The organism is Rhodosalinus halophilus, assembly GCF_003298775.1.
In the GTDB taxonomy this organism is placed as follows: domain Bacteria; phylum Pseudomonadota; class Alphaproteobacteria; order Rhodobacterales; family Rhodobacteraceae; genus Rhodosalinus; species Rhodosalinus halophilus.
On record NZ_QNTQ01000010.1, the window covers coordinates 166,454 to 221,202 of the forward strand.

General features: G+C 69.3%; 55 protein-coding genes (2 of these 55 running past the window's edge). 35 read left to right on the forward strand and 20 right to left on the reverse strand.

Going from position 1 to position 54,749, the window contains the following annotated elements:
- The 7 genes from hemJ to DRV85_RS12050 all read left to right on the forward strand — a co-directional run.
- On the forward strand, positions 1–318 hold the 3' portion of the coding sequence (gene hemJ, locus DRV85_RS12020) for a protoporphyrinogen oxidase HemJ (protein WP_113289709.1). 135 nt of this gene lie to the left of the window's left edge; 318 of the gene's 453 nt are visible here — the last part of the coding sequence; the start codon falls outside the window, past its left edge; it ends in the stop codon at positions 316–318.
- Positions 319–443: 125 nt separating this feature from the next.
- Positions 444–1,715: a transcription termination factor Rho gene (rho, locus tag DRV85_RS12025; protein WP_113289710.1), complete on the forward strand. Its 1,272-nt coding sequence runs from the start codon at positions 444–446 to the stop codon at positions 1,713–1,715.
- A gap of 33 nt (positions 1,716–1,748) precedes the next feature.
- Complete coding sequence (gene mnmE / locus DRV85_RS12030) at positions 1,749–3,029, forward strand: tRNA uridine-5-carboxymethylaminomethyl(34) synthesis GTPase MnmE (protein WP_113289711.1); 1,281 nt, start codon at positions 1,749–1,751, stop codon at positions 3,027–3,029.
- 22 nt (positions 3,030–3,051) lie between these two features.
- Positions 3,052–4,932 carry a tRNA uridine-5-carboxymethylaminomethyl(34) synthesis enzyme MnmG gene (mnmG, locus tag DRV85_RS12035; RefSeq protein ID WP_113289712.1) on the forward strand — a complete coding sequence of 627 codons (1,881 nt, stop codon included), beginning with the start codon at positions 3,052–3,054 and terminating at the stop codon, positions 4,930–4,932.
- Positions 4,929–5,672: a 16S rRNA (guanine(527)-N(7))-methyltransferase RsmG gene (gene rsmG, locus DRV85_RS19540; RefSeq protein WP_147238839.1), complete on the forward strand. Its 744-nt coding sequence runs from the start codon at positions 4,929–4,931 to the stop codon at positions 5,670–5,672. Before mnmG ends, rsmG begins: the two co-directional genes overlap by 4 nt.
- Positions 5,563–6,339 carry a ParA family protein gene (locus tag DRV85_RS12045; RefSeq protein WP_338066970.1) on the forward strand — a complete coding sequence of 259 codons (777 nt, stop codon included), beginning with the start codon at positions 5,563–5,565 and terminating at the stop codon, positions 6,337–6,339. The genes rsmG and DRV85_RS12045 overlap by 110 nt, the downstream gene beginning before the upstream one ends.
- Positions 6,340–6,350: 11 nt before the next feature.
- Positions 6,351–7,271 (forward strand): ParB/RepB/Spo0J family partition protein, encoded by a 921-nt coding sequence (locus DRV85_RS12050; RefSeq protein WP_113289714.1) that lies wholly within the window; start codon positions 6,351–6,353, stop codon positions 7,269–7,271.
- Positions 7,272–7,277: 6 nt separating this feature from the next.
- On the opposite strand, the gene hemW is transcribed toward DRV85_RS12050, so the two are convergent.
- From hemW to rph, 3 genes are read right to left on the reverse strand one after another with little or no spacing between them, the layout of a single operon-like run.
- Positions 7,278–8,459: a radical SAM family heme chaperone HemW gene (gene hemW, locus DRV85_RS12055; RefSeq protein WP_113289715.1), complete on the reverse strand. Its 1,182-nt coding sequence runs from the start codon at positions 8,457–8,459 to the stop codon at positions 7,278–7,280.
- The gene (gene rdgB / locus DRV85_RS12060; protein WP_113289716.1) at positions 8,452–9,063 is read right to left on the reverse strand and encodes an RdgB/HAM1 family non-canonical purine NTP pyrophosphatase; all 612 of its coding nucleotides are present in this window, start codon (positions 9,061–9,063) and stop codon (positions 8,452–8,454) included. The genes hemW and rdgB overlap by 8 nt, the downstream gene beginning before the upstream one ends.
- Positions 9,060–9,773, reverse strand: a complete 714-nt coding sequence (gene rph, locus DRV85_RS12065; protein ID WP_113289717.1) for a ribonuclease PH — start codon at positions 9,771–9,773, stop codon at positions 9,060–9,062. Before rph ends, rdgB begins: the two co-directional genes overlap by 4 nt.
- A gap of 115 nt (positions 9,774–9,888) precedes the next feature.
- Between rph and hrcA the strand changes: the two genes are divergently transcribed.
- Both hrcA and DRV85_RS12075 read left to right on the forward strand, forming a co-directional pair.
- A complete protein-coding gene (gene hrcA / locus DRV85_RS12070) occupies positions 9,889–10,953 on the forward strand; it encodes a heat-inducible transcriptional repressor HrcA (RefSeq protein WP_113289718.1) in 1,065 nt (354 codons plus the stop codon).
- A 9-nt stretch (positions 10,954–10,962) separates the two neighbouring features.
- Entirely contained in the window at positions 10,963–11,562 is a 600-nt protein-coding gene (locus DRV85_RS12075) for a nucleotide exchange factor GrpE (RefSeq protein WP_113289719.1), read from the forward strand.
- 44 nt (positions 11,563–11,606) lie between these two features.
- Here DRV85_RS12075 and DRV85_RS12080 read toward each other — a convergent pair whose 3' ends face one another.
- A complete protein-coding gene (locus DRV85_RS12080) occupies positions 11,607–12,044 on the reverse strand; it encodes an NUDIX domain-containing protein (RefSeq protein ID WP_113289720.1) in 438 nt (145 codons plus the stop codon).
- Between the two features lie 79 nt (positions 12,045–12,123).
- On the opposite strand from DRV85_RS12080, the gene hslO reads away from it, so the two are divergent.
- From hslO to DRV85_RS12120, 8 genes are all read left to right on the forward strand, one after another.
- A complete protein-coding gene (gene hslO / locus DRV85_RS12085) occupies positions 12,124–13,119 on the forward strand; it encodes an Hsp33 family molecular chaperone HslO (RefSeq protein WP_113289721.1) in 996 nt (331 codons plus the stop codon).
- Positions 13,103–13,705 (forward strand): CoA pyrophosphatase, encoded by a 603-nt coding sequence (locus DRV85_RS12090; protein WP_113289722.1) that lies wholly within the window; start codon positions 13,103–13,105, stop codon positions 13,703–13,705. The genes hslO and DRV85_RS12090 overlap by 17 nt, the downstream gene beginning before the upstream one ends.
- A complete protein-coding gene (locus tag DRV85_RS12095; protein ID WP_113289723.1) occupies positions 13,702–14,874 on the forward strand; it encodes a CCA tRNA nucleotidyltransferase in 1,173 nt (390 codons plus the stop codon). The genes DRV85_RS12090 and DRV85_RS12095 overlap by 4 nt, the downstream gene beginning before the upstream one ends.
- Before the next feature lie 112 nt (positions 14,875–14,986).
- On the forward strand, positions 14,987–16,825 hold the full coding sequence (locus DRV85_RS12100; RefSeq protein WP_113289724.1) for an ABC transporter ATP-binding protein: 1,839 nt from the start codon (positions 14,987–14,989) through the stop codon (positions 16,823–16,825).
- Positions 16,822–18,663, forward strand: coding sequence for an ABC transporter ATP-binding protein (locus tag DRV85_RS12105; RefSeq protein WP_113289725.1), 1,842 nt, complete (start codon positions 16,822–16,824; stop codon positions 18,661–18,663). The genes DRV85_RS12100 and DRV85_RS12105 overlap by 4 nt, the downstream gene beginning before the upstream one ends.
- 32 nt (positions 18,664–18,695) lie before the next feature.
- The gene (locus DRV85_RS12110) at positions 18,696–19,934 is read left to right on the forward strand and encodes a class I SAM-dependent RNA methyltransferase (protein ID WP_113289726.1); all 1,239 of its coding nucleotides are present in this window, start codon (positions 18,696–18,698) and stop codon (positions 19,932–19,934) included.
- Positions 19,935–19,937: 3 nt separating this feature from the next.
- Positions 19,938–20,744, forward strand: coding sequence for an ion transporter (locus DRV85_RS12115; protein ID WP_113289727.1), 807 nt, complete (start codon positions 19,938–19,940; stop codon positions 20,742–20,744).
- A 77-nt stretch (positions 20,745–20,821) separates the two neighbouring features.
- Positions 20,822–21,319, forward strand: coding sequence for a L,D-transpeptidase family protein (locus DRV85_RS12120; protein ID WP_113289728.1), 498 nt, complete (start codon positions 20,822–20,824; stop codon positions 21,317–21,319).
- A 12-nt stretch (positions 21,320–21,331) separates the two neighbouring features.
- On the opposite strand, the gene dalA is transcribed toward DRV85_RS12120, so the two are convergent.
- A complete protein-coding gene (gene dalA / locus DRV85_RS12125) occupies positions 21,332–21,871 on the reverse strand; it encodes a divisome-associated lipoprotein DalA (RefSeq protein ID WP_113289729.1) in 540 nt (179 codons plus the stop codon).
- A gap of 158 nt (positions 21,872–22,029) precedes the next feature.
- On the opposite strand from dalA, the gene DRV85_RS12130 reads away from it, so the two are divergent.
- Both DRV85_RS12130 and DRV85_RS12135 read left to right on the forward strand, forming a co-directional pair.
- Entirely contained in the window at positions 22,030–22,635 is a 606-nt protein-coding gene (locus tag DRV85_RS12130) for a L,D-transpeptidase (RefSeq protein WP_113289730.1), read from the forward strand.
- A 149-nt stretch (positions 22,636–22,784) separates the two neighbouring features.
- Positions 22,785–22,967: a ferrochelatase gene (locus tag DRV85_RS12135; RefSeq protein WP_113289731.1), complete on the forward strand. Its 183-nt coding sequence runs from the start codon at positions 22,785–22,787 to the stop codon at positions 22,965–22,967.
- 69 nt (positions 22,968–23,036) lie between these two features.
- Here the strand turns inward: DRV85_RS12135 and hemH are convergent, their stop codons facing one another.
- The gene (gene hemH / locus DRV85_RS12140; RefSeq protein ID WP_113289732.1) at positions 23,037–24,101 is read right to left on the reverse strand and encodes a ferrochelatase; all 1,065 of its coding nucleotides are present in this window, start codon (positions 24,099–24,101) and stop codon (positions 23,037–23,039) included.
- A gap of 58 nt (positions 24,102–24,159) precedes the next feature.
- A complete protein-coding gene (locus tag DRV85_RS12145) occupies positions 24,160–24,978 on the reverse strand; it encodes a methyltransferase domain-containing protein (protein ID WP_113289733.1) in 819 nt (272 codons plus the stop codon).
- On the opposite strand from DRV85_RS12145, the gene DRV85_RS12150 reads away from it, so the two are divergent.
- Genes DRV85_RS12150 through DRV85_RS12165 form a run of 4 tightly spaced genes read left to right on the forward strand, consistent with a single transcriptional unit; the run spans position 24,977 to position 27,314 of the window.
- Complete coding sequence (locus DRV85_RS12150; protein WP_113289734.1) at positions 24,977–25,726, forward strand: ComF family protein; 750 nt, start codon at positions 24,977–24,979, stop codon at positions 25,724–25,726. The two genes, DRV85_RS12145 and DRV85_RS12150, sit on opposite strands and share 2 nt — an antisense overlap.
- A gap of 36 nt (positions 25,727–25,762) precedes the next feature.
- On the forward strand, positions 25,763–26,035 hold the full coding sequence (gene grxC / locus DRV85_RS12155; protein ID WP_113289735.1) for a glutaredoxin 3: 273 nt from the start codon (positions 25,763–25,765) through the stop codon (positions 26,033–26,035).
- Complete coding sequence (locus tag DRV85_RS12160) at positions 26,035–26,865, forward strand: carbon-nitrogen hydrolase family protein (RefSeq protein ID WP_113289736.1); 831 nt, start codon at positions 26,035–26,037, stop codon at positions 26,863–26,865. Before grxC ends, DRV85_RS12160 begins: the two co-directional genes overlap by 1 nt.
- Before the next feature lie 2 nt (positions 26,866–26,867).
- A complete protein-coding gene (locus DRV85_RS12165) occupies positions 26,868–27,314 on the forward strand; it encodes a MarR family winged helix-turn-helix transcriptional regulator (protein WP_113289737.1) in 447 nt (148 codons plus the stop codon).
- A gap of 82 nt (positions 27,315–27,396) precedes the next feature.
- On the opposite strand, the gene ubiG is transcribed toward DRV85_RS12165, so the two are convergent.
- Complete coding sequence (gene ubiG / locus DRV85_RS12170) at positions 27,397–28,143, reverse strand: bifunctional 2-polyprenyl-6-hydroxyphenol methylase/3-demethylubiquinol 3-O-methyltransferase UbiG (RefSeq protein WP_113289738.1); 747 nt, start codon at positions 28,141–28,143, stop codon at positions 27,397–27,399.
- Positions 28,144–28,191: 48 nt separating this feature from the next.
- On the opposite strand from ubiG, the gene pip reads away from it, so the two are divergent.
- Positions 28,192–29,163: a prolyl aminopeptidase gene (gene pip, locus DRV85_RS12175; protein WP_113289739.1), complete on the forward strand. Its 972-nt coding sequence runs from the start codon at positions 28,192–28,194 to the stop codon at positions 29,161–29,163.
- On the opposite strand, the gene hslU is transcribed toward pip, so the two are convergent.
- On the reverse strand, positions 29,160–30,467 hold the full coding sequence (gene hslU, locus DRV85_RS12180; protein WP_113289740.1) for an ATP-dependent protease ATPase subunit HslU: 1,308 nt from the start codon (positions 30,465–30,467) through the stop codon (positions 29,160–29,162). The genes pip and hslU overlap by 4 nt on opposite strands.
- Before the next feature lie 197 nt (positions 30,468–30,664).
- Between hslU and DRV85_RS12185 the strand changes: the two genes are divergently transcribed.
- Both DRV85_RS12185 and DRV85_RS12190 read left to right on the forward strand, forming a co-directional pair.
- Positions 30,665–30,958, forward strand: a complete 294-nt coding sequence (locus tag DRV85_RS12185) for a BrnT family toxin (protein WP_113289741.1) — start codon at positions 30,665–30,667, stop codon at positions 30,956–30,958.
- Entirely contained in the window at positions 30,948–31,181 is a 234-nt protein-coding gene (locus tag DRV85_RS12190; protein WP_233495495.1) for a BrnA antitoxin family protein, read from the forward strand. The genes DRV85_RS12185 and DRV85_RS12190 overlap by 11 nt, the downstream gene beginning before the upstream one ends.
- Here DRV85_RS12190 and hslV read toward each other — a convergent pair.
- The 9 genes from hslV to regB all read right to left on the reverse strand — a co-directional run bounded on the left by hslV (position 31,178) and on the right by regB (position 43,774).
- A complete protein-coding gene (hslV, locus tag DRV85_RS12195; RefSeq protein WP_113289743.1) occupies positions 31,178–31,732 on the reverse strand; it encodes an ATP-dependent protease subunit HslV in 555 nt (184 codons plus the stop codon). The genes DRV85_RS12190 and hslV overlap by 4 nt on opposite strands.
- A 110-nt stretch (positions 31,733–31,842) precedes the next feature.
- The gene (gene trxA, locus DRV85_RS12200; RefSeq protein WP_113289744.1) at positions 31,843–32,163 is read right to left on the reverse strand and encodes a thioredoxin; all 321 of its coding nucleotides are present in this window, start codon (positions 32,161–32,163) and stop codon (positions 31,843–31,845) included.
- A gap of 63 nt (positions 32,164–32,226) precedes the next feature.
- The gene (gene addA, locus DRV85_RS12205; protein WP_113289745.1) at positions 32,227–35,619 is read right to left on the reverse strand and encodes a double-strand break repair helicase AddA; all 3,393 of its coding nucleotides are present in this window, start codon (positions 35,617–35,619) and stop codon (positions 32,227–32,229) included.
- The gene (addB, locus tag DRV85_RS12210; protein ID WP_113289746.1) at positions 35,616–38,582 is read right to left on the reverse strand and encodes a double-strand break repair protein AddB; all 2,967 of its coding nucleotides are present in this window, start codon (positions 38,580–38,582) and stop codon (positions 35,616–35,618) included. The genes addA and addB overlap by 4 nt, the downstream gene beginning before the upstream one ends.
- Entirely contained in the window at positions 38,569–39,261 is a 693-nt protein-coding gene (locus DRV85_RS12215; RefSeq protein WP_113289747.1) for a nucleotidyltransferase family protein, read from the reverse strand. Before DRV85_RS12215 ends, addB begins: the two co-directional genes overlap by 14 nt.
- Positions 39,246–40,253 (reverse strand): aminoglycoside phosphotransferase family protein, encoded by a 1,008-nt coding sequence (locus tag DRV85_RS12220; protein ID WP_113289748.1) that lies wholly within the window; start codon positions 40,251–40,253, stop codon positions 39,246–39,248. Before DRV85_RS12220 ends, DRV85_RS12215 begins: the two co-directional genes overlap by 16 nt.
- Positions 40,240–40,719 carry a tRNA (adenosine(37)-N6)-threonylcarbamoyltransferase complex ATPase subunit type 1 TsaE gene (tsaE, locus tag DRV85_RS12225; protein WP_113289749.1) on the reverse strand — a complete coding sequence of 160 codons (480 nt, stop codon included), beginning with the start codon at positions 40,717–40,719 and terminating at the stop codon, positions 40,240–40,242. Before tsaE ends, DRV85_RS12220 begins: the two co-directional genes overlap by 14 nt.
- Before the next feature lie 55 nt (positions 40,720–40,774).
- Entirely contained in the window at positions 40,775–42,316 is a 1,542-nt protein-coding gene (locus tag DRV85_RS12230) for a PAS domain-containing protein (RefSeq protein WP_113289750.1), read from the reverse strand.
- A 75-nt stretch (positions 42,317–42,391) separates the two neighbouring features.
- Positions 42,392–43,774: a sensor histidine kinase RegB gene (gene regB, locus DRV85_RS12235; protein WP_113289751.1), complete on the reverse strand. Its 1,383-nt coding sequence runs from the start codon at positions 43,772–43,774 to the stop codon at positions 42,392–42,394.
- A gap of 86 nt (positions 43,775–43,860) precedes the next feature.
- On the opposite strand from regB, the gene DRV85_RS12240 reads away from it, so the two are divergent.
- The 3 genes from DRV85_RS12240 to DRV85_RS12250 all read left to right on the forward strand — a co-directional run bounded on the left by DRV85_RS12240 (position 43,861) and on the right by DRV85_RS12250 (position 45,555).
- Complete coding sequence (locus DRV85_RS12240; protein WP_113289752.1) at positions 43,861–44,502, forward strand: SCO family protein; 642 nt, start codon at positions 43,861–43,863, stop codon at positions 44,500–44,502.
- Between the two features lie 73 nt (positions 44,503–44,575).
- On the forward strand, positions 44,576–45,130 hold the full coding sequence (locus tag DRV85_RS12245) for an ActR/PrrA/RegA family redox response regulator transcription factor (protein WP_113289780.1): 555 nt from the start codon (positions 44,576–44,578) through the stop codon (positions 45,128–45,130).
- A gap of 5 nt (positions 45,131–45,135) precedes the next feature.
- A complete protein-coding gene (locus tag DRV85_RS12250; protein WP_113289753.1) occupies positions 45,136–45,555 on the forward strand; it encodes a hypothetical protein in 420 nt (139 codons plus the stop codon).
- A 28-nt stretch (positions 45,556–45,583) separates the two neighbouring features.
- Here the strand turns inward: DRV85_RS12250 and DRV85_RS12255 are convergent, their stop codons facing one another.
- Both DRV85_RS12255 and DRV85_RS12260 read right to left on the reverse strand, forming a co-directional pair.
- Positions 45,584–46,183 (reverse strand): HD domain-containing protein, encoded by a 600-nt coding sequence (locus tag DRV85_RS12255; protein ID WP_113289754.1) that lies wholly within the window; start codon positions 46,181–46,183, stop codon positions 45,584–45,586.
- A gap of 86 nt (positions 46,184–46,269) precedes the next feature.
- Complete coding sequence (locus DRV85_RS12260; RefSeq protein ID WP_113289755.1) at positions 46,270–48,720, reverse strand: calcium-binding protein; 2,451 nt, start codon at positions 48,718–48,720, stop codon at positions 46,270–46,272.
- Positions 48,721–48,920: 200 nt separating this feature from the next.
- Here DRV85_RS12260 and DRV85_RS12265 point away from each other — a divergent pair, with 200 nt between their 5' ends.
- The 6 genes from DRV85_RS12265 to rfbD all read left to right on the forward strand — a co-directional run.
- A complete protein-coding gene (locus tag DRV85_RS12265; RefSeq protein ID WP_113289756.1) occupies positions 48,921–50,270 on the forward strand; it encodes a DUF2793 domain-containing protein in 1,350 nt (449 codons plus the stop codon).
- Between the two features lie 83 nt (positions 50,271–50,353).
- A complete protein-coding gene (locus DRV85_RS12270) occupies positions 50,354–50,593 on the forward strand; it encodes a hypothetical protein (protein WP_147238840.1) in 240 nt (79 codons plus the stop codon).
- A complete protein-coding gene (locus tag DRV85_RS12275) occupies positions 50,590–52,491 on the forward strand; it encodes a glycosyltransferase family A protein (RefSeq protein WP_113289758.1) in 1,902 nt (633 codons plus the stop codon). Before DRV85_RS12270 ends, DRV85_RS12275 begins: the two co-directional genes overlap by 4 nt.
- Positions 52,492–52,574: 83 nt before the next feature.
- Positions 52,575–53,141: a dTDP-4-dehydrorhamnose 3,5-epimerase gene (gene rfbC / locus DRV85_RS12280; RefSeq protein WP_113289781.1), complete on the forward strand. Its 567-nt coding sequence runs from the start codon at positions 52,575–52,577 to the stop codon at positions 53,139–53,141.
- On the forward strand, positions 53,138–54,178 hold the full coding sequence (gene rfbB, locus DRV85_RS12285) for a dTDP-glucose 4,6-dehydratase (protein ID WP_113289759.1): 1,041 nt from the start codon (positions 53,138–53,140) through the stop codon (positions 54,176–54,178). The genes rfbC and rfbB overlap by 4 nt, the downstream gene beginning before the upstream one ends.
- A protein-coding gene (gene rfbD, locus DRV85_RS12290; protein WP_113289760.1) for a dTDP-4-dehydrorhamnose reductase crosses the window boundary here: on the forward strand, positions 54,175–54,749 show its 5' portion. The gene runs 310 nt beyond the window's last position; the window shows 575 of its 885 coding nt (coding positions 1–575); the start codon lies at positions 54,175–54,177; the stop codon falls past the right edge of the window. The genes rfbB and rfbD overlap by 4 nt, the downstream gene beginning before the upstream one ends.

Genomic DNA, 54,749 nt, shown 5'->3' on the forward strand with positions numbered 1-54,749 from the left:
ACGATCGACCCGGTCTTTCAGGTCATGGAGTCGAAGCTCCTTCGGCTGATCATGAACCCTTCGATGATCGTGACATGGATCTTCGGGCTACTCCTTCTCTTCACGCCGCAGGCCGGGGCAGGGTGGGCCGAGCTCTGGGTCTGGACCAAGGGGGCGGCCGTAATCGCCATGACCTGGTTTCACATGTGGCTCGCGGCACGGCGGCGGGATTTCGCAGCAGGGCAGAACACGCTGACCGGGCGCCAGCATCGGATGATGAACGAGGTGCCCACCGTTCTGCTCGTGGTGATTGTGCTCTCGGTCGTCCTGAAGTGGTGACGCCGCAGGATTGACTCGCGCAGCGGCGGAGAGTATCGGAGCGACAGCCGCCCGTCCGGCCGGTGCTTTTCCATCGACATCAGACCGCAGGCGCGCGACCGCGCGGCCCGGCACAGGTGCTTCCCATGACCGAGAACCGTCTCAACCTCGCCGATCTCAAGGCCAAGAGCCCCAAGGATCTTCTGGCCATGGCCGAGGAGCTCGAGATCGAGAACGCCTCGACCATGCGCAAGGGCGAGATGATGTTCCAGATCCTGCGCGAGCGGGCGGACGAGGGCTGGCAGGTCGCGGGCGACGGGGTGCTTGAGGTGCTCCAGGACGGCTTCGGCTTCCTGCGCTCGCCCGAGGCGAACTACCTGCCGGGGCCCGACGACATCTACGTCTCGCCGGACATGATCCGGCAGTATTCCCTGCGCACCGGCGACTCGATCGAGGGCGGCATTCGCGCGCCCGAGGGCGATGAGCGGTACTTCGCCCTGGTCTCGGTAGACAGGATCAACTTCGAGGCGCCCGACCGCGCGCGGCACAAGATCGCCTTCGACAACCTGACGCCGCTCTATCCGGACGAGCGCCTCAAGATGGAGATCGAGGATCCGACGATAAAGGATCGCTCGGCCCGGGTCATCGATCTGGTGTCACCCATCGGCAAGGGCCAGCGTGCGCTGATCGTCGCCCCGCCGCGGACCGGCAAGACGGTGTTGTTGCAGAACATCGCGCATTCGATCGAGACCAACCACCCCGAATGCTATCTCATCGTGCTTCTGATCGACGAGCGTCCCGAAGAGGTGACCGACATGCAGCGCAGCGTGAAGGGCGAGGTGATCTCCTCGACCTTCGACGAACCGGCGACGCGGCATGTCGCGGTCAGTGAAATGGTCATCGAGAAGGCCAAACGCCTGGTTGAGCATCGCCGTGACGTCGTCATTCTGCTCGACTCGATCACGCGCCTCGGCCGTGCCTACAACACGACCGTTCCGTCCTCCGGCAAGGTGCTGACCGGCGGTGTGGACGCCAACGCGTTGCAGCGGCCGAAGCGCTTTTTCGGCGCGGCGCGCAACATCGAGGAGGGTGGCTCGCTCACGATCATCGCCACCGCTCTGATCGACACCGGCAGCCGCATGGACGAGGTGATTTTCGAAGAGTTCAAGGGCACCGGTAACTCCGAGATCGTGCTCGACCGCAAGATCGCGGACAAGCGCGTGTTCCCTGCGATCGACATCCTCAAGTCGGGCACGCGGAAGGAGGATCTGCTGGTCGAGAAGGCGGATCTGCAGAAGACCTTCGTCCTTCGCCGGATCCTCAATCCGATGGGCACCACCGACGCGATCGAGTTCCTCCTGTCGAAGCTCAAGCAGACGAAGACGAACTCGGAATTCTTCGACTCGATGAACACCTGAGCAGGCGCGCCGGGCGCGCGGCGTGAAGCGGTCGTGAACGATACGATTTTCGCCCTGGCAACGGCGCGCGGCCGCGCCGGCGTCGCGGTCATCCGGATATCCGGGCCGCGGGCGCCCGAGTCCGGCGAACGGCTGGCCGGGCCGCTTCCGGCCCCGAGGCAGACGGCCCTTCGCGTGCTGCGCCGCGCGGATGGCGAGGCGATCGACCAGGCGCTTGTGTTGCGTTTCGCGGCCGGGGCGAGTTTTACCGGGGAGGAGGTTGTCGAGCTGCAGACGCACGGCAGCACCGCAGTTGTCGCGGCCATCCTGCGGGAGCTGTCGGAGCAACCCGGCCTGCGGATGGCGGAGCCGGGCGAGTTCACGCGGCGGGCCTTCGAGAACGGGCAGATGGATCTCGCCCAGGTCGAGGGCCTCGCCGATCTCATCGAGGCCGAAACGGAACGGCAGCGTGAACAGGCCTTGCGGGTTCTCTCGGGCGCGCTCGGCGAGCGGGCGGAAGCATGGCGCGCAGACCTGCTGCGAGCGGCCGCGTTGCTCGAGGCGGTGATCGACTTCGCCGACGAAGAGGTTCCCGAGGATGTATCCGACGAAGTCGCAACATTGGTGACGCGCTGCGAGACATCGCTGGCGGCTGAGATCGCGGGGACGCGGGCGGCGGAGCGGGTGCGCGACGGGTTCGAAGTGGCGATCGTGGGGGCGCCCAACGTCGGAAAGTCCACATTGCTGAACGCGCTGGCGCGGCGCGAGGCGGCGCTGACGTCAGAGATCGCCGGTACGACGCGGGACGTGATCGAAGTGAGGATGGACCTCGAGGGCCTGCCGGTCACGCTGGTCGATACGGCCGGACTGCGCGAGACGGAGGATCTGGTCGAGCGCCTGGGTGTCGAGAGGGCGCGCGAGCGTGCAGAGCAGGCGGATCTTCGCGTGTTTCTCGTCTTGCCGGGCGAAGCGCCGGGGCTGCCTCCTCGCGACGGGGATATTGTCGTTCAGGCCAAAGGCGATCTGCACGGGGAGGGGGTATCCGGCCGCACGGGGCAAGGGATCGATACGCTGGTCTCGGATATTGTCGGTGTGCTGGAGCAAAGGGTATCTGGCACGTCGGTCGCCACGAGGGAGCGACACCGCGCAGCGATGCAACGGGCATCCAGCTTCCTCGCGGAGGCGCGGGGAAAGCTGGACGATGGACCCGACGCATATGATATCTGTGCCGAAGAGCTTCGCGGAGCGATTCGCGCTCTTGAATCGCTGACGGGACGCATCGATGTGGAGTCGGTGCTGGGCGAGATTTTCGCGTCGTTCTGCATCGGCAAGTAACGGCACACATGTCGCGGCGGGAGTGTTCCACGTGAAACATGGGGAATTCGACGTCATCGTGGTCGGGGGCGGACATGCGGGCAGCGAAGCCGCACATGCTGCCGCGCGGGCCGGCGCTCGGGTTGGTCTCGTCACGCTGACTCGGGAGGGTATCGGCGTGATGTCCTGCAACCCGGCGATCGGCGGGCTCGGGAAGGGCCATCTCGTGCGCGAGATCGACGCGATGGATGGGGTCATGGGCCGCGTCGCCGATGCGGCGGGCATCCAGTTTCGGCTTCTGAATCGGCGCAAAGGCCCTGCAGTTCAGGGGCCACGGGCGCAGGCCGACCGCAAGCTCTATCGCCAGGCGATGCTGCGCGAGATAGAGGCGCAGCCGGAAATTACTGTGATCGAGGGCGAGGTCACGGATTTCCTGATGGCGCAGGACTGCGTGTGCGGCGTCACGCTGGCCGACGACAGTCAGCTGCGTGCGCGCGCGGTCGTGCTGACGACCGGCACCTTCCTGCGCGGTGTGATCCATATCGGCGGCGAGCGTCGGGCGGGTGGACGGATGGGAGACAAGCCCTCCGTGCGGCTGGCCGAGCGGATCGACAGCTTTGGTCTGCCGCTGGGTCGGTTGAAAACTGGAACGCCGCCGCGGCTGGATGGCAAGACCATCGCCTGGGACATGCTCGAGATGCAGCCGGGCGATGACACCCCGTCGATGTTTTCCTTCCTCAACGATGCCCCGGCGGTGCGGCAGATTGCCTGCGGGATCACCCATACCAACACGCGCACGCATGAGATCATCCGCGAGAATCTCGCCCACTCGGCGATGTATGGCGGCGGCATCAGCGGCGTGGGACCGCGCTACTGCCCCTCGATCGAGGACAAGATCGTGCGCTTCGCCGACAAACCCTCGCATCAGATCTTCCTCGAGCCCGAGGGGCTCGACGACGATACCGTGTACCCCAACGGGATTTCGACCTCGCTGCCGGCCGAGGTGCAGGAAGCCTATGTCCACAGCATCCGTGGCCTCGAGGCGGCGCGGATCCTACAGCCAGGCTACGCGATCGAATATGACTACGTCGATCCGCGTGCGCTCTCGGCGACGCTGGCGGTGCGCGACGTGCCGGGGCTCTATCTTGCGGGTCAGATCAATGGCACCACGGGCTACGAGGAGGCCGCGGCACAGGGCCTGGTGGCGGGCATCAATGCCGCCCGCGCCGCACAGGACAAGGAGCCAGTCTGGTTCGAACGGTCCGACAGCTACATCGGCGTCATGATTGACGATCTCGTGACGCGCGGCGTGACGGAACCCTACCGCATGTTCACCTCGCGCGCCGAATACCGGCTGTCGCTCAGGGCCGACAACGCCGATCAGCGGCTCACTCCGAAGGCGATAGAGCTCGGCCTGGTGTCGGACACGCGCCGTGCGGCTTTCGAGGGCAAGATGACCCAACTCGAAAGCGCGCGCGCACGACTGGGAGCTCTTAGCGCGACGCCCCAGGATCTCGCGCGGATGGGCCGGCAGGTAAAAATGGACGGCTCGCGACGGAGCGGCATGGAGGTTCTGGCCTTCCCCGGAACAGGATTCGAGGATTTGCTCGCGCTTGCGCCGGAACTGGACGATGTTCCGGAACAGACGCGCCGGCAGCTCGAGCGGGAGGCGCTCTATGCGAACTACATCGAGCGGCAGAAGCGCGATATCGACCTGCTGCGGCGTGACGAAGCGGTGAGCATTCCGGAGGATTTCGACTACCGGGCGCTTCGCGGGCTATCGGCGGAATTGTCCGAGAAGCTCTCGCGGGTGCGACCGCACACGCTGGCGCAGGCTGGCCGAATCGACGGCATGACACCTGCGGCGCTCACGCTGATCCTCGCCGCGATCCGAAAGGCAGAACGGCAGCGTGCGGCCGGATGAGCGCGGAACGAGAGCTCGATGTTTCACGTGAAACACAGGATCGGCTGACGACGCTTCTCGCGCTCGTCGAAAAATGGACCCGGCGCATCAATCTGGTATCGGCGGGATCGCTCAAGGACGGCTGGCGCCGCCATATCGTCGACTCGGTCCAGGTGCATCGCGCCGCTCCGCCTGCGCGGCATTGGGCCGACCTCGGGAGCGGCGGCGGCTTTCCGGGTCTGGTCGTCGCCATACTCGAAGCGGAACGCGCGGCACCGGCGCGTGTCTCGCTGGTGGAAAGCGACGCCCGCAAATGCGCCTTCCTGCGCACTGCCGTCCGCGAGCTCGGCCTCTGCGCAGACGTTGTGAGCGCCCGGATCGAGGATGCGCCGCCGCTCGGCGCGGACGTGCTTTCCGCGCGCGCACTTGCGCCGCTCGATCAGCTCCTCGGCTACGCCGCCCGTCATCTCGCCCCTGAGGGGATCGCCGTGTTTCCGAAAGGTGCACGCTGGCGCGAAGAAGTGCGCGCGGCGGAACGAAACTGGTCCTTCTCCCTCGCGGCAATTCCAAGTATCACGGACCCAGAAGCCGTTCTTCTCAGGATCGGAGGCATTTCAGGTGTTGCAGCCGGAAAAACCCCGACAGCCCCGCATCATCGCGATCGCGAACCAGAAGGGGGGCGTCGGCAAGACGACCACGGCGATCAATCTCGGCGCCGCGCTGGCCAAGGCCGGGCACGAGGTGCTGCTGATCGACCTTGACCCGCAAGGCAACGCGTCGACGGGGCTCGGCCTCGCGCCCGAGGCCCGTAGGTTGACGACCTACGACGTCCTGATCGAAGGCGCGCCGATCCGGAATGCGATCCGCGACACCGCGCAAGAGCGGCTTCGCGTGGTCCCGGCCACCGTCGATCTGAGCTCTGCCGACCTGGAGCTGGTCGGCAAGGAACGGCGCAGTTTCCTGTTGCGATCGGCGATTCGGCCATCCCAACTGGCGGAGCTGGGCGTCGATTACGTCCTGATCGACTGCCCGCCATCGCTCAGTCTGCTGACGGTCAACGCCATGGTCGCAGCGCATTCCATCCTGGTGCCCTTGCAGTCGGAGTTCTTCGCGCTGGAGGGGCTCTCGCAGCTCATGCTCACGGTGCGCGAGGTGCGGCAAACCGCCAATCCCGATCTGCGGATCGAGGGTGTGCTGCTGACGATGCATGACGCGCGGAATCGCCTGGCGCAGCAGGTGGAAGCAGACGCGCGCGAGACGCTGGGCGAACTCGTCTTCACGACCGTGATTCCGCGGAATGTCCGGGTGAGCGAGGCCCCGTCTTACGCACTGCCGGTGCTGGATTACGATCCCGGTTCCAAGGGCGCGATGGCCTACGCCTCGCTCGCGGACGAGCTGAGGCGCAATCACACGCGCCTCGCGGCGTGACGGAGCGCGCAATGTCGGACAAAGCCCCCAGATCACGCGGCCTCGGCCGGGGCCTTTCGGCCCTGATGGCTGACATCGGGCCGGCGGAGGACGAGGCGACGGCGGGCGCACCGGCGCCGCGCGCGACAGCGACGGTGCCGATCGACCGCATCGCTCCCAATCCGGATCAGCCGCGGCGAAATTTCGCCGAGGAGGATCTGAACGAACTCGCGCAATCCATCCGCGCGCGGGGTATCCTTCAGCCCTTGATCGTGCGCCCGGATCCGGAGCGCGCCGAGCACTACCAGATCGTGGCGGGCGAGCGACGATGGCGGGCCGCGCAGCGCGCCCAGTTGCATGACGTGCCGGTCATCGTGCGCGACCTCAGCGATCTCGAGGTGCTCGAGGTCGCGATCATCGAGAACATCCAGCGCGCCGATCTCAACGCCGTGGAGGAGGCGGCAGGCTACCGCCAGCTTCTGGAGCGGTTCGGCCATACGCAGGAACAACTCGCGGAGGCGCTCGGCAAGAGCCGGAGCCATATCGCCAACGCCATCCGCTTGCTGAAGCTGCCGGAAGATGTTCAGGCGCTGGTGCGCGAGGGACGGCTTTCGGCGGGGCACGCTCGGGCGCTGATCACCGCCCCTGACCCCTCGGCCCTGGCACGCAAGGTTGCGGCCCGCGCATTATCGGTGCGCGAGACCGAGGCGCTCGTCCGGAAGGCCCTGCAGGAGGCGAAGGCGGACGGCGGCGCGACACCGAAGCAGGGACAGAACAAGCGCACGCCGGAGAAGGATGCCGATACCCGCGCGCTCGAGGGCGATCTGTCCGCGACGCTGGGCGCCAGGGTCAGCATCGAACACCCGCCCGGAGCGGAGGGCGGCAAGGTGGTGATCCACTACGATTCGCTGGAAAAGCTGGACGAACTCTGCAACCGCCTGAGCGGCGGGTAATTCTGGTCAGTCGGGCAAGAGCTCCGCGACAATGCGATTGAGAAGGAGCCGGCCGTCCGGCGTGGCCCGGAGGAATTTCCCGTCCGTTTCGACCAGACCGGCCTGCGAGAGCGCCGCGACCCGCGCCGGATCCGGCGGCGCGCCCGCGAGCGCGGAATAGCGGCCGAGGTCGATTCCGTCGGAGATACGCAGGCCCATCATCAGATATTCTCCGGCCTGCTCCCTCGCCGGAATCGGTGTGCGCGACTCGCAGGTGGCGCCCCGCTCGACGGCGGACAGCCATGCCTCCGGCAAGCGGACCGCCTCGGTGGCGATCCGCGTCCCGCCCTGCGTGAGCCGTCCATGCGCTCCCGGTCCGATCCCGGCGTAGTCGCCATAGCGCCAATAGACCAGGTTGTGCCGGCTTTCCGCGCCAGGGAGCGCATGGTTGGAGACCTCGTAGGCGGCATAGCCCGCGGCGGCGCACAACTCCTGCGTCGTGTCATACATGTCGGCGCCGAGATCCTCGTCGGGCAGTCCGGCGAGGCGACCGACGGCGAAGCGATCACCGAAGGCCGTGCCCGGTTCGATCGTGAGTTGATAGAGCGAAAGGTGATCGACGGCCATCGCCAGCGCTTCGGACAGCTCCGCCCGCCAGGCGTCGAGGCTCTGGAACTGCCGTGCGTAGATCAGGTCGAAACTCACACGATCGAAGTGCGCCCGCCCGACATCGAAGGCGCGCCGCGCCTCCGCTGCGCTGTGCAGTCGTCCGAGCCGCGCGAGATCGGCGTCGTTCAGCGCCTGAATCCCGAGAGAGACCCGGTTGATCCCGGCCTCCGCATATCCCCGGAACCGCTCCGCTTCCACCGAGGTGGGGTTGGCTTCCAGCGTGATCTCGATGTCGTTCGCCAATGGCCAGGTCGCGCGCACACGGTCGAGAACGGCGGCGACGAGATCGGGGTCCATGAGGCTCGGCGTGCCGCCACCGAAAAACACGGAATTCAGCACCCGGCCACCCGACAGGCGCCCGACACGGTCGATTTCGGACAGAAAGGCGGCCTGCCAACGGCGCTGGTCCACCGATCGCGAGACATGCGAGTTGAAATCGCAGTAGGGGCATTTGGCCGCGCAGAAGGGCCAGTGCAGGTAGAGCCCGAAGCCACCCGCGCGCCAGTCCTCGGCCGGGGGCGCGGCCGCCGCCTCAGTCAAGGCAGCGGCGCACCAACTCGGCGAATGCGCGTGCGCGGTGACTGATGCGGTTCTTTTCCCAGCGGTCCATCTCACCGAAGGTAATGTCGTAACCCTCGGGCTGAAAGATCGGATCGTAGCCGTGCCCCTGATCGCCCCGCATGGGCCAGACGATACGGCCCGGCATCCGGCCCTCGAAAATCTCGTCGTGCCCGTCGGGCCAGGCGATCACGAGCGTGCAGCAAAACGCGGCGCGGCGCGGCTCGGGCGCGCCGATCGCCTCGAGCTCGTTCCAGGCGCGCGTCATCGCCTTGACGAAATCGCGCCCGGACCCGGATTCCGCCCAATCGGCGGTATGGACGCCCGGCGCGCCCCCAAGCGCCTTGATCTCGATCCCGCTGTCGTCCGCCAGCGCCGGCAGTCCGGTGGCCCTGGCCGCCGCATGTGCCTTGATCCGGGCGTTGCCGACGAAGGTTTCCTCCGTCTCTTCGGGTTCGGGCAGGTTCAGTTCCCCTGCGCCGACTGCGGTGATGCCATAGGGGGCGAGCAGTGCGTCGATCTCTTCCAGCTTGCCGCGGTTGTGGGTCGCGACCACGAGCCGGCCTGGCGCGAGCTTCCGGGTCATCCGGCCGCCGCGCGCTGCGCCTCGGCCAGCTGGGACACGCCGTCGGCGGCGAGATCGAGAAGCTGCGTCATCTGCGCGCGTGAAAAGGTGGCGCCCTCGGCCGACATCTGCACCTCGATCAGCCGCCCGTCGCCGGTCATCACGAAATTCGCGTCCACGCCGGCCTCGCTGTCCTCGGGATAATCGAGGTCGAGCACGGGCTGCCCGGCGTAGATCCCGCAGGAGACCGCCGCCACGGGCGCGCCCAGCGGATCGGAGGTCAGATCGCCGGCCTTCAGCAGGCGGTTCACCGCGAGGCGCAGCGCCACCCAGCCGCCGGTGATCGCGGCGCAGCGGGTGCCGCCGTCGGCCTGGATCACATCGCAGTCCACGGTGATCTGCCGTTCGCCGAGCGCCTGCCGGTCGATGCCCGCGCGCAGGGAGCGACCGATAAGACGTTGAATTTCCACGGTTCTTCCGCCCTGCTTGCCGGTGGCGGCCTCGCGGCGCATGCGCGTCGTGGTCGCCCGCGGGAGCATGCCGTATTCCGCCGTCACCCAGCCTTGGCCGCCGCCCTTGAGGAAGGGCGGCACGCGCTCTTCGACGCTGGCGGTGCAGAGCACATGGGTGTCGCCCATACGGATCATGCAGGCGCCCTCGGCGTGTTTCGTGATGCCCGTCTCGATTGAAACGGGCCGCATTTCGCTTAAGTCTCGTCCTGAAGGGCGCATCGCCAATCCCTCGTTTCGGGTCGCCTTCCGATAGCGGGCGGCGCGAGGGCAGCGCAACCCCGATTGATTTTTCCGTCCCGCCCTTCTTTGATGCCTTGTCGGACAGGGCCAAGCGATGAAGGAAACGCCGAATATCCTCGAAGAACTCAACGATCGCTCGCGCGAAGTCTTTCGGCGGGTGGTGGAGGGCTATCTTCAAAGCGGCGAGCCGGTCGGCTCGCGCACGCTGACCCGCACGATGAGCGAGAAGATCAGCGCCGCGACTGTTCGGAATGTCATGCAGGACCTCGAATACCTGGGTCTGCTCGACAGCCCGCATGTGAGCGCCGGCCGCGTCCCGACGCAGTTGGGTCTGCGGATGTTCGTGGATGGCTTTCTCGAGCTGGGCGATCTCTCCGATGAAGACAAGGAGCAGCTGGACTCCACGCTTGGCGAGAACACCTCGGACGTGTCGCTTCTGCTCGACCGGGTGGGCGCCGCGCTCTCGGGCGTGACGCAGGGGGCGAGCCTCGTGCTCGCGCCGAAGCATGAGGCGCCGATCAAGCACATCGAGTTCGTGGCGCTCGGCCCCGACCGCGCGCTCGTGGTTCTGGTCTTCGCCGACGGGCACGTGGAGAACCGCCTGTTCGTGCCGCCGCCGGGGCAGACGCCCTCCTCGATGCGGGAAGCGGCGAATTTTCTCAACGCGATCCTGCTGGGGCGCACGCTAAGCGAGTTGCGCACCGAGCTCGGCGCCGAAATCGAGCGCCGGCGCCAGGAGATCGACGCCCTTGCCCAGCAGCTGGTGCAGAGCGGCCTCGCCGTCTGGGCCGAGGACGGTCAGAGTGACGCGCGGCTGATCGTGCGCGGCCGCGCCAACCTGCTGGGGGAAGAAGCGGATGAGACCGACCTGGAGCGGATCCGCGTACTCTTCGACGATCTCGAACGCAAGCGCGACATCGCCGAGTTCCTCGACCTGACCGAGAGCGGCGAAGGGGTCCGCATCTTCATAGGGTCGGAGAACAAACTTTTTTCGCTTTCGGGTTCCTCTCTGGTCGTCTCTCCATATATGAACGCGGACCGGAAGATCGTTGGCGCCGTCGGCGTGATCGGTCCGACGCGGCTGAACTATGGCCGTATCGTTCCGATCGTCGATTACACGGCGCAACTGGTCGGACGGCTTCTGTCCGACCGGAGCTAGAGGTGAGACATGGGTGATCCGAAGCGAGACGACGAGCCGTTTCTCGACGATATCGAGTCGCTCGAGGCAGAAGCAGAGGCTGCCGAAGCCGCCGAGGATACGGCCGGCGCTGGCCGGGCCGCGCCGGCCGAGGGGGTCGAGTCGGAACTGGACGCGCTGCGCGCCGAGCGTGACGAGCTGAAAGACCGCTTCATGCGCGCGCTGGCGGACGCGGAGAACACGCGCAAGCGCGCCGAAAAGGATCGACGTGAGGCGGAGCGCTACGGCAGCACACGGCTCGCCCGCGATCTGCTGCCCGTCTACGACAACCTCCAGCGGGCGATCTCCGCCGCCCGCGAAGAGAGCGAGACCGCATCGACCGCCCTGGTCGAAGGCGTCGAGCTGACGCTCAAGGAGCTTCTGAACGTCTTTCATCGACACGGGGTCGAGGTCGTGTCGCCTCAGGTCGGCGACAAGTTCGACCCGAGCCTGCACGAGGCGATGTTCGAGGCGCCCGTCCCGGGCACCACGGCGGGCGAGATCATTCAGGTCTCCGCCGACGGCTTCCTTCTGCACGAACGGCTGCTGAGGCCCGCGCAGGTCGGCGTTTCCTCGATGAAGGACGGCTGACAGCCCCCCGGGGCCAGGGGAGAGGGACCTTCAGCGCGGCCCTGTCACGACAGCAGCCGCGCCGCGAAGGCGCGGTCGCCCGGGTTGGCGAGCGCCTCCGGCGCGTCGCCCGCATCGACCCAGACTGCGGTGTGCCCCGGCTCTGACGGCGGGCCGAGATGGCGAATGGGCCGGGCCACGTAGATCGTGCACAGCTTTTCGGCGTGTATGCCGTATTCCGGCATCCAGGTGAAACGCCGGAAGGCACCGACCCGGCGAGGCGCGGCGATGGTCCAGCCCGTTTCCTCCCGCACCTCGCGGTAGAGCGCGGCGAGCGGCGATTCGCCGGGATCGATCCCCCCGCCCGGCAGCTGGATTTCCGGCGTCGGCTCTGCCTGATGCGTCAGCAGCACCCGCCCGTCGCGCGGCAGGACGGCATAGACGCCGGGCCGCAGCACATAGCGGCGGTCACGCTCGGGCGGTGCGTCATAGCGCGGGATCATGGGATGGCGCTCCTTGGGCTCGGCGCTTGTGGCCCCTATATCTGCGCGGTATGCCAATCCCCCACGCGCGAGGAAAGCCATGACCTTAGGCACCCGAATCGCCTGGGACGACACGGTGTTGCCGTTCCAGCTCGACAAGTCGGACACACGCGGGCGCATCGTCCGGCTCGACGGCGTGCTGGACGGGGTGTTGCGCCAGCATGACTACCCGCCTCAGGTCGAGGCGCTGGTCGCTGAGATGGCGCTTCTGACGGCGCTGATCGGGCAGTCGATCAAGCTGCGCTGGAAATTGTCGTTGCAGGTGCAGACCGACGGGCCGGTGCGCATGATCGCGACCGATTTCTATGGACCGAACGAAGAGGGGCAGGCGGCCTGGATCCGGGCCTATGCCAACTTCGACCGCGAGCGGCTGACCGACGAGGACGCGTTTTCCCAGCTGGGCAACGGCTACTTCGGCTTCCTGATCGACCAGGGAAAGGGCATGGCCCCCTATCAGGGCATCACCCCGCTCACCGGCGGGTCGCTCCGCGCCTCGGCCGAGACCTATTTCGCGCAATCCGAGCAACTGCCGACGCGCTTCGCGCTGAGTTTCGGCCGTTCCGCCGAGCCGGGCGTGCCCGAGCACTGGCGCGCCGGGGGAATCATGCTGCAGCATCTGCCCAAGGTGAGCCCGCACGCGAGCGGCGGCGGCTCCGGCGAGGGCGGTCTGCTCGAGCCGCAGGACTTCCTCTCGGGCGACGACCGCGAGAACTGGAACCGGGTGAACCTTCTGCTCGACACGGTGGGAGACATGGAACTCATCGGGCCGGCGCTGCCGCTCACCGATCTGCTGGTACGCCTCTTCCACGAGGAGCAGCCGCGCGTCTTCGACACGCAGCCCGTGCGCTTCGGCTGCACCTGCTCGGAAGATCGGGTGCGGCAGGCGCTGTCGATCTACTCGGCCGAAGAGATCGAGACGATGGTTACCGAAGAGGGCATCGTGACCGCCGATTGCCAGTTCTGCGGCGCGCACTACGAGATGGATCCCGGAACGCTGGGGTTCGAGGCGACGGATAGTGATGGCTCGGGCCACTGAGCCTTGGGCGGCGCTGGCTGCCGCGCTCACGCGGTCGGCGCCAGCGTCCTCGGATTTCGATCTCTCGCCGGAGGCGGCGCCGCCGAACCGCCGGCTCCGGCCCGCCGGGGTTTTGATGGCGGTCGAGGACCGGCCTGACGGCGCGCGAATCTACCTCACCAAGCGATCTCCGGCGCTCAAGCATCACCCCGGCCAGATCGCCTTTCCCGGCGGCAAGCAGGATGCCGGCGACCCCGATCCCGTCGCCGCCGCCCTGCGCGAGGCGGAAGAGGAAATCGGTCTGTCACGCGCAGGCGTCGAGGTACTCGGCACCCTGCCGCCGCATGAGACCGTCACGGGATTCTCGGTCACCCCGGTGCTGGCGCGCGTCGCCGCGCCCTTCGAGCCCGTCCCCGAGCCTGGCGAGGTGGCAGAGATCTTCGCCGTGCCGTTCGGCCATCTTGCGGATCCAGGCAACTACACCGTTCAGGCACGGCGCTGGCGTGGGCAGATGCGTCACTATTACACCGTGCCCTGGGGGCCCTATTACATCTGGGGGGCGACCGCGCGGATCCTGCGCGGGCTGGCGGAGCGGCTCGCGTCATGAAGGTGTCGGGCGACTGGATCGAGCGACCCGAAACGCAGCGCGTCTGCCGTCTGCTGACGGCGGGGCGGCATCGTGCGCTCTTCGTGGGGGGGTGCGTGCGCAACGCCCTTCTCGGCGCGCCGGTGACAGACATCGACATCGCCACCGACGCGCGGCCCGAGCGCGTGCTCGAACTGGCCGAAGCGGAGGGGCTGAAGGCGGTGGCCACCGGTGCGGACCACGGCACCGTCACCGTCGTCGCCGGCGGGCATCCGCACGAGATCACGACCTTCCGCCGGGACGTCGAGACCTTCGGGCGGCACGCCGTCGTCGCCTTCTCCGACGACATCCGGGAAGACGCGGCGCGGCGCGACTTCACGATGAACGCGCTCTACGCCCTGCCGGATGGCACCGTCGTCGATCCGCTGGGGGTGGGGCTCACCGATCTCGAGGCGCGGCACGTCCGCTTCGTCGGCGACGCCGAGACGAGAATACGAGAGGACTATCTGCGAATCCTCCGCTTCTTCCGGTTTACAGCCTGGTATGGCGACCCGGATGCCGGCTTCGACCCGGCGGCGCTGGCCGCGATCGCCGAGACGGTCGAGGGGCTGGCCGAGCTGTCGGCAGAGCGCGTCGGCGCGGAACTCAAGAAACTGCTCGCGGCGCCCGACCCGGTGAACGCGGTCGCGGTCATGGCCCGCACCGGCGCCCTGTCCCAGGTTCTGCCGGGAGCCACGCCGCTGCTGCTTGGCCCGCTGGTCCACGCGGAGGAGACGGCCGGCGTGCCGCCCGATCCGGTCCGGCGGCTTGCCGCACTGGGCGCGGGCGAGGCGGAGGGCCGGGCGCTGCGGCTCTCGAAGCGCGAGATGCGGCAGCTGTCGCTGTTGCAGAGCCTGATGGGCAGCCGGTCCGATCCCGCGGAACTGGGCTATCGCCACGGGGCGGAGACGGCGCGCGACGCGCTGCTGCTGCAGGCGGCCGCACGGGGCGCGCCCCTGCCCGAGGGGGCGCTTGAGGAGGCGCGCACGGCGGCCACACAGCGCTTTCCCGTGACCGCGCGCGATTTGATGCCGGCCTACGAGGGGCCGGCGCTGGGCGACAAGCTTGCGGAGCTCGAGCGGCGCTGGATCGCCTCGGGCTTTCGGCTGACGCGCGAGGAATTGCTGGCGGAGGCCACTCATCGCCCCTGACGGGGCTCTTCGCGAAGAGGGACCGAAGGGACCGATGAGCGCACCGGCGTGGGTGGCCTTTTCGCGCCGCATCCCGCAGAGTCGCCGGCACTCCGCCAGAGGATTCTCCCGCGTGTTCCGGTTCTTCGAAAACCTGGTCGATCCCTATTGCGCCTATCCGCAGGACGACCGGCCGCCGCAGCGCCTGCTTCCCTTCATGCTGGGCTACGCCCGGCCGTTCCGGCGCGTGCTGATCCTCGCTGCGCTACTGTCGGTCGCCGTCGCCGCCATCGAGGTCGGCCTCATCTGGGTGATGGGCTGGGTGGTGGACGTGCTGGCGGGCGATCCGGCCCAGGTCTGGGCCGATCACGGCTGGCAGCTCATCGGCCTCGCCGTCTTCATCCTCGTCCTGCGCCCGGCCATTCAGGGGCTGGACGTGCTGATTCTCAACAACGCGATCATGCCGAACTTCGGGACGCTGATCCGCTGGCGCGCGCATTCCCAGGTGATGCGCCAGTCGGTGGGCTGGTTCGAGAACGACTTCGCCGGCCGCATCGCCAACCGCATCATGCAGACGCCGCCCGCTGCGGGCGAGGCGGTGTTTCAGGTCTTCGACGCGATCACCTTCGCGCTCGCCTATCTCGTGGGCGCTGCGATCCTGCTCGGCGGCGCCGATCCGAGGCTCATGCTGCCGCTCGTTCTCTGGTTCGCGCTCTACGCGGCGCTCATGGTCTGGACCGTCCGTCGCGTAGGCCCCGCAAGCAAGGCCGCCTCCGACGCGCGCAGCCAGGTGACGGGCCGCGTGGTGGACAGCTACACCAACATCCACTCCGTCAAGATGTTCGCCCACCACGACCGCGAACTCGACTACGCCCGCGAGGCGATCGAGAACGCGCGCCGCACCTTCGCGGCCGAAATGCGGCTCTACACCATCATGGACGTAGCCCTCGTCGTGCTGAACGGACTGCTCATCGTGGGTGTCGTGGGCTGGGCGATCACGCTCTGGATGCAGGGGACGGCCAGCGTGGGCGCGGTCGCGGCGGCGACGGCGCTGACGCTGCGTCTCAACGCCATGACCGGCTGGATCATGTGGGCGCTGACCACGTTCTTCCGGCAGCTTGGAGTCGTGGCCGAGGGCATGGAGACCATCGCGCAGCCGATCACGCTGACGGACGCGCCCGACGCGCAGCCACTCGAGCTGGGCGACGGCACGATCCGGATCGAGGGGCTGACGCACCACTACGGGCGCGGGCAGGGGGGTCTGGACGGCATCGACCTGACCATCCACCCAGGCGAGAAGGTGGGGCTCATCGGCCGCTCGGGCGCCGGCAAATCGACGCTCGTGAAGCTGCTTCTGCGGTTTTACGACATTGAAGGCGGGCGCATCACGATCGGCCATCAGGACATCAGCAAGGTCACACAGGAGAGTCTCCGCCGCCACATCGGCATGGTGCAGCAGGACAGCGCGCTCCTGCATCGCTCGGTGCGCGAGAACATCCTCTACGGCCGGCCCGAGGCGAGCGAAGCCGAGATGATCGAGGCGGCGAAACGGGCCGAGGCGCACGACTTCATCCTCGATCTGGAGGATTCGGAAGGCCGGCGCGGCTACGACGCGCAGGTGGGCGAACGTGGCGTGAAGCTCTCCGGCGGGCAGCGGCAGCGCATCGCGCTCGCCCGGGTGATCCTGAAGGACGCGCCGATCCTCGTGCTCGACGAGGCGACGAGCGCGCTCGACTCGGAAGTCGAGGCGGCGATCCAGTCCACGCTCTACGGCATGATGGAGGGCAAGACGGTGATCGCCATCGCGCATCGGCTCTCCACCATCGCACATCTCGACCGCATCCTCGTGATGGACAAGGGCCGCATCGTCGAGGACGGCCCGCACGACGTGCTTCTGGCGAAGGGCGGGCTATATGCCGGCTTCTGGGAGCGGCAATCCGGCGGCTTCCTGAACCCGGAGGCGGCAGAATGAGAGCGACGCTCGGCCATATGCTCGACGCCTTCCGCCCCGCCGAGGGACCGCCGCCGCAGACGCTGGCGCGGTTCTTCGGCTGGTGCCTGTCGGGGGCCTGGCCGGCGCTTGCGCTCGCGGCCTTCCTCTCGGCGCTCGCGGGCGGGATGGAGGCGGGCACCGCCTGGGTTCTTGGCCTCGTGATCGACGTGGCGCAGGCCGAGGGGCGGGCCGGGCTCTTCGAGCCGGGCAATCTTGCGTTGCTCGTGGGCGCCGTCGTGTTCTTCGTCGTGGCGCGGCCGATCCTTTTCGGCCTCTCGGCCGCGGCCAATTCGATGATCGTGCAGCCCAACATGATGCCGCTCGTTCTGTCCCGCCTGCATCGCTGGGGCCTCGGGCAGGCCGTCACGTTTTTCGACAACGATTTCGCCGGCCGCATCGCGCAGAAGCAGATGCAGACGGCCCGCGCGGTCACGGATGTGGCCGCCGAGGTCATCAACGTGGTGGCCTTCGCGCTGGCCTCGCTCCTGGGTGCCGTGATCCTGCTGGGCTCCATCGATCCGTGGAACGCGGCGATCTTCGCGGTCTGGCTGGTGGGCTACTTCGCGCTGATCCGGTTCTTCCTGCCGCGGGTGCGCGCGCGCTCGGGCGCGCGGGCGGCGGCCCGGGCCAATGTGACCGGGCAGGTCGTGGACACCATCACCAACATCAAGACGGTCAAGCTCTTCGCGCATGACGACCACGAGGACCGCGCGGCGCTGAACGCCATGCAGAGCTACCGGGACCGTGCGCTGCACTTCGGCGTGCTCTCTGCCTGGTTCCGCCTGGCGCTGATGACCATCGCGGGTCTCCTGCCGGTGCTGATGGTCGGGGCCACGCTGATCTTCTGGCAGGCGGGCACGGCGACGGCGGGCGACATCGCCGCGGCCGGCGCGATCTCCATCCGCATCGCGCAGATGACCGGCTGGGTCAGTTTCACGCTGATGGCGATCTACTCCAACGTGGGTGAGGTCGAGGACGGGATGAAGACCCTCACACCCCGCGAACGGCTGGAGGATGCGCCGGAGGCCGTGGCCCTCGAGGTGGCCGAGGGGCGGATCACCTTCGACCACGTCAGCTTCGCCTACGGGCGCGAGATCGGCGGGGTCGAGGACATCGCGCTGGACGTGAAACCGGGCGAGAAGCTGGGCGTCGTGGGGGCCAGCGGGGCCGGCAAATCCACGCTCGTCTCGATCCTGCTTCGGCTCTATGCACCCGAGAAGGGGCGTATCCTGATCGACGGGCAGGACCTGGCCGGCGTGACGCAGGAAAGCCTACGCCGGCAGATCGGGATGGTCACGCAGGAAACCGCGATGTTCAACCGCACCGCGCGGGAGAACATCCTCTATGGCCGGCCCGACGCCACGGAGGCAGAGATGATCGCGGCGGCGAAGAAGGCCGAGGCGCACGATTTCATCATGGAGATGGAGGATCACCGCGGAAACCGCGGCTACGACGCCTACCTCGGCGAGCGGGGCGTGAAGCTCTCGGGCGGGCAGCGCCAGCGCATCGCGCTCGCCCGCGCGATCCTGAAGGACGCGCCGATCCTCGTCCTCGACGAAGCGACCAGCGCGCTCGATTCGGAGGTCGAGGCCTCGATCCAGACGGCGCTCGAGCGGGTGATGGAAGGCAAGACGGTGCTGGCCATCGCACACCGCCTCTCGACGCTTTCCGAGATGGACCGCATCGTGGTGCTGGACCGCGGCCGGATCGTGGAGCAGGGCACGCATGATTCACTGCTCGCACGCGGCGGGCTTTACGCCCGCTACTGGGAGCGGCAGTCAGGCGGCTTTCTGGGATCGCGCGAGGCGGCGGAGTAGCGCTCGCGCCCGTCCCGCGGTATTCGGGCGCCATGCGACAGGTTCGGATCGAGCGGCTGGGCCACCTGGGCGACGGCCTGGGCGAAGGGGTGATCGTGCCGCGCGCGCTGCCGGGCGAGCTGGTGGAGGGAGAGGCGCGCGACGGGCGGCTCGAGGGGGTGCGAATCCTCGATCCCGCGCCGGAGCGGGTCGCGCCGCCCTGTCCCCATTTCCGGCGCTGCGGCGGCTGCGCAGTGCAGCATCTCCGCGACGACGCGGTGGCGGAGTGGAAGACCGGCATCGTGCGCCATGCGCTCGCCGCGCAGGGAATTCAGGCCGAGATAGAGATTGTTTCGACCTCGCCGCCTCTCTCGCGCCGCCGCGCGGTGCTGGCGGCGCGGCGGACGAAGAAGGGCGCGTTGGCGGGGTACCATATGCGCGGCTCGGACGAGATCGTGGCGGTGCCGGAGTGCCGGGTTCTGCATCCTTCGTTGCTGGACGCGCTGCCGGTTGCCGAGGCGCTGGCAGAGGCCGGCGCCTCGCGCAAGGACTCGCTCGACGTGGCGGTGACGCTGACCGAAGCGGGGCTCGATGTGAGCGTATCGGGCGGCAAGCGGCTGGACGAGCGCTTGCGGACGCGGCTCGCGCAGCTCGCCGCGCGGCACGACCTTGCACGGCTGACCTGGAACGGTGAGCCGGTGGCGCAGGCGCGGCCGCCGGTGCTGCACTTCGGGCGCGCGGTGGTCAGCCCGCCACCGGGCGCCTTCCTGCAGCCGACGGCAGAGGGAGAGGCGGCGCTCGTCGCGCGCGTGCGCGCGCTCCTCGCTGGGGCAGGGCGGGTTGCCGACCTCTTCGCCGGCTGCGGCACCTTCGCGCTGCCGCTGGCCGAGACGGCGGAGGTGCATGCGGTCGAGGGCGAGGCCGCCATGCTCGCCGCGCTCGACGCGGGCTGGCGACGCGCCCGGGGGCTCAAGCGCGTCACGACCGAGACGCGCGACCTCTTCCGCCGCCCGCTGGACCCCGCCGAGCTTGCCCGCTTCGACGCCGCGGTGATCGACCCGCCACGGCAGGGGGCTGCGGCGCAGGTCGCCGCGCTCGCCCAGGCCCGTGTGCCGCGAATCGCCCATGTGTCGTGCAACCCCGCCACTTTCGCGCGCGATACGGCGGCGCTCGTCGCGGCGGGCTACCGCATGGGGCCGATCACGGTGGTGGACCAGTTTCGCTGGTCGCCCCATGTGGAGCTTGTGGCGGGCCTCGCGCTGACCCATATGCCGGGCGGCGACAGGGAGTAGGCCATGGGGTTTCGGGACAGACTGGCGAAATGGCTGGCGCAGCCTTGGGTGACGAGCGGGATCATCGCCGTCATCGTCGTCAACGCCGTGGTTCTGGGGTTGGAGACCTCGGACGAGGCGATGGCGCAGGCCGGGCCGCTGCTGATCGCCATCGACCGGGCCTGCCTCGCCATCTTCACGATCGAAATCGCGCTGAAGCTGGTGGCCCACGGCGGACGTTTCTTCCGCAGCGGCTGGAACGTCTTCGACTTTGTGATCGTCGGCATCGCGCTGGTGCCTGCCAGCGAGGGGCTGTCGGTGCTGCGTGCGCTGCGCATCCTCCGGGTGCTGCGCGTGATCTCGGTCGCGCCGCGCCTGCGCCGGGTGGTCGAAGGCTTCGTCCGCGCCATCCCCGGCATGGGCAGCGTCTTTCTGCTGATGGCGCTGGTGTTCTACATCGGCGCGGTGATGGCCACGAAGCTCTTCGGCGACGCCTTCCCCCAATGGTTCGGCACGCTGGGCGATTCGGCCTACAGCCTCTTCCAGATCATGACGCTCGAGAGCTGGTCGATGGGCATCGTGCGTCCGGTCATGGAGGTCTATCCTTACGCCTGGGCCTTCTTCGTGCCTTTCATTCTCGTGACGACCTTCGCCGTGGTGAACCTGCTCGTTGGTCTCATCGTGAACTCGATGCAGGACGCGCATCACGAGGAAGAGGGCGTGCGCACCGACGCCTATCGCGACGAGGTGCTCGAGCGGCTGGCGCGGATCGAGGCGCGCCTGGCCGACGGCGAGGCGGAAAGCGCGCAGGAACGGCGAAAGGGCGCCTGAGCCGCAGTTTGCGCTACGCCGGCGCCGCGTTCCGGTGTATGCTTCAACCATAACGATAACCCTTTCGAGGGACCGAGATGGCAGGCTTTCTGAGGGTGATCCTCATCGTGGCGGTGGCCCTGGGGCTCTCCGCCTGTTCGGGCAAGTTCCGCACCTACAACGGACCGGAGGTGACCCGGATCCTCGTCTACAAGGGCGAGCGGCGGATGTATCTGCTGCATCACGACCGGATCCTGGAAGGCTACGACATCGGGCTGGGCTTCAACCCCGTGGGCCACAAGCAGCACGAGGGAGACGGGCGAACGCCGGAGGGCCATTACTTCATCGACCGCCGCAACCCGAACAGCGAGTTCCACCTCTCGATCGGGATCTCCTATCCCGAACCGCACGAAGAGATGGCCGCGGCGGAGGCGGGCGTCGATCCGGGTGGCGACATCTTCATCCACGGCCGACCCTGGGAATACCGCAAGGGCGGGCGCGACTGGACGGCGGGCTGCATCGCGGTGACGAATCGTGAGATGGAAGAGATCTACGCGATGGTGCGCAACGGAACGCCGATCACGATCTATCCGTGACCCGGCGCGAGGCTAGCTCGTCGGTTCCCCACCGGTCCCCGCGCCCATCACCAGCGTCCACCAGATCTTGCCGTTCGGCTCCTGATACCAGGCGAAGCCCATGTCGCGTGCCCGCCGGTCGAGGATGATGGCGCGGGTGGCCTCTTCCTCCATCCAGGCGGCCAGGGTCTGCACCTCGGTTTCGTAGGTCTCCGAGATCGTCTCTCCGAGGAACTGCCCCTCGTAGCCCACGCGCCGCACCCGGTCGAGCGGCGAGGAGCCGTCGGAGCCGAAATGCCAGGGCCGGTTCTGCACCGACATGTCGCGCGAATGCGTCGCGGCGGCGGCGGTGAGTCGCTCGTCCAGTCGGACCCGACCTGCGCCGGAGGCCTCGCGCAGCGCGTTCACCGAATCCAGCATCTCGAACCTGATCCGCGACTCGTCGCCCGGGCCGATACGGTAGAGCCGCGGCAGCGGCTGCCCGTCCGGGCCGAGCTGCGGTGTCTGCGGCACGGGCGCACAGGCCGCGAGGGCGGCGAGCACGGCGACGAGGGGGATGAGCTTCGGCAGCATGGCACCATGGGCGATCGTTCGGACATCTTCGCTCTAGCCGCATCGACGCCCGGTTTCAAATCAGAGCGGGCGTCCATCCGCTGATAGCGCCGGTTTGATTTGCGACTGAGGCCTCCGGGCCATATATGTATTACCCAGTTTCCAGTGGAGTGAGTGACATGACCGACAAGCGAATCGGCCGTGCATGGAACAGGCGGAGCTTTCTGGCAGGGACGGCGGCGGTGCTCGGCACGCCGGCCATCGCCCAGCAATCGCAGATGCCCGACACCGTCGAGATGGAGGGAGATCCCGGCGGCGGTGTCCGCCGCAACATCTCGAGCTTCCGCTCGCTCGACTGGCGGCCGTATTTCAGCGATCTCACGAACGGCGCCATCCTCGTCGACATCACCTCGCGGGCGCTGCACTACTGGGCGGAGGACCAGAGCGTCTACCGCCTCTATCCGACCTCCGTGCCGCTGAGCGAAGAGCTCACGCGCAGGGGCCGCACGCGCGTGACCTACAAGGATCCGAATCCCGACTGGCGTCCCACTCCGTCGATGAAGGAACGCAATCCGGAGTGGCCCGACTATGTGCCGCCCGGCCCGGACAACCCGCTCGGAACGCGCGCGCTGCACCTCTCGTGGACCTACTACCGGATTCACGGAACCCACGACACGCGCAAGATCGGGCGCCGCTCGTCGAACGGCTGCATCGGGCTCTATAACGAGCACATCGAGGAGCTTTTCGAGATGGCGAAGGTCGGCACGCAGGTGTTGCTGATTTGACCACAGGCGCGGCGAAGGCGCACCCGGGCCCGCACGCGGGATTTGCAATCTCGGCAACTTGCTGCTTAGACGAAGGGCACGAGGTAAGTCTTGCGGCTTGTCGCGTTCCGTCGCCATGGCGGTCGGCAAGCGCCTTTCTGGAGGGAAAAATGAAGAAACTCGTTCTCGCTGCTGCCCTTTCGGCTTTCGCTGCTCCGGCTATCGCCGGTGGCAAGGATCAGGTTGTCATGGAACCGCCGGTGATCGTCGAAGAGACGACGCAGGTGTCCACCGGGGCCGGCATCATCATCCCGCTCGTCCTGATCGCGATGGTCGCCGCCATCGCCGACTGATCGCTTCGCGTCTTCGGAAAAGAGAGAGGCGGTGCTGTTGCGCCGCCTTTTTCTTTGTGCGCCCCGGTCTCAGCGCACCCAGCCCTTGAGGTTGTCGTCGATCACCGCGGCCAGCGCTTCGATGTGCGCGGGATCGTCGTTGAGGCACGGGATATAGGTGAATTCGCGGCCGCCGGCCTCTTCGAAGCTCTCGCGGATCTCCTCGTTGATCTCCTCCAGCGTCTCGATGCAGTCGGCCGAAAAGGCTGGCGCGATCACCGCGATGCGCTTCTTGCCCTCCTCCGAAGCGAGACGTGCGACTTCTTCCACCGTATAGGGCCGCAGCCACTCTTCGGGGCCGAACACCGACTGGAAGGTCGTCGTGATCTCGGTGTCCTCCCAGCCGAGCCGTTCCTTCAGCAGGCGCGTCGTCTTCTGGCACTGGCAGTGGTAGGGGTCGCCTTCCATCAGGTAGCGCTGCGGCATCCCGTGATAGGAGCACACCAGGATGTCGGGTCGGTTCTCGAGCTCGCCATAGGCCCGTTCGACCGACTGCGCGAGCGCCTCGATGTAAAGCGGATGCTCGAAATAGGGGTCCACCGTGCGCACGGTCGGCTGCCATTTCTGCTTCATCAGCGCGCGGAAGAACTGATCGTTCGCGGTGGCAGAGGTCGCGCCCGCGTAATGGGGATAGAGCGGGAAGAACAGGATGCGCGTGCAGCCGGCCTTGACCATGGCGTCCACCTTGGACTGGGTCGAGGGATTGCCGTAGCGCATGCAGAAATCGACCATGACCTGGTCGCCGTAGCGCTCCTTCATCGCCTTGGCGAGCGCCTCGGTCTGGCTCCTGGTGATCGTCATGAGGGGGCTTTCGCCCTTCTCCTCGTTCCAGATCGACTTGTAGGCCTCGCCCGAGGAGAACGGCCGCTTGCTGAGGATGATGAGCTGCAGGAGCGGTTGCCACTTCCACGGCGCGTAGTCGATCACGCGGCGGTCCGACAGGAACTCGTTGAGGTAGCGCCGCATCGACCAGTAGTCGTAATTGTCCGGCGTGCCGAGATTGGCGACGAGAACGCCGATCCGCTCCGGCGGCAGCTTCGGGTGATCCGCGGGCGCATGGACGGGCCGGGTCTCGGCTTTGGCGGCGTCGAGCATGGGTCTATCGCTGTCCTCGGCTGATATCCGGAAGGAAGTATGTGAATTTCGCGATGCGTCAATCTTCGATTCGCGTTTCTTCCGTTCCGAGCGCCTCTGCGAGACGCCGTGTCGCGGAGCCCGGGCGCAGGGGTTGCGGCTGACTGGCGTCGGGGGCCCAGCCGGTGAGCACCACGAATTCCGCGGTCGCGGCGATCCCGCCGCCCGGACCCGGCGCCGCTTCGGCGTAGATTTCCGCGGCCCGCAGGATCACGGACCGGCGCGTCGGGCGGCGTAGCCGGCCGGTCAGTGCATTGGCCTCGCCCATGCCGCGCAGATCGCGCATCAGGTGCAGCGCCGTGGCATAGCGCACGGTCAGAGCGAAGCTGTCGGCCACCGGCAGGGCGAAGCCCGCGCGCTGCAGGAGCGCCCCGAGATCGCGGATCTCGGCCATCGGCGCGACGCGCGGGCTCAGGCCCCCCGTGACCTCGCTTTCGGCGCGCGCGAGCGCCGCGCGCAGTTCCTGCAGGCTGCGGCCACCGAAGAGGATGCCGAGAAACAGCCCGTCGGGCTTCAGTGCGCGGCGGCACTGGATGAGCTGTCCCACCGGATCGTCGGCCCAGTGCAGGTCCATCGCATGAATGATCAGGTCATGCGCTTCCGCCTCGAAGGGGAGCACGGCAGCAGGCCCGACATGCACCGCCCCCGGCAGCCATCCGTCCCAGACCTCGGGGAGCGGGCTGACGACGGCGGGCTGCGTAAAGTCCCTGTTAACCATCGAGAGACGATCCTCGAGATCGTCGCGCGCGGCCTCGTGCAGGAAGGTGACGGGCGCGCGCGCGGCGCGGGCCCGGTTGCGGGCCAGCGCGGCGTGATCGGTGAGGGCGGGCATCTCCATGAGCGTGACAGATAGTGTCTGGACGCGCGGCCTTCAAACCGCCGTGCGGCTGATCTACCCGCCGCGGTGCCTGGGCTGCGGCGGCCCGGTCGAGAGCGATTTCGGCCTCTGCCCCGCCTGCTGGCGCGACACGCCTTTCGCCGGCGGGCTTGTCTGCGACACCTGCGGCACGCCGCTGCCGGGCGAGGATCCGGGCGAGGCTGTGCACTGCGACGACTGCCTTGCCCATCCGCGACCATGGGCGCAGGGGCGGGCGGCGCTGCTTTACCGCGACATGGGGCGTCGGCTCGTGCTCTCGCTCAAGCACGCCGACCGGAGCGACATCGCGCGACCCGCCGCACGCTGGATCGCGCGGGCGGCCAGCGCCATGCCGCTCGGCGACTCGCTGGTGGCCCCGGTCCCGCTGCACTGGCGGCGGCTGGTCTCGCGGCGGTTCAACCAGGCGGCGCTTCTGGCCGGCCCGCTCGCGCGCGAGCTGGGGCTGGAGGTGGCGCCCGATCTGCTCGAAAGGGTGCGGCGCACCCAGCCCCTGGGCGGGCAGGATCGGACGGCCCGCGCGGCGACGCTTGCCGGCGCGATCCGCGTCGCGCCGCGCCATGCGGACCGTGTGCGCGACCGGCCGGTGCTGCTGATCGACGACGTGATGACGACCGGGGCAACGCTGGAGGCCGCGGCGCACGCCCTGGCGAGGGCCGGCGCCGGAGAGATTCGCATGGCGGTTCTGGCGCGCGCCGCGCGGGAGGCTTAGGTTGCAGCAGAGCACCAAGCCTCAGGAGGTCGCGCCGTGGACGACCACAGCCGGAAACCAGTCGAAATCTACACCTCGCCGCTCTGCGGCTTCTGCATCGCCGCGAAACGTCTGCTCGACAGGAAGGGCGTGCCCTTCACCGAGATCGATGTCTGGGCCGAGCCGCAGCGCAAGGCCGAGATGATCCAGCGGGCAGGCGGACGCACCAGCGTCCCGCAGATCTTCATCGGCGAGGCGCATGTGGGCGGATGCGACGAGCTGCATGCGCTCGAGCGCGCCGGCAAGCTCGACCCGATGCTGGCCGCGTGATGCGCACCGCGCTGCTGCAGCTCACCTCCTCCGACGAGCCCGAGGAGAACCTCGCCACCGTTTCGGAGATGGTTTGGGAGGCTGCGGCAGAGGGCGCGGGCTTCGTGCTGACGCCGGAAGTCACCAATTGCGTTTCGGCCAGCCGCACGCATCAGCGCATGGTGCTGACGCATGAGGCGAACGATCCGGTGCTCGCCGGTCTGCGGGACGAGGCGGCGCGCGCGGGCGTCTGGCTGCTTATCGGCTCGCTCGCGCTCGAGACCGACGACCCGGACGAACGTTTCGCGAATCGCTCCTTCCTGATCGGGCCGGACGGAAAGATCGTGGCGCGCTACGACAAGATCCACATGTTCGACGTGCAGGTCAGCGAAAGCGAGACCTACCGCGAATCGGCCGGGTTCCGGCCCGGACGGCGCGCCCGCATCGCCGAGACGCCTTTCGGAAAGATCGGCCTGACGGTGTGCTACGATGTGCGGTTTCCCTATCTCTACCGCGCGCTCGCGCAGGCCGGTGCCGAGATCCTGACCGTGCCGTCGGCCTTCTCTCAGCCTACCGGCGCGGCGCATTGGGAGCCGCTGCTGCGCGCCCGGGCGATCGAGACCGGCGCATGGGTGCTCGCGCCCGCGCAGACGGGCACGCATCCGACCAGCCGGGGCAAGGCGCGCAAGACATGGGGGCACAGCATGGTGGTCTCGCCCTGGGGCGAGGTGACGGCCCGGGCCGGCAGCGCACCCGGCATTCTCTACGCCGAGATCGACAGGGCTGCCGCGGCGGACGCGCGTGCGCGGGTGCCCTCGTTGGAGCATGACCGGGAGTTCGACGGCCCCTGACGATGGACAGGACCACCCATGCGCTGGCAGTCACGCTGTTCAGCGAAATCCTGACCGCCGACCAGCTCTTGCGCAATCGGCTCAGCCGAAGCCTGCCGCGCGGCATGGAAATCAGCCATTTCTCCGTGCTCAATCACCTCGCGCGTTTCGGGGTCGAGCGGTCCCCCGCACAGCTCGCCCGCAGTTTCCACGTCACTCGCGGCGCGATGACCAATACGCTCCGCAAGCTCGAGGCGCAGGGCTACGTGCATATCAGGCCGGACTGGGAGGATGCCCGGCGCAAGATGGTGGCGATCAGCCCGGCGGGTCTGCGCGCCCGCGACGAGGCGCTGGCCGCCGTCGCACCCATGGTGAGCGAGCTTGTCCGCGAACTCGGGCAGGACAAGGTGCGCGCCGTCCTGCCCATCCTGCGAGAATTTCGTCTGAAGCTCGAGGATGGGGGTGGGTGACGAAGAATCTTTGACAGAAAACTCTTCTGACCCGTCGCACGCAGCGAGCGGCGAATTCTCGTACGAGAATTCGCCCTGCCGGTCAGCCGGGCTTCGTGCTGGCCGTCACGTAGTTCACGCTGAGATCGCGCGGCGAGATCGCCCAGGACCAGCTCACCGGATTGAAGACGAAGCCCTTGCGGTCCACCGGGCGCAGCCCGGCCCCGTCCAGATAGCCGTAAAGCTCGTCCGGCGTGATGAACTTCCGCCACTCGTGCGTGCCCTTGGGCAGCCAGCGCATCACATATTCCGCCCCCACGATCGCCATGGCGAAGCTCTTGGCGTTCCGGTTGATCGTCGAGCAGATCATCAGCCCGCCAGGCTTCAGAAGCAGCTGGCAGGTCGTCAGATAGGCCAGCGGATCGGGGACGTGTTCGACCACCTCCATGTTGAGCACCACGTCGAAGCTCTCGCCCGCGGCTGCCAGATCCTCGGCAGAGCCATGCCGGTAGTCGATCTCCAGCCCGGATTGCGCAGCGTGCGTCTGCGCAACGGGGATATTCCGTGCCGCGGCATCGACGCCGACGACGTCGGCGCCCAGCCGCGCCATCGGCTCGGCCAGAAGCCCGCCGCCACAGCCGATATCGAGAAGCCGCAGATCTGCGAAAGGCCGGTCCGACGACAGGTCGCGGCCAAATTCGGCGGCGATCTGCGCGGTGATGTAGTCGAGCCGGCAGGGATTGAGCATGTGCAGCGGCTTGAACTTGCCGTTCGGATCCCACCACTCGGCCGCCATCGCCTCGAACTTGGCGACCTCTCCCGCATCGACGCTGGTTTCGGCTGCCTGCATCGCGATCTCCTATGGTCTTCCCCGGCAAGCGACCAATATAGTGCGGGCATGGACAAATTCTCGGGCCAAAACCGCACACCCGCGCATCTCTATCCGCCGATCGACCCCTTCGACCAGCGGATGCTCGAGGTGACGGGGGGGCATTCGCTTTACGTCGAGCAATGTGGCGCCGAGGACGGGATTCCGGTCGTGGTCCTGCACGGTGGGCCGGGCGGCGGATGCAGTCCGGCGATGCGGCGCTACTTCGATCCCGAGCGCTACCGCGTGGTGCTCTTCGACCAGCGCGGCTGCGGCCGCTCCCGTCCGCACGCGAGCGTCGAGAGCAACACGACCTGGGATCTCGTCGCCGATATCGAGCGGATCCGCACGGAGCTGGGGATCGACCGCTGGATCGTCTTCGGCGGCAGTTGGGGCGCGACGCTGGCGCTGGTCTATGCCCAAAGCCATCCGGAGGCCGTGCGCGCGCTGGTGCTGCGCGGGGTGTTCCTCATGACGCGGGCCGAGCTCGACTGGTTCTACGGCGGGGGCGCCGGCCTTTTCTGGCCGGAGACCTGGGCGCGCTTCGTCGAGCCGATTCCGGAGGACGAGCGCGACGATCTGATTGCGGCCTATCACCGCCGGCTGTTCTCCGGGGATCCGCGGACCGAGACGCGCTTCGCCCGCGCCTGGACGGCCTGGGAGAACGCGCTGGCCTCGGTGCAGAGCAACGGCGCGGGCGGCGAGGCGCCGGGCGAATACGCCCGCGCCTTCGCGCGCCTGGAAAACCACTATTTCAGCAATGCCGGCTTCCTCGAGGAGGACGGTCACATCCTCAACAGGATGGATCGAATCCGGCATATCCCCGGTCACATCGTGCAGGGTCGATACGACATGATCTGCCCGCCGCGCCGCGCCTGGGAGTTGTCGCAGCGCTGGCCGGGCTCCGACTTGCGGCTGGTGCGCAACGCGGGCCATGCGCTCTCCGAGCCCGGCATCACCGCCGAGCTCGTGCGTATCATGGACACGATGACCGTCGGCTAGAGAACGTAGCGGCTCATGTCGGTCGAACGGGTCAGCTCTCCCAGGTGGGTCTCGACGAAGTCGGCATCGACGGTCACTGATTCGCCGCTTCGATCCGGCGCGGTGAAGGACAGCTCCTCGAAGACGCGTTCCATCACCGTGTAGAGCCGCCGCGCGCCGATGTTCTCGACGCTGCGGTTGACCTCCGCCGCGATCCTGGCGAGCGCCGCGATGCCCTCTTCGGTGAATTCCACCGTCACCTCTTCGGTGCCCATCAGCGCGGCATACTGCCGGGTGAGCGCATTGTCGGTCTCAGTCAGGATGCGCACGAAATCCTGTTCGGTGAGATCGCGCAGCGTCACCCGGATCGGCAGGCGCCCCTGAAGCTCGGGCAGCAGGTCCGAGGGCTTGGCGATGTGGAAGGCCCCCGAGGCGATGAAGAGGATGTGGTCGGTGCGGATGGGGCCATGCTTCGTGCTGACAGTGGTGCCCTCGATCAGCGGCAGCAGGTCGCGCTGCACGCCCTCGCGGCTCACGTCGCCGCCGCGCTGCTCGGCGCGGGCGCAGACCTTGTCGATCTCGTCGAGAAAGACGATCCCGTTCTGCTCGACCGCCTCGCGGGCGCGGGCCGTCACCTTCTCGTCGTCGAGCAGCTTGTCGGCCTCTTCGGAGATCAGGACGCCGTAGCTCTCGGCAACCGTCATCCGCTTGCGCGTGGTGCGCTGGCCGAAGGCCTTGCCGAAGATGTCGCCCAGGTTCACGCCGCCCATCGCGCCGCCGGGCTGGCCGGGGATCTCGAAGGCGGGAAAGGGGTTCGACGTCTCGGCGAGCTCCAGCTCGATCTCCTTGTCATCGAGCTCTCCGTCGCGCAGCTTCTTGCGGAACATCTCGCGGGTGCCCTCGCGCGCATGCTCGCCCGCCAGCGCTTCGATCACCCGGTCCTCCGCGGCGGAATGCGCGGCGCTCTGCACTTCTTCGCGCATCTGCGCGCGCACCATGACGAGCGCGCTGTCCATCAGATCGCGCACGATCTGCTCGACGTCGCGGCCGACGTAACCCACCTCGGTGAACTTGGTGGCCTCGACCTTGATGAAGGGCGCGCGCGCGAGCTTGGCCAGCCGGCGGCTGATCTCGGTCTTGCCCACCCCGGTGGGGCCGATCATCAGGATGTTCTTGGGATAGACCTCTTCCTGCATCGCCGGGTCCAGCTGCTTGCGCCGCCAGCGATTGCGCAGCGCCACGGCGACGGCGCGCTTGGCCTCCTTCTGGCCGATAATGAAGCGGTCCAGCTCGCTGACGATTTCGCGGGGGGTGAGGTCGGTCATGTCGGTCCCTTGATTGGCTGGCGCAGACATACGCGTTCAGGTCTGGATTCCAAGGGTGTTGACGAAATGTAGCTACGCATGTAGCTATGGTTCTGGGACAGAGACATCGGACAAAGCAGTGCCCGGCCCGGCACAGTGCTACGCGCCGTGACCGAGATGCTGCGTCTGCCGGAACGAAAAGGCAGGGCAGAAAAGGAATGTCCCAATACGAATGGAACGAAGCGAAGCGTGTCACAACGCTTGAAAAGCATGGGATCGACTTTCGGGACGCAACCGAGGTCTTCGAAACGGTCCACCTGGAACTGGAGGCGCGCAGCGACGTCGAGCTTCGCCGCATCGCGGTCGGCGAAGTCGATGGCGTAACCATCGCGGTGGTTTTCACACGCCGCGAAGACGCGATCCGTATCATTACCGCGCGAAAGGCACGACGGGATGAGCGAGAGCAATATCAAGCGTTACTCGCGCGACGAGGTTCGGAGGATGACGTCTGAAACCGACTGGCAGCGGCTGCGGCAGTCCGGTGACCACGAGGGCGAACAGGAGATCGACGTCGACTGGACCACGGCGAAGCTGGTCGAGCCGGCGCCCAAGAAGCTGGTCTCGCTTCGCATCGACAAGGACGTGCTCGACTACTTCCGCGCGACCGGCAAGGGCTATCAGACGCGCATGAACGCGGTCCTGCGCGCCTACATGGAAGCGCAGAAGCGGCGCTAGCCCGCCTCGATCGTCTCCACCGTGAGGTGGCCGTTGGTGTAGACGCAGATGTCGGCCGCGATGGCCATGGCGTGCCGCGCGACGGTTTCGGCGTCCATGTCCGTCTCCATCAGCCCGCGCGCCGCGGCCAGTGCGTAGTTGCCGCCCGACCCGATGGCGGCCACGTCATGCTCGGGCTCCAGCACGTCGCCCGCGCCGGTGACGACATACATCTGCGCGCCGTCGGAGACGATGAGCATCGCCTCGAGCTTCTGCAGATACTTGTCGGTACGCCAGTCCTTGGCGAGTTCCACGCAGGCACGCTGAAGCTGTCCGGGCGTCGCCTCAAGCTTCGACTCCAGCCGTTCGAGCAGCGTGAATGCGTCGGCGGTGGAGCCGGCGAAGCCCGCGACCACGTCGTAGCCGCCGGGAGAGAGGCGGCGCACCTTGCGCGCGCTGCCCTTGATGACCGTGTCGCCAAGGCTGACCTGCCCATCGCCCGCAATCACCACTCTGCCGCCGCGGCGCACCGCGAGAATGGTCGTGCCCTGCCAGCCCGGACCGGTGCCCATGCGCTCCTCCGTCGATGCCGCCGCAGCATATGTGCCGCCGGCGCCGGTGCCGCAAGCCCTGCACGCCGAGGGCGCCCCAAAGGGCGCCCCTTTCGCTGACAGGCGGCGGCTCAGATCGAGGATTCGATCCAGCTCTGCAGCGTGGCCTTCGGCGCCGCGCCCGCGCGGTTCGAGACCACCTGCCCGTCTTTGAAGATGAAGAGCGCCGGGATGCCGCGCACGCCCATCGAGGCGGCGGTATTCGGGTTCTGGTCGACATCGACCTTGGCGACCTTCACCTTGCCGTCCATCTCGGCGGCGATCTCCTCGAGCGCGGGACCGATCTGGCGGCACGGGCCGCACCACTCGGCCCAGAAATCCACGATGACGGGAACATTGGACTGACGCACTTCGGCGTCGAAGGTGTCGTCGGTAACGGCAACGGTAGCCATGTCGGTCTCTCCTACAGGGGAAGATATCTCAGAACGCGAACGTATGAGCGCCCCCCGAGAGCGTCAAGCAGGGGTGCCGCGGGCGAGCGCCGCGGCCACCAGATCGGGGGGCAGCGGCATGAGCTCGGCGGTGCGCGTCCACAGCAACGCCGTCTCGATGCGCCGATCGGTCCAGATCTGCGAGAGGGCGGCGGCATAGGCGCCCATCTGCCGGAGCAACCCCTCCGGCACGTCGCCAGGTGTCGCGGGAACTGTGGCGTTCGTCTTGAAATCGACGGCGAGAACGCGCTCGGGCGCGACGATGAGCCGGTCGATGGTCCCGTGCACGCGACGGCCCCCGAGGGCGTCCAGCGTGGCCGAGACCGGAACCTCTGCCAGCGCGTCGGGCGCGAAGAGCGCGGCGAGCGCCGGCGCGTCCAGCACCCCCTCGGCCTCGGCGAGAAGGGCGGCGATCTCGGGCTCGGGGGCCGGTTCGGTGCCGCCGCCGAGCAGGCGGCGCGCGAGATCGGCGCGATGCTCCGCGGGCGCGCCGGGCAGGTGCTCGAGCAGGAGGTGGAGGCGCGTGCCGCGCAGCTTCGCCGCCTCCTCGTCGCGGCCCGCCTCGCCGGGGAGCGCCTTGGGTCCGCCCAGATCCGACGGCGACAGCGTGGGCGCGGGCTGAACCGGCGGCGCCGCCGGCTGGCGGAACCGTGCCGGAATCGCGACCGCCGGCCCGTCGGCCGCCGCAGCCGGGCGCTTCACCGGCGCGGACCAGTCGCCGTGTTCCAGGCGCAGGCCCGCGCCGTCGTCGAAGCCGAAATCATGCGACACCGCGCCCTCTGCCTGCATCGCCCCCTGCACCATCGTGTGCCAGGCGCGACCATCCTTGCCCAGGTCGCCGGCGGCCGCGACGATCAGCCAGCTCTCGGCGCGGGTCATGGCGACATAGAGCAGCCGGTCGCGTTCGGCCTGTTCGGCCTCGGCCGCGGCTTCGCGTGCGGCGCGCTGCGGGGCCGGGGCCTCGTCCGCGGACATGGCCCAGATCGGGCGGTCCTGCACGAGCGGTAGAGGATCGGTGTTGCGGACGGGCCGCGCCGCGCAATCGGGCAGGATCACCACCGGCGCTTCCAGCCCCTTCGCCCCGTGCACCGTCATCACGCGGATGCGGTCCCCCGCCGCGTCCATCTGGCGTTTCACCTCCTGGTCCTCGGCCTGCATCCAGCGCAGGAAGCCCGTGAGGCTCGGCACCTCGCTGCGCTCCTGCGCGAGCGCCTGGCCAAGAAGGGCGTCGATACCGTCGGCGGCTTCGTCGCCGAGCCGGCCGATCAGCTTGCGGCGCCCGTCGTGCCGGATCAGGATCCGCTCGAGCAGGTCGTAGGGCCGCAGGAAATCCGCCTGCGCCATGAGGTCATCGAAGACGGCCATCGTCTCGGGGAACTCATGCCGCCGCTTCGTCAGGGCCCGCCAGAGATATTTATCCTCCCGGCCGTGGGCGAGGTCGAAGAGCGCCCGTTCGGACCAGCCGAAGAGCGGCGAGCGCAGGCAGGTGGCCAGGGACAGGTCGTCTTCGGGCAGGTCCAGCACCTGCAGCAGCGCGCCGAGATCGCGCACGGCCAGTTCTGCGCCGAGCTCGAGCCTGTCCGCTCCGGCCATCGGCAGGCCGCGCGCCTTGCAGGCCCGGATGATCTCGGCGAAGAGCGCCGAGCGCCGCTGCACGAGGATCAGCACGTCGCCCGCGCTCATCGGCCGCATCGGCCAGGGCGCGCCCTCGGCCCTGGCCGCCGGGATCGGCGTGCCCGCGTCGAGCTGTGCCTTCAGCCAGTCGGCGATACGGTTGGCGAGGCGGATTTCCGGGCTTTGCCGGCTGACGCGGTCGAGCGGAGCGTACCAGGGATCCGGTTCGGGGTTCTTGTCCTTGGGAATAGCGGGCCACAGGTCCACGCGCCCCGGCATCTCGGACTTGAAGGCTATATGCGCTTCCTCGGCGCGCATGCCCGAGCCGGCCCGTCCGTCGAAGGTGGTGTCCACCAGCCGCAGCACCGCCTGCGAAGACCGGAAGGAATACTGGAGCGCGATCGAGAGCAGCGGGCGGTCGGTCCCTGCGAGCCGCGTGTCGAAATCCGCGCGCATCCGCTCGAAGGCGTCAGGATCCGCGCCCTGGAAGGAGTAGATCGACTGCTTGCGGTCGCCCACCACGAAGAGGCTGCGGGGCACCTCGGGGCGCGCGCCCTCGCCCGCGGTGAATTCCCGCGCCAGCCGCTCGATCACCTCCCACTGTTCCGGGCTGGTGTCCTGCGCCTCGTCCACGAGGATGTGGTCGATGCCGCCATCGAGCTTGTAGAGCACCCAGTCGGCGACCGCCGGATCGCGCAGCAGCCCCGCCGCGCGGCGGATCAGGTCGTCGAAATCGAGCCAGCCGCGGCGCTGCTTCTCCTGCTCGAGCCGGGCAAGGAAACCGGCGGCGAAGGCATGCAGCGTCGCCGTCGCCTCGGCCGCGCGGAGCGCCAGCCGCCGCTCGCGCACCGCCTCCACCCGTTGCATCAGAGCCTCCAGCGCCGGCATCTCGGCCGCGAGCGGCCCCTCGCGCAATGCCTTGCTCGGGAAGGCGCCGATCTTGGCGGAAAAGGGCGCCTTGGTTTTGGGACCGTTGAGGAACACGTCTTCCAGCACCGCGAGCGCGGGGAGGTCCGGCGCCGTGACCTTTCGCAGCTTCGCCGCGGCCTTGCCGTCGTTCACGCCGCCGGTGTCCAGTATCGGGCAAAGCCGCCCGATCAGCTCCACCTCGCCGCCGAGGAAGACGTCGGCGAGAACGGCGGTCTCGCTGTCGTCGGGCGATGCCCCGAAGAGCGCGCAGGCCTCGGCGCGGTCGAGCGGCGGCTCGAAGCCTGCGCGTCGGTCGATAATCCGGGCGCAGAGTTTCGTGATGTCCACCTCCGGCGAGACCGCGGCGAGCGCGCGCAGCAACCCGGCCTCTGGCCCCTGCGCCATGGCTTCGACGATCTCTTCGGCCAGCAGTTCACCCGCCCGCTGCTCCATCTCGGTGAAGGCGGGGCTCACGCCGGCCTCGAGCGGGAAGCGCCGCAGCAGTGCGGCACAGAACGCGTGGATGGTCAGGATCTTCAGCCCGCCGGGCGCCTCGATGGCACGGGCGAAGAGGGTGCGCGCGCGGGCGAGCGCGGGGGCGTCCAGCGGGCGGTCCACCCCGAGCGCCGCAATCTCGCGGCGCAGATCGGCCTCGGGCAGCATCGCCCATTCGCCCAGCCGCGCGAAAAGGCGGTTCTGCATCTCGCTCGCCGCGGCCTTGGTATAGGTCAGGCACAGGATGTGCTCGGGCAGAACACCGTCGAGCAGCAGCCGCGCCACCCGGTCGGTGAGCACCTTGGTCTTGCCGGATCCGGCGTTGGCCGAGACCCAGACCGAGGCGCCCGGATCGGCGGCCTGCGCCTGCGCCTCGCTCGCCGCGTCGCGGGGAGTCATTCGAGATCCTCCGGCTGCGGGGGATCGGAATCTTCCCATTCGCCGTATCGGGCGAGATGGTCGTAGCCGTATTCGTGGCGCTTCCGCTCCATCGCGCGCCGCGCGGTGAAGCCCTGCGCCGGATCGGCGTAGCGCTGCATGAGCGTGGTGAACTCCTCCCAGACCTGCGCCGCCGTCACCAGATCCTCTTCCTCTTGGGCCGGTCCGTCGGCAAGCGGCGCGGCCACCTCCCTGGGGTTGCTGCCGAGCCCGATGTAGACGGCCCGCGCCACGGGCGCCGGTCCGATGCGCTCGAAAGCGCCGCGCTCGGCCATCGCGGCCTCGAGCAGAAGCTGCTTGTCGAAGAAGCGCTGCTGCGATGCACTGGGCGGGTCGCCAGTCTTGTAGTCGTAGATATGGAGCCGCCCCTCCGCGTCGCGGTCGATGCGGTCGGCCTTGCCCGAGAGCGTCACCCCGGCATCCGGCAGAGCCGCTTCGCCCTGCTCTTCCAGCAGGACGGGCGCGGCGATCGCGCGGCGTGCGACCTCGGTGGCCACGATCCAATCCGCGACGCGGGCAAGACGCGCCCGCCACTGCACCCGCGTCGCCGCCCAGGGGACGCGCTCTGCCAGCACCGCGTCGGCCTGCGCCATCAGGTCGCCGACGGTCAGCCGGTCGCGCGCCTCGCGCGTCGCCTCGACGAACCGGTGAAGCACCTCGTGAAGCGCGGTGCCGCGCAGCAGCGCGTCGGGCGGCCGGTCGAGCGGGTCGAGCGGGCGCAGGCGCAGGACGTGCTTCGCGTAGATCGCGTAGGGGTCGCGGATCAGCTTCTCCACCTCCGTCACCGAGAGGCGCCGGGGCCGTGCCTCGGCCGGCGGCCTGGGCGAGGGGCGCACCGCCGCCGGCACCGCCTCCGCCTTTTCCAGCGCCGCGCCGAGTTGCAACCAGCCGCGGCCACGCGCCCGCATCGCCTCCAGCGCCGCGCGGCCGCCCTGATCCGGCAGGCCGGAAAGCAGGTTCGTCAGCCGGTTGAGCCAGCGCGCCGGCACTGTCGGGGCCTCCTCGGAGCGTTCGGCGCGCGTGAACCAGACCTCGCGCGCGCCAGCGGCCTGCTGGAAGTCGTGCGCCGCCAGTCCGATTCGCCGCTCGGGCAGCAGCAGGCCCGCCCGGTGCCGCAGCACGCGATTGAGCCAGGGGTCGGGCGCGGGCGTCTCGGGCCAGCTTCCTTCGTTCAGCCCCCCGAGGATCAGCAGCTCCGCGCCCTGCACCCGTGCCTCGATCGTGCCCCAGATGCGGATGCCCGGATGCGGCGCCTCGATGTCGTGAACCACCTCGCGCTGCAAGAGGGCTGCGACGAGATCGGCGAAATCGGCCGCATCCATCGCGTCGCCACGGTCGGCCTCGCGCTCGAGCTCGTCGTAGAGGGCGGCCGCGGCGCGGCCGGCCTCGCGCTCCCACAGCCCGCCCGAGCCATCCACCCCCGGTCCGGCGGCGAGCCGCTCGGCAAGCGCGCGCAGTCCTGCTGCGTGCTCGGAGAGGGGTCGATCGCCGTCGCACCTGACCGCGTCGAGGCAGCCGGACAGCCATTCGCTCCAGGCTGTGGCCTGCGGCTCGGCCAGTTTGTCGGCCAGCGCCGACAGCTCCGCGTGTCCCGGCCGTGGCACCGCTTTGCGGCGCAGCCAGAGCTCGAGTTCGCGCGCGAAGCGCAGGTGCTGGCTGCGTTGCGCGCCCGAATGTGTCAGCGGATGGCGCAGCAGCGTCATCAGCTCGCCCGCCGTGGCCGGACGCGCCCGCAGGCCCGCCACCAGCCGCAGGAAACGCCCGGGCGCCGAAAGATGCAGCGGCCGGCCCGCGCTGTCGTCGGGGACGATGCCCCAGCCCGCCAGCCGCGCTTCGACCTGTCGCGTGAGGCCGCGGTCGGGCGTGATCAGAGCCGCGGTCTGTCCGGTCTCGGCGGCCTCTCGCAGCCGCAGCGCGATGGCCAGCGCCTCTTCCCGCTGCGTTGGCGCCTCGAGCAGCGTGAGCCCCTCGCAGGCCGGCCCCAACGCGCCCAGCCCGGGGCCGTCGTCCAGCCACTGGTCGGTCACCGGCGCGGGCCGCAGCGCCAGCGACACGAGACGGTTACGCGCTGTGTCCGAGGTGCTCTCCCGGTGCCAGAGCGCGACGTCGTCCGGCGCGATCTTCAGCGCCTGCATCAGCTTGCGGAACCGGAACTGCGGGTGGTCCTCGCCGCTGAGCGCATCGCCCATCTGCTCCCAGACATGCGCCGGCAGGTGGAAGTCGAACCCCGGCAAAACGACCGCGCCCTGCGGCAGCCGCGCCACCGCCTGCATCAGGAGCGCCACCGCGCCGCGCGAGCCGGTCGACCCGGCCAGGATGACAGGATGCCCGGGCGGGGCGTCGTGCCAGCCCGCGATGCGACGCTCGACCGCGGCGCGCAGACGCGCGCCTGCGTCGGGCGGTGCGTCGAGCGCCGCGAGATAGTCGCGCGCGATGCGCAGGAACGCGAGCGCCCTTTGCCAGTGGCCGGATTGATCGGACACGTCCAGCCCGAGCACCGTCTCGGGGTCCACGCCCTCGAGCCCCATCTCGTCCATCAGGGCCGCGAGACTGTCGGTCAGATCGTAGAGCGCGCTGTGCGGCGCGAGATCCGGCCGCGTCTCGATCAGGCGTCTGACCAGTTGCGACAATTCCAGGCGTCGGCGCAGGGGCGGCAGTGCCGGGGGCAGGTCGGCGAGATCGGCAGCCTCCGCGAGATCGGTCACGAGTCGGATGCGGGGGAGCAGCGTCGCGGGGCCGGCATCGAAGATGTCGCGCAGGCGGCGCGCCATGCGCTGCGTGTTCACGATGAGCTCGACCTGCGCCAGCGCCTCGGGCGGCGCGTCGCCCAGACGCGCCCGCAGCCCCTCGACAAGCGCGGCCGGGAAATCGGCACCGGGCGGCAGCCCGAAAACCCGCGGCTCGGGGGTATCAGAGCCGAACATCGTCCTCCTCCCCCAGCATCGCTTCGGCCAGCGCGATCCCCTCGGGCCGGCCGACATCGCACCACCGGCCTGGATAGAGCATGGCGTAAAGCCTCCCGCGGGCGATCATCTCGTCCCAGACGCGGTTGAGTGAAAAGACACGCTCTTCCCATGTGCGGAGCCCGGGCGTGGCGAGGATCTGCGCGCCGGTGTAGATGGCGCCCGGCCCGCGCCCGGCCCTCCCGTCCGGCGCAATGGTGAAATCGCCGGCCCCGGCATGGCCCGCAGCACGGCGGGGCGGCACGCAGAGCAGCAGCGCCTCCATGTCCTGGGGCGCCCAGGCCTCGCGCAGCAGGGCGAGCGGATTCGGGCCGCGCCACACCGCGTCGGTGTTCAGTGTGAAAACCGTCTCTGCGCCGAGGATCGGCAGCGCGGCCCGCAAGCCACCGCCGGTGTCGAGGATCTCGTCCCCTTCGTGTGCGAGGTGCACCTCCGTGCCCGCCAGATGCGCCGCGAGCTGGTCCGCGCGGTAGTGCAGGTTGGCGACGATCCTGCGGGGTTGCACGCCGCGGGCGAGGTCGAGCGCATGGTCGATCAGCGGCCGGCCCGCGACCTCGACCAGAGGCTTGGGGCGGTCTGCCGTCAGCGCGCCCATGCGCGTGCCGAACCCGGCGGCGAAGAGCATCACGGCGTCGGGCATCGGCGTCTCAGGCGGTCGAGCCGGGCAGGATCCGGGGCAGGCAGAGCCTCGCCGAGCGCCCGTGCGACGGGGGCGGCGGCGGGATGGGCGAGATCGGCCTCGAGATGGCGCCAGACGCGGGGCATGAGCGCGAGATACCGCGGTTTGCCGTGCGCCGCCAGCCGCGCGAACACCCCGAGAATGCGAAGGTTTCGCTGTACACCCAGCAGTGCCATCGCCGCAGTCAGAGTGGCTCTGTTCCGGCCGGACTCGCGCAGAAAGGCGGTGATCGCAGCCTCCGCCGCGGCAGGCGACACGTCGCGCCGCGCATCCCGCAGGAGCGATGCGAGATCGTAGGCAACATGTCCCGCCATCGCGTCCTGATAATCGAGAAGCCCGGCCCGCGCGGACCCCGCGCGCTCGGGGAGCCAGATCAGGTTCTCCGCGTGGAAGTCGCGCAGGATCGGGACAGCCGTGGGCGCGTCGAGACCCTCCAGCGCCTGGGCGAGGGCCTCTTCGGTCGCAGCGCGCGTCTCCGGTGGCGTTTCGGGGGCGTAATGCTCGAAGAGTGGCGCGATCGCCCGGGACAGCATGGCCGGCGTGGCGCGCGGCCAGTCCGCCGGCGGGGCGTGCCGGTGCAGCGCCGCCAGCGCCTCGGCGGCGACGGCATAGAGGCCTGCTTCACGCTCCGGTTCGGCCTCCGCGATCCGGGCGACCAGAGCATCGCCGAAGTCCTCGAGAAGCAGCAGGCCGTTTGGCGCGTCGCTCGCGACGACCTCGGGTGCGCTCAGTCCGGCGTCGCGCAGGAAGCGGCCGACGCGCAGGAAGCGCGACACCTCCTCGCCCGCCTCCGCTTCCATGAGGACGGCACGCGCCCCGTCCGCGCGCTGCAGACGGAAGTAGCGTCGCGCCGAGGCGTCGCCGGCCAGCGGCACGGCCTCGACCCCTCCCCACCCGGCCGCGGCCAGGAAGTCCGCCCGGCGCGCCTCCCGTGGATCCTCAGGCGGCGTCATCGCGCAGCCCTTTTAGCCTGTCGTCCCAGCGCGGATCCTCCCAGGTCAGCGTAAGCCTTCGCTCTTCTGCGGCCTCGCCGGGCGCGAAGGTGAGGCGAAGCGCGCCTTCGGGCGCGGCGTCGCCCAGCCGTTCGGGCCATTCGACGAGGCAGATGGCGGTTCCGAAGGCGTCGTCGAGGCCGAGTTCGGCCAGCTCGCTCGCATCGCCGAGCCGGTAGAGATCGGCGTGCCAGATCGGGCCGGTGCGCCCGGCGTAGCTCTGCACCAGCGTATAGGTTGGCGAGGGGATGTCCTCGGGCTCTGTGAGAAGCGCGGAAATGAGCGCGCGGGCGAAATGCGACTTGCCTGCGCCGACCGGCCCCTCGAGCAGCAGCGAGTCGCCGGGACGCAGGCGTGGCGCGAGCCGCCGGGCCAGCGCGGCGGTGGCATCGGGAGAGGCGAGCAGGCGGTCCGCGCGTCGGATCATGTCCCGAGACTACCGAGGGCACGCGCACCTGCAACCCGGACCGGCGCAGGCGGCGTCAGCCGGCCGTGGCGGCCGGGCGCGGCAACGCCTCGTGGCCTGCGGGCGCTTGTTGCGGAGGTCGATCGCGGACCGTGCCGAAAAGCGCCAGGGTCGCGCCGCCGGGCAGCGGCAGCGCGCGGAGGTCCAGGGGCGCACCGCCGCGGCGCAGGATGCGTCCCTGCCAGTGCGCGGCGGGCCCACGGCCGGCCAGCGCGGCGCGCAGCCCCTCCCAGTCGGTCCCGGGCAGGCTCTCGCGCTGCCACTGGTCGATCGCGTCGCAGCGGGTCGTTTCGCGCAGCGAGGTGTCCGGGTCGACGCCCCACAGACGCCTGTATGGCGCGTTGCACAGGACCAGGATCCCCTGCGCCGAAAAGACCGCCAGCGGCATGTCGAGGGAGTCGAGCACGGCCTGCCCGAGTTCCAGGTCGGTGCGGAAGCGGCGGGTGAGCGAGACTTCGCTCGTCACGTCCTCGATCAGCACGGCCACCGCCCCATCGGGCTGCGGCCGACCCGTGACCCTGTAGACGAGGCCCGAAGGCAGGCTCCAGCTGTCGCTGTAGGTGGCCTCGCTCCCCGGGCGGGCGAGGTCGGCCATGCGGGCGCGCCAGGCGGCGTAGTCGCGCGGCTCGGGCATGACCTGCGCCTCGCGCAGCATGTCGAAGAAGCCCAGGAGCGTGGGCTGCGCGCTGAGGCGTTCGGCGGCGAGTCCGGTCAGGTCGAGCAGCGCCGGGTTGAACAGCGCGAGATTGCGGTCGCGGTCGAAGACCGCCAGCCCCACGGACAGCTGCGCGAAGATCTTGGTAAGAGTCTGCACGAAGGTGCGCTGCGCCGCCTCGCCGTGAACGACGGCGTCCACATTCGTCGCGTGACCGAGCCAGGTCGAGTCGAGCGCACGGGCCCTGATGTCGAACCAGCGCAGGGAGGCGCCGTCCGGCAACTGCAGCGACACGCGGTGCGGCCCTGCGTCCGGCGCTTCGGGCAGCTCGAGAAGCCGGGGCAGCGCCGCCCCCTCCGCCCAGGTGAGAGTCTCGCGCGCGAGCGCGAGGTAGGCTTCGTTGGCCCAGAGCACGCGGCCGCTGTCGTCGATCTGCCAGCAGGGGTGCGGCGAGAGGTCGGCGGCCGCCCGCATCGTGCGCGACTCGAGGCGCGCGAGCGCCATGCGATGCAGCTCCTCCGGATCGGGGTCGTGCTCCTCGATCGAAAGGCGGAGGGCGTCCGCGCCCGCCGTCTCGATGCTAAGCTGCCCGCCCTCCCCCGGCAAGCTGAGCGGCGCGCGGGCGGCGGCGGCTTCGGGGGTGGCGGGCAGATCGGGAAACCGCCGGCCCAGGAGCGCCGTGAGCGTCGCCCAGTCGTCTCCCGTGCTGCCCGATTCTTCGAGCAGGCTGCGTGCGGGCGGGCTGGCGTCGACGATCTCGCCCGCTTCGAAGAGAATCGTCACCGGCTCGTCGGCGACCGTTTGCGGCAAGGGGGCAGGCGCCCGCCCGCGCAGCAGGAGCAGGCACAAGCCCGCCGCCGCGAGGCTGCCGGTCGCGATGGCGATCAGGATGTCGATGCCCAAGACGCTCTCCCGTGCGGCGCGGCGGTCGCCTCATGCATCCCGGCGCACGGTTAAGGAATGATTAAACGCCGGCGCTCAAGCGCGCAGCGGGCGGTTCTGCCCCCGCGGGACGGGCGTCTCGCCTTCCTCTGCGTCGATCTTGCGCCGGGGCCAGGAGACCTCGACGAGCGCGCCGCGAATCTCGGCGCCGCCGTCCGCCGCGTATCCCCCGTTGGCAAAGGTCAGGTCGGCGCCGGAGCGTTCCAGCAGGGTCTTTGCGATGAAGAGCCCGAGGCCCATGCCCTCGTAACCCGGTCTCTGTCCGCGCTCGCGCTCCGCCCGGCGGCTGCGCATGAAGGGCTCGCCGATCCGGGCGAGCACCTGCGGCGGGAAGCCGGGTCCATCGTCGGCGATCCGGACCCAGATACGGTCGGCAGTCCAGCCGGTTTCGACCCAGACCGCGGAGCGTGCGAAATCCACCGCGTTCTGCACGAGGTTGCGCAGGCCATGAATGATCTCGGGCCGGCGCAGGACGGAAGGTTGCGCCCCCGCCACGCTCGGCGCGGTCCGCCGCTCGATGCGCTTTCCGCGCTCCTCGTGCGGCTCCACGGCCTCGCGCACGACCTCTTCGAGCGGGGCCTGCTTGGTGTGAAGATCCTCTTTCCCCGCCCGGCCCATCGAGCGCAGGATATCCCGGCATCGGTCGGCCTGATCGCGGATCAGGGCGGCATCCTCCCGCAGATCGGGGCGGTCGTCGAGATCCTCCATCAGCTCGGCGGAGGTCAGCTTGATCGTCGCCAGAGGCGTGCCGAGTTCATGCGCCGCCGCGGCCACCACGCCGCCGAGATCGGTCAGCTTCTGTTCGCGCGCGAGCGCCATCTGCGTGGCCGACAGTGCGTCGGACATCGCGTGCATCTCGCTGCTGACTCGTCTCGAATAGATCGACAGGAAAACGAGCGCGATCACCAGAGCGGCCCAGGTTCCGGCGACAAGCATCTCGGGCATCCGCAGCTCGTCTCCCGCCCCGGTGCGCAACGGCAGGTAGACGACGCCCAGCGCCGTCACCACCGCCACCGCGACCCCTCCCAACAGCAACGTGGGACGCAGCGTGAGCACCGAGGCGGAGACGGTCACCGGACCGAGCAGGAGCAGCGCGAAAGGGTTGTGGAGCCCGCCGGTGAGGTAAAGCAATGCGCCCAGCTGCAGGATGTCGAAGAGGGCCAGCGCGGCGGTCTCGCGTTCGCTCAGCCGCTTGGTCTCGGGAAAGACGAAGGTGGCGATCAGGTTGACGATGACGGCCGCGCCGATCGCGGTGATGCACAGGCCGAGCTCGAGCTCGATCCCGAGGCCCCAATGCGCCAGCGCGACGGCCGTGAGCTGGCCGGAGATCGCCATCCATCTCAGCAGGATCAGCGTGCGCAGGCGGATCCAGTTGCGCCGGCGCTGTCCCGGCAGGGAAGAGAGATCGGCGTGGGACATGCGCGCTTTTGGTCCCTTGTGGCAGATTTGGCAATGTCTAGATGTGGCCGGAGATAGAGCGGATCGCTGCGCGTTGGAGGATCAGGATGCGACGTTTCGGGACGATGTTGGCGGCGGGCATGGTCGTCGCGGCGCTGGGCGCCGAGGCGGCCTCGGCGCAGGGCTGGCTCTCGCGTCTCTTCGGCGGCGAGGAGGATCGCTTCGCCGAGTGCCGCACGGGCCAGGTGGCCGGCGGCTCCGGTCAGATCGGCGGGTCGTTCACGCTGGTCGATTCCGAGGGACAGACCGTCACGGACGAAGATGTCATCACGGAGCCCTCTCTGCTCTACTTCGGCTACACCTTCTGCCCGGATGTCTGCCCGCTGGACGTGGCGCGGAACGCCGCGGCGGTGGACATACTCGAGGAGCGCGGGCACGAGGTGACGCCGGTCTTCATCTCCATCGACCCCGAGCGCGACACGCCCGAGGTGGTCGGCGATTTCGCCGCCAACCTGCATCCGCGCATGGTCGGGCTCACCGGCTCGCCGGAGCAGGTGAAGGCGGCGAGCCAAGCCTACCGCACCTTCTACAGCAAGCGCGATGCTGGCGAGGACGACTACTATCTCGTCGATCACTCGACCTTCAGCTACCTCGTTCTGCCGGACCACGGGTTCGTCGAGTTTTTTCGCCGCGACCTGGGCCCGGAGGAACTCGCCGACCGGATCGCCTGCTTCGTGGAGCATAGCTGACACGACGTTCCGGTTTGACCCCTGCATGCGCGCGACCTAAGTGATCGCAGGCAGTCAACCGAAGGTGGCTTTCGTGGCCGAATCGCAGACACTCCAGCCTGGGGCGGACCCCTCCCTGCTCCTCGTCGATGATGACGAGGCCTTTCTCCGCCGCCTTTCCAAGGCGATGGAGAAGCGCGGTTTCGCGGTGGAGATGGCCGGCACCGTCGCCGAAGGCAAGGCGATCGCCACGTCGCGCCCGCCCGCCTATGCGGTGGTCGATCTCCGGCTGGAGGATGGCAACGGCCTCGACGTGGTCGAGGTACTGCGCGAGGCGCGTCCCGACGCGCGGATCGTGGTCCTTACCGGATACGGCGCCATAGCGACTGCGGTCGCCGCGGTGAAGATCGGGGCGACCGACTACCTCTCGAAGCCCGCCGATGCGGCCGATATCACGAATGCGCTGCTCGCCACCGGAGAGGATCTGCCGCCGCCCCCGGAAAACCCCATGAGCGCGGATCGGGTGCGCTGGGAGCACATCCAGCGCGTCTACGAACTTTGCGACCGGAACGTGTCCGAGACGGCGCGGCGTCTGAACATGCATCGTCGCACCTTGCAGCGGATACTCGCCAAGCGCAGCCCGCGGTGAGGGTCTTGCCGGGTCTGGCGGTGCTCGGCGTGGCCGCCTGCGCTGCGGCGCCCGCGCCCTCGCCTGAAACGCGCCTGCGCCTCGCCGCCCAAGGGTTCGAGGTGGCCGGAAGCGGGCTCGAAATCGGCTTCGGCCGTGCGCCCGAAGGCGCCGAGGCTGCCGTATCGCGTCTGCTGGGCCGAGCGCCGTCCGACCGGATCGTGCGGGGCGACTGCACGGCGGTGCGCTGGGCCGGCGGGTTGGAGATGCGTTTCCGTGACAGGGCTTTCGTCGGATGGCATGCAACGCCGGGAAAGCTGGCCTTGCGGACGGCTGCCGGCGTGGCGCCGGGCGGTCCTCGCCTTCCTCTGCCGGACGGCATGAGGGCGCGCGCCGCCCCGGACGGACGGATCGCGGCGCTTACGGCCGGGGCGGACTGCGTCTGACCTGCGCAGGCTCGGCACCGAACCTTGCTCAGTCCATCGCCTCGAGCAGACGGGCATGCCGGTCCAGATAGGCCGCACGCACCTCGGCCGGGGGTCGCGGCACGATGCGATACGTCGCGAAGTCCGAAGGCGGGCGTCCGAAGAACCGCTCCGCCTCTCTTTCGGAAAAACCGGCGATCTGCACCGCCTCGAGCCAGGCGCTGACCTTGTCGGCGCGCTTGATCTGGCGCTTGACCGTCTGTGGCAGGGCCGCCGGCAATCCGAAGCGCAGGTGGATCGCCGCCGCGAGCCGTGCCTCGAGCTCGCCGTAGCCGGGGCCGACCGCAGCCTTCACCGGAGAGATCATGTCGCCGATCACGTATTCCGGCGCGTCGTGCAGCAGCGCTGCCAACCGCCAGCGGGGCGGTGCGTCGGGCGCGACCCGGCCGAAGAGCTCTTCAACGAGGAGCGAATGTTCCGCGACGGAATAGGGCCAGTCGCCCAGCGTCTGACCGTTCCAGCGCGCCACGAAGGCGAGGCCGTGCGCGATGTCCTCGATCTCGATGTCGACAGGCGTCGGATCGAGCAGATCGAGCCTGCGGCCCGAGAGCATCCTCTGCCAGGCGCGCGGCGCCGTTCCTCTGGCCATTCCCAGCTCTCCCGTGCGCATCGCTAGGGGCGCCGGGCGGCGGGTGCAAGGGTCGGCCTCGGCTCGATGGAACCGGGCGCGGGCCGTCAGAGGAAGGTGAAGTCCTCGAGTCCCAGCTCAGAGGCCGCCACGCCCTCCAGCAGGATGGTGTGGCCTCGATAATCCATCAGCGCGCCCTCGGCGGTATCGGAGATGTTCAGCGCGTCGACGTACCCCTGCAGGCCGGACCCCGGCGCGTTATCGATGCCCGACATGCGGAAGCTGTCCACGCCGTCTTCGTAGTCGGTGATCACGTCGGCATCGCCGTCCTTGAAGAAGTTGTAGACGAACTCGTCCGCGCCGGCGCCTCCGGTCATCGTGTCGTCGCCGTCGCCGCCGTTGATCCTGTCGTCGCCGTCGCCGCCGTCGATCGAGTCGTCGCGGCCGCCGCCGGCGAGGAAATCGTGGCCCTCCCCGCCTGCGATCACGTCGTCGCCCTCGCCGCCGCCGATGGCGTCGGCGCCTGCGCCTCCCTCGAGCGTGTCCCGGCCCGTGCCGCCGCCGAGGCTGTCGTCGCCACCTTCCCCGTAAAGAACGTCATGCCCGTAGCTCGCCCCCATCGTGTCGTCGCCCGCGCCACCCAGAAGCGTGTCTTCTCCGGCGCCGCCGCTCATCCTGTCGGGCCCTGCGCCGCCGTCGATGCTGTCGTCCCCCCGTCCCGCGCCGATCACGTCTGCGCCCGGGCCCCCCGTCACGAGGTCCGCCCCCTCGCCACCGCCGATCGAATCCCGGCCCTCGCCGCCGATCACAACGTCCGCGCCGCCTGAGCCTGCGATGTTGTCGTCCCCGCCGGAGCCGGAAAGCGTGTCGGGGCCATCGGCCCCTGCGAGGGTGTCGGGTCCGTCGCCGCCCGTCAGCTGGTCCGCGCCGTCCGAGCCGATCAGCAGAAAGCCGTCGGTCTCGGGCGACTCCGAGGGCGTCGGCGCAGGGTCGGGCGACGGCGCGGGATCCGCGGGATCCTGCGCGGGCATCGTCGGCGGCGGCGGCACGAGCGGCGGGCCGAGCGGCTCCGGCTCGGGTGCGACCTGCAGCTCGCCCAGAGTTATCGTGACGCGCGACGGCCCCTGTCGCAGCAGCGCGGGAATGTCGTCCACCTCCAGCGGCGCGCCGTCCGCGGTGCGCAGCACGAGTTCTTCATCGCCGTAGCGCAGCACGGCGCCCTGCGCGGTCGTCTCGACCGCGAGTTGCGCGGCATCGTGCAGAAAGGCCCATCCCGACAGATCGAGCACATCGGCCCCCGGCGTCAGATCTTCGATCACGTCGCGCGTGCCATCGGCGGTCAGCACGAAGATGTCCTCGCCCTCGCCTCCCCTGAGCGTGTCGGACCCAGGCCCGTCCTCCAGAATGTCCCGCCCGGCTCCGCCGGAGAGCCGTCCGTCGCCGCCGGCGAGGGACAGGATGTCGTCACCTGTGCCACCGTCGATCGTGCCCTCCCCGATCGTCGCGGTGCCGGTCGATGCCGCCTCCAGCCGGAACCTGGCGATCCTCGCCTCGGTCGCGGAAGCCGCCAGCACCTCGACCGCGGTTCCGGCGCCGGTCGCGGCAAGCGCAGACACCGCGTCCAGCGGGCGAGTCGTCGTGTCGGCGAGCGACTCGAGATGAACGAGCGTCCCCGCCGGGGTCAGAGCGAAGGCGCTCAGCCCGGCGTCGGCTCCTGCTGCGAAGACATAGACCCGCTCGCCGAGCGCGATGGTCTCGAGGTGGGCGACAGTGCCGAAGCGCGTGTGCAGCGAGTCGATGACGTGATCGGTCGGTTCCAGCGCGCCGTCCTCGGCCACCTGCAAGACCGTGAGGCTCGAGCTTCCGGACGCTCCGGCCAGAAGGTAACTCCGTCCGCCCGTCTCCGCCGCCGCCAGCGCGGAGACACCGGCCAAGGGCAGGCTCTCCGCCATGCCCAGACCGCCCGCAGGCTCGAGCGCGCCGGACGCCGTGACGCGATACCCGGCGATGCCATGCGCCGTGGCGGAGCCGGTGTAGAGAAATGGCGTCCCCTCGGCAGTGACGAGTGCCATCGCGGAGGTGCCCTCCGAATAGGGATGTGTCTCGCCGGCGCTCCGAAGCGCGAGCGTGCCGCCCTCGAGGCCGTAAGCGCGCGGGGCGTCCGCGGTCGGTCCGGCGATGAAGACCGCAGGACCGGAGTCGAGCCGGGCCGTCAGGACCACGGCGCGCATGCCGTAGCTCGGCGTATCGCCGAGGTAGGTGTGGAAGGAGTCCGTCTCTCCCGCGTCCCAGGCGTCGAAGCCTGCCTGCAAGACTGGCCAGGAAAGGCTGCCGCCGCTGCCGCTGGCGGCGATTCGGGGTTCTTCGCCGAGGACCGCCGCATCCAGCGGCATCGCTCCGTCTTCGGAGAGGGCGAGCCAGCGGATCGTGCCGGCGCCGCTGTCGATCACCGTCAGGTCGTGACCGCGGTGGCCCGATCCGAGCAGAAGCGCGCCGTCGGTCAGCGGCGATGGGTCGCCGCTGGCCGCGACGAGTTGCAATTCTTCCAGCCAGGCCATCCTGCACCCCCCAAAACAGACGGCTACGGCGGAGAGGATCGCGGGGCTTCGAGGTTTCGGGCGGAACGGGAATGCGACGCAGACGGGGCGTTCGTGGCGGATTCTCCGAAAACCCGGCGCAACGGGTTACGCACGCTGGCTTCATGCCCGACTCACTCCGCCGGACCAGACTTGCGCCCGTCGCGGAAACCGAGGTCGCCATGTCGGATACGTCTCACGCCCTGTCCCTGCCCCTGCTCGCGCCGGCGCAGGCGCAGAAGCACGTCACCCACAACGAGGCGCTGTTGCGCCTCGACCTGCTGGTGCAGGCCGCGGTGTCGAGCCGCAGTCGCACCGCGCCGCCCGAGACGCCGGACGAAGGCGAGACGCATATCGTCGCAACACCGGCCTCGGGCGCCTGGGCCGGGCAGGAGGGCGCGCTGACAAGGTTCGAGACGGGGGCCTGGCGGTTCCTGGCGCCGCGCCCGGGCTGGCGGGTCTGGGTGGCGGACGAAGCGCGGCTCTTCGTGCACGATGGCGTGTCGTGGGCGCCCGTGCGCGGCGCGACCGAGAACCTGCCCTCGCTCGGCGTGAATGCGGCGGCGGATGCGCACAACAGGCTGACCGTCTCCGCCGAGGCGACGCTTCTGACACACGAGGGCGGGGATCACCGGCTCAAGATCAACAAGGCCGACACTGCCGCGACCGCCAGCGTGCTGTTCCAGTCCGGCTGGTCCGGGCGGGCCGAGTTCGGACTGGCGGGCGGCGACGACTGGACCGTCAAGGTTTCGCCCGACGGGACGAGCTGGACCGAGGCGCTTCGGATCGACGCGGCGAACGGACGCGCCACCGGAGCAGCGGTGCAGACCACCGCCGCGGATGCAACGCCGGGCCGGCTCATGGCAGTGGGAGGCTTCGGCCTCGGACAAACCGGTGATGTTCCGGCTCTGGCGGATGTCGCGGCGACCGACACGCCGGTGGGTCTCTATCGTGTCATCGGCTCCGGCACCGCGAACAATGGCGATCTCCCCGAGCGCCTGCCCGGCGGCACGGGCGACAAGCATGCAGTGATGCGTATCGAACGCTACGGCGGGGGCCGGCTGCGCCAGACCGTTTGGAGCATCGGCACGGAAGAGTCCGCGCTGCTCACCCGATGGCATACGGACGCGGGCTGGGAACCCTGGAGGGAGGTCTTTCACCAGGGCTCAGTCCTGGGACCGGTCTCGCAGTCCGGCGGCCAACCGACCGGCGCGCTGATCGAGTCGGGCACCACAGCGGACGGCAGCTATGTGCGGTTCGCCGACGGAACGCAGATCTGCACCTGGATTGGCCCTGCGGTCGCGGCAGAGACCGCCGCGGGGAACCTTTGGGCGAGTGACGGCGCGCTCACCTGGACCTTCCCGGCCGCCTTCGCCGGCGCGCCCGTCGTGAGCGGAAACGCCGACAGCACGACGCGATGGATCGCGCCGGGCAGCACGACGGAGACGCAGGTCTCTTACCGGGTCCTGTCGGTGCAAAGCGACGCCAGCGAACTCGCCCCGCACCTCACCGCGATCGGCCGCTGGTTCTGAGGCATGCGCCGCCCGGCGGGGTCGTTGCGCTTCCGCCGGGGCTCGCCTAGCCTTGTGCCACAGAGGCCAGCGTCGGGATGCGCATGCAGGATGCACCGTCACAACGACCGGACCTCGGGCAGGACGCGCTCGTGGAGGAGCTGCAGGCGCGCAACCGTCTGCTGGTGGCGCAGGCCGAGGCGCTCCGCGCCCGGCTCGCGGAGGCCGAGGACGAGATCGTGCGACTCACGCGGCTGCTCGAGCAGGCGACACCCGATGCGCCGGACCCGAAGACAGGCCGCCGCCGGGGACCTTTGGCGACGCTGCGTCGCGCGTTCCGATGACGCCGAATGAACTGTCCGCGGCCCGCGCGGCGGGACTCTTCGACCCCGAGTGGTATGCCCGCCGCTATCCGGACGTCGCGCGCAGCGGTCTCGATCCGATGCGCCACTACCTGCGCATTGGCCGCCCGCTTCTGCGTGATCCGGGGCCGGGCTTTTCCACCCGTCACTATCTTGCCCTCAATCCCGACGTCGCCGCCTCCGGCCGCGATCCGCTGATCCATTACATGCGGAGCGGGCGGGCCGAGGGGCGTTCGCCGACGCCGCGGGCCGTTCCACCTGTCCGGGTCGATGCCCTGGCCCGGCTGACGCAGTTGCGCGGCCTGCTCGAGACCGGCGGGCTGGATCATGGGCCGCTGGCCGAACTGGAAGAGATGGCGGAGGCGAAAACGCCGGAGATCGCCGCGCTCGCCTGCGAGGTGCTCGCTGTCTGGCACCTGGGCGGGGGTGCGCGCCGCGCGCCGGCCGAGGCGCACGACTGGTTTGCGCGGCTGGAGCGCGCGCATGGGCTGCCCGATCGGCTCCGCCCGCTCGCGCTGATCGCCGCGGCCGCGTGCGGGCGGACGGAAGAGGCGGCGCGGCTCGTCGACGGGCCGGAGGGTTCTGCCGATCTCGATCTCGCGAGAAGCTGGCTGCACGATACGCCGAAGCAGCGAGTGGGCGAGCTCAATGCCGCGTTGGCCCGACACGGGCTTTCCGGGTGCACGCTGGACGGACAGGGGGACACGCCCTTCGACCGGCTTCAGGCGACGCCGGGCGAGGTCGTGGAGGACGGCCCGCTGGTCAGTGTCCTTGTCGCCGCGCATGACGCGGAGCGGACGATCGTGCCCGCTCTCCGCTCGGTCTGCGCGCAGGGCTGGCGCGCGCTCGAAATACTGGTGATCGACGACGCGAGTGCCGACGAAACGCCGCGCCGCGTGGCCGAGCTGGCGGCGGCCGACCCGCGTATCCGGCTGATCCGCCTCGAGCGGAATCGAGGGGCCTACGCCGCGCGCAACGCGGGGCTCGCGGAGGCGCGCGGCGCCTTTGTGACACTGCACGATGCCGACGACTGGATGCACCCCGATCGCATAGCCCGGCAGGCACGGTTTCTCCTCCGCGAGAAGGGGTTCGCCGGCTGTCTCAGCACGCAAGCCCGGCTCGACCCAGAACTGCGCGCCGCGCGCTGGACCGGAGATGGGCGCCTTGTGCACGAGAATCTCGCCGCGCTGATGGTGCCTGCGGAGCTCTTCCGCGACCACCTTGGAGCCTGGCAGGAGCTGCGCGCATCGGCCGACAGCGAAGCGGTGCGTCGGCTGCGCCAGCTCTTCGGCACGCGCGCGGTGCCGGTTCTGGAGGCGGGTCCGCTCTGCCTTCAGCGCGACCACGGCGCCAGTGCGACCGCCGATCCCGCGACCGGGATGAGCTGGTTCTACTACGGGGCGCGCCGCGAATATTACGAGGCGCAACGGCACTGCCACGCGCATGCGCCGAGCCTGCGCTATGCGCGGGGCGACTCGGGCCCGGTGCCGGTGCCCGACCTTCTGCGGCCGGGGGCGTCAGGCGCGCGGGAAATCGCGCTGAACAGTGTCTATGCCGGCCTGTTGATGCTGCCGGGCGTCGATCTCGATGCGCTCGTCGCCGCGCTTCGCGAAGAGATCGCGGCGGGGCGGCGGGTAGGGCTCGTGCCCCTTTATTCCGTGGGGCTGCCGGCAGGACTCGATCTCTCCATCGCGCCGGAGTTGCGCGCGATGATCGACGGCACGCGGCTTCGGGTGCTCTGCTATGGCGAGCGCGTGCGCGCCGAAGAGTTCCATGTGATCGCGCGCGGGCATCGTTTCGAGCCGCACCGATACCTGCCACAGGTGCATGTGGCCGGACAGCTTGTTCTGTCGCCGGGCATGGCACCGGCGGCGGTCTGAACCGGCGTCTGGCCAACGCGCACGGAATACGCTACCCGACCACGAAACGCGCAATGGAGCAGGACCGGCTGGAGATCCCCGGGATGCAGATCGATCGGACACCCCTGCCCGGCCTCGTCGTGCTGACGCCGGTGCGGCATGGCGATTCCCGCGGGTTCTTCTCCGAAAGCTGGAACCGCGCGCGCATGGCGGAGCACGGGTTCGAGATCGACTTCGTGCAGGACAATCACTCGCTCTCCGCGCAGGCGGGAACGGTGCGCGGGCTGCACTATCAGGCGCCGCCGCACGCGCAGGACAAGCTGGTGCGTTGCGGCCGCGGCAGGCTCTTCGACGTCGCGGTGGACGTGCGCCGCGGCTCGCCCACCTACGGGCGCTGGTGGGGCACCGAGCTCAGCTTCGAGAACGGCCGTCAGCTTCTGGTGCCGAAGGGCTTTCTGCACGGGTTCATGACCCTCGAGCCCGATACCGAGATCGTCTACAAGTGCTCGGATTACTACGCACCGGAGTGCGACGGCGCGGTACTGTGGAACGATCCCGACATCGGGATCGACTGGCCGCAGGTCGATGCGCCGATCCTCAGCGACAAGGACGCCGCGGCGCCGCGACTGGCCGAATTCGACAGCCCGTTCATCTGGGAGGGCGCGTCATGAAGCTTCTGGTTACGGGCGGTGCCGGCTTCATCGGGTCGGCGGTGGTCCGTGAAGCGGTGCGCCAGGGCCACGCGGTGGTCAACCTCGATGCCCTGACCTATGCGGCCTGCCTCGACAACCTGGCCGAGGTGGCGGACAGCCCGCTCTATGCCTTCGAACACGCTGACATCCGCGATCGGGCGGCGCTCGACCGAATCTTCGCGGAGCATGCGCCCGAGGCCGTTCTGCATCTCGCCGCCGAGAGCCATGTCGATCGGTCGATCGACGGGCCCGGCACCTTCATCGACACCAACGTCACCGGCACCTACGTTTTGCTCGAGGCGGCGCGCGCCTATTGGCAGGGCAACGGCCGTCCCGAGGCGTTTCGCTTCCACCATGTCTCGACCGACGAGGTCTTCGGCTCGCTCGGCGCCGAGGGGCGCTTCACCGAGACGAGTCCCTATGCGCCGAACAGCCCCTATGCCGCCTCGAAGGCGTCCTCGGACCATTTGGTGCGCGCCTGGCACGAGACCTACGGTCTGCCGGTCGTGCTGAGCAACTGCTCCAACAACTACGGACCCTACCACTTCCCCGAAAAGTTGATCCCGGTGGTGATCCTGAACGCGATCGCGGGGCGCGAAATTCCGGTCTACGGCTCGGGCGAAAACGTGCGCGACTGGCTCTTCGTCGAGGATCACGCCCGCGCGCTGCTGACGGTTCTGCGTCGGGGCGCGGTGGGCCGCAGCTACAACATCGGCGGTGAAGCCGAGGCGCGCAACATCGACCTCGTGCGAATGATCTGCCGCCTGCTGGACGCGCGCCGGCCAGAGAGCGCGCCGCACGAGCGGCTCATCGCCCATGTCGCCGACCGCCCCGGGCACGACCATCGCTATGCCATCGATCCAAGCAGGATCCGGGATGAACTGGGGTGGCGTCCGGAGGTCACGCTGGAGGAAGGGCTCGCGCGCACCGTGGACTGGTATCTCGCCAATCCGGAATGGTGGCAGGCGCTGCAGCAGCGTGACGGCGTTGGGCGGCGGCTGGGGACCGTCGCATGAAGCTGCTTGTCTTCGGACGAACGGGCCAGGTGGCGACGGAACTCGCGCGGCGGGTGCCAGAGGCGGTCTTTCTCGGGCGCGATGCGGCCGATCTGACCGATCCGGCCGCCTGCGCGGCTCGCGTCGCCACGAGCGATGCTGATGTTGTCATCAACGCCGCGGCCTACACCGCCGTCGACGACGCCGAGGCGAACGAGGCGCTGGCGAGCGCGGTCAACGGCGCCGCTCCCGCCGCGATGGCGCTTGCGGCAAAGGCCCGCGGCCTGCCGTTCCTGCACGTCTCCACCGACTACGTCTTCGACGGGTCCGGAACGCGGCCCTGGCGGACCGACGATCCCGTCGCTCCGCTTTCCGCTTACGGCCGCAGCAAGCTGCTGGGCGAGGAGGGGGTGCGCGAAGCTGACGGCGCGCATGTCATCCTGCGCACCTCCTGGGTGTTCTCGGCGCATGGCGGCAACTTCGTGAAGACCATGCTGCGGCTGTCCGAGAGCCGCGATGCGCTGCGCGTGGTGGAGGACCAGATCGGCGGGCCGACCCCGGCCGCCGCCATCGCCGAGGCGCTCATCACGCT

Bases quoted from the DNA above. Each gene is read 5' to 3' on its own strand.
- hslO (WP_113289721.1), top strand. From the start codon at position 12,124: ATGACCTTAGGCACCCGAATCGCCTGGGACGACACGGTGTTGCCGTTC.
- DRV85_RS12145 (WP_113289733.1), bottom strand. From the start codon at position 24,978: ATGGAGATGCCCGCCCTCACCGATCACGCCGCGCTGGCCCGCAACCGG.
- rfbB (WP_113289759.1), top strand. From the start codon at position 53,138: ATGAAGCTTCTGGTTACGGGCGGTGCCGGCTTCATCGGGTCGGCGGTG.
- dalA (WP_113289729.1), bottom strand. From the start codon at position 21,871: ATGCTGCCGAAGCTCATCCCCCTCGTCGCCGTGCTCGCCGCCCTCGCG.
- DRV85_RS12220 (WP_113289748.1), bottom strand. From the start codon at position 40,253: ATGACGCCGCCTGAGGATCCACGGGAGGCGCGCCGGGCGGACTTCCTG.
- DRV85_RS12120 (WP_113289728.1), top strand. From the start codon at position 20,822: ATGGCAGGCTTTCTGAGGGTGATCCTCATCGTGGCGGTGGCCCTGGGG.
- hemH (WP_113289732.1), bottom strand. From the start codon at position 24,101: ATGCTCGACGCCGCCAAAGCCGAGACCCGGCCCGTCCATGCGCCCGCG.
- DRV85_RS12080 (WP_113289720.1), bottom strand. From the start codon at position 12,044: ATGATCCCGCGCTATGACGCACCGCCCGAGCGTGACCGCCGCTATGTG.
- regB (WP_113289751.1), bottom strand. From the start codon at position 43,774: ATGTCCCACGCCGATCTCTCTTCCCTGCCGGGACAGCGCCGGCGCAAC.
- pip (WP_113289739.1), top strand. From the start codon at position 28,192: ATGGACAAATTCTCGGGCCAAAACCGCACACCCGCGCATCTCTATCCG.
- DRV85_RS12270 (WP_147238840.1), top strand. From the start codon at position 50,354: ATGCAGGATGCACCGTCACAACGACCGGACCTCGGGCAGGACGCGCTC.
- tsaE (WP_113289749.1), bottom strand. From the start codon at position 40,719: ATGATCCGACGCGCGGACCGCCTGCTCGCCTCTCCCGATGCCACCGCC.
- DRV85_RS12050 (WP_113289714.1), top strand. From the start codon at position 6,351: ATGTCGGACAAAGCCCCCAGATCACGCGGCCTCGGCCGGGGCCTTTCG.
- DRV85_RS12260 (WP_113289755.1), bottom strand. From the start codon at position 48,720: ATGGCCTGGCTGGAAGAATTGCAACTCGTCGCGGCCAGCGGCGACCCA.
- addA (WP_113289745.1), bottom strand. From the start codon at position 35,619: ATGACTCCCCGCGACGCGGCGAGCGAGGCGCAGGCGCAGGCCGCCGAT.
- DRV85_RS12215 (WP_113289747.1), bottom strand. From the start codon at position 39,261: ATGCCCGACGCCGTGATGCTCTTCGCCGCCGGGTTCGGCACGCGCATG.
- DRV85_RS12105 (WP_113289725.1), top strand. From the start codon at position 16,822: ATGAGAGCGACGCTCGGCCATATGCTCGACGCCTTCCGCCCCGCCGAG.
- rho (WP_113289710.1), top strand. From the start codon at position 444: ATGACCGAGAACCGTCTCAACCTCGCCGATCTCAAGGCCAAGAGCCCC.
- hrcA (WP_113289718.1), top strand. From the start codon at position 9,889: ATGAAGGAAACGCCGAATATCCTCGAAGAACTCAACGATCGCTCGCGC.
- DRV85_RS12130 (WP_113289730.1), top strand. From the start codon at position 22,030: ATGACCGACAAGCGAATCGGCCGTGCATGGAACAGGCGGAGCTTTCTG.
- DRV85_RS12165 (WP_113289737.1), top strand. From the start codon at position 26,868: ATGGACAGGACCACCCATGCGCTGGCAGTCACGCTGTTCAGCGAAATC.
- rph (WP_113289717.1), bottom strand. From the start codon at position 9,773: ATGCGCCCTTCAGGACGAGACTTAAGCGAAATGCGGCCCGTTTCAATC.
- hslU (WP_113289740.1), bottom strand. From the start codon at position 30,467: ATGACCGACCTCACCCCCCGCGAAATCGTCAGCGAGCTGGACCGCTTC.
- DRV85_RS12150 (WP_113289734.1), top strand. From the start codon at position 24,977: ATGAGCGTGACAGATAGTGTCTGGACGCGCGGCCTTCAAACCGCCGTG.
- DRV85_RS12255 (WP_113289754.1), bottom strand. From the start codon at position 46,183: ATGGCCAGAGGAACGGCGCCGCGCGCCTGGCAGAGGATGCTCTCGGGC.
- addB (WP_113289746.1), bottom strand. From the start codon at position 38,582: ATGTTCGGCTCTGATACCCCCGAGCCGCGGGTTTTCGGGCTGCCGCCC.
- DRV85_RS12090 (WP_113289722.1), top strand. From the start codon at position 13,103: ATGGCTCGGGCCACTGAGCCTTGGGCGGCGCTGGCTGCCGCGCTCACG.
- rsmG (WP_147238839.1), top strand. From the start codon at position 4,929: ATGAGCGCGGAACGAGAGCTCGATGTTTCACGTGAAACACAGGATCGG.
- ubiG (WP_113289738.1), bottom strand. From the start codon at position 28,143: ATGCAGGCAGCCGAAACCAGCGTCGATGCGGGAGAGGTCGCCAAGTTC.
- DRV85_RS12095 (WP_113289723.1), top strand. From the start codon at position 13,702: ATGAAGGTGTCGGGCGACTGGATCGAGCGACCCGAAACGCAGCGCGTC.
- rdgB (WP_113289716.1), bottom strand. From the start codon at position 9,063: ATGACCCGGAAGCTCGCGCCAGGCCGGCTCGTGGTCGCGACCCACAAC.
- DRV85_RS12075 (WP_113289719.1), top strand. From the start codon at position 10,963: ATGGGTGATCCGAAGCGAGACGACGAGCCGTTTCTCGACGATATCGAG.
- DRV85_RS12265 (WP_113289756.1), top strand. From the start codon at position 48,921: ATGTCGGATACGTCTCACGCCCTGTCCCTGCCCCTGCTCGCGCCGGCG.
- hslV (WP_113289743.1), bottom strand. From the start codon at position 31,732: ATGGGCACCGGTCCGGGCTGGCAGGGCACGACCATTCTCGCGGTGCGC.
- rfbC (WP_113289781.1), top strand. From the start codon at position 52,575: ATGCAGATCGATCGGACACCCCTGCCCGGCCTCGTCGTGCTGACGCCG.
- trxA (WP_113289744.1), bottom strand. From the start codon at position 32,163: ATGGCTACCGTTGCCGTTACCGACGACACCTTCGACGCCGAAGTGCGT.
- DRV85_RS12160 (WP_113289736.1), top strand. From the start codon at position 26,035: ATGCGCACCGCGCTGCTGCAGCTCACCTCCTCCGACGAGCCCGAGGAG.
- DRV85_RS12275 (WP_113289758.1), top strand. From the start codon at position 50,590: ATGACGCCGAATGAACTGTCCGCGGCCCGCGCGGCGGGACTCTTCGAC.
- DRV85_RS12110 (WP_113289726.1), top strand. From the start codon at position 18,696: ATGCGACAGGTTCGGATCGAGCGGCTGGGCCACCTGGGCGACGGCCTG.
- DRV85_RS12240 (WP_113289752.1), top strand. From the start codon at position 43,861: ATGCGACGTTTCGGGACGATGTTGGCGGCGGGCATGGTCGTCGCGGCG.
- DRV85_RS12185 (WP_113289741.1), top strand. From the start codon at position 30,665: ATGTCCCAATACGAATGGAACGAAGCGAAGCGTGTCACAACGCTTGAA.
- DRV85_RS12190 (WP_233495495.1), top strand. From the start codon at position 30,948: ATGACGTCTGAAACCGACTGGCAGCGGCTGCGGCAGTCCGGTGACCAC.
- DRV85_RS12115 (WP_113289727.1), top strand. From the start codon at position 19,938: ATGGGGTTTCGGGACAGACTGGCGAAATGGCTGGCGCAGCCTTGGGTG.
- DRV85_RS12135 (WP_113289731.1), top strand. From the start codon at position 22,785: ATGAAGAAACTCGTTCTCGCTGCTGCCCTTTCGGCTTTCGCTGCTCCG.